This window comes from Nocardiopsis sp. NPDC006832, from assembly GCF_040635885.1.
Classification (GTDB): domain Bacteria; phylum Actinomycetota; class Actinomycetes; order Streptosporangiales; family Streptosporangiaceae; genus Nocardiopsis.
On sequence record NZ_JBEYLC010000035.1, the window covers coordinates 1 to 56957 of the forward strand.

The window sequence follows — 56957 nt, forward strand, 5'->3', positions numbered from 1 at the left end:
CGTGGCCACCGCCCTCGACCGCCTCGGCGGGATCGACGTCCTGGTCAACAACGCGGGCATCATGGACGACATGTCCGCCACCGCCGACGTCTCCGCCGGGGGTGGGTTCCTCCGGCAGGTAGTGGGGGACGTCCGGATGTTCCTCCTGCCAGAGCGCCCACAGCTTGTCGATGAACGCGTGGTGTAGGAAGAAGACGGGGTCGTTCGGCGAGCCGATGTAGAGCATGTGGCCGCCCACCCACACGTGGGCCGAACCGTGCAGCTTTCCGATGTTCTCCTCCCACGGGAACATCGCATAGCCCTCCACGTGGTTGCGGAAGCTCTCGAAGGGCGGCTCGTAGCCCGCCGTGTGGTTCCAGGGCGGGGAGTCGTAGACGGGCAGGGCCAGCGTCTCCTCCAACTCCTGCGCGGTGGAAAGCTCACCGAGCCCGCCCAGGTCACGGATGAGGTAGGGGCGGTCGTCGTGGGTGTAGTTGCCCTCCAGCCACGGGTCCTCGGGCCCGTCGGGCAGGACGCTGGTGTTGATCCGCCATCCGTTGGCGAAGGCGAACGGCCCGGTGGTGACCCTGCCGTCGCCGGGGCGGCCGCTCCCGCCCAGGAAATCCTCACCCCACAGTGGTGAGTCGACCTCGCGGTCCGTCGTCCAGTCCCAGTAGGGCAGGGCCACCGATGGGTCCACCCACCGGAGGGCCTTCTCGAACTCCAGCAGGTACTGGCGGTGCCAGGGCATCAGACCCGGGTTGATGTGGCCGTAGCGGGGCCCGTCGTCCTTATTGATGTAGTCGGACGAGTTCATCCGGATATGCAACCGTACGAACTCGTCATAGACGCCTCTGCGCTTGAGTTCGAGGACGGCGTCGATGAACGCGCGCCTCTCACCGTCGGTCATGTCCAGGTGGTTCTTGCGAACGTGCGCCATGTCCGTCCCCCTCAGTTGTGGCCCGCGTGCCCGATCGGTAGCAGGTCGGCCCCGCGCAGCTCCCGCACCGCGGTACGCGCCGCGTCCAGTGGGTTCGGGGCCATTCGGTAGTGGCACATGGAGCTGAGGTAGGCGTCGTCGGCGAACTTCATGAGGTGGAGGCGGCGTCCGTCGACGAAGACGGCGTCCTCCCCGGACACCGTGGTGACACGGATCTCGCGCCCCTGGTAGGTCTCGGTGTACTCGCCGCTCGCGGAACCGGCGAACGTTTCGGGGTCGCGCAGGACCAGGGCGACCGGTAACCCCGCCATCACCGTGGCGCCCGCCGTCCACTTCAGCAGCTCTCTCCGTCTCACGGAAAACCTCCTCGTCGTCGCGGGCGGGGTGCCCGCGGTCCCATGCTGGCCACCGGCCGTATCGCACCCGTATCGGCGGGATATGGCGTGCCCGGGAACGAGTCGACCCGCGACCACGGGTGGCGGTCGCGGGCCGGGAGGACGCGGTTCGGGAGTTTCGGGGTCAGTCCCGCGGGTCACCGAAGCGGGTCAACGCCAGGGCGACCAGCCCCGACAGGAAGGGCAGGACCATAACCGCGGCCAGCCCCGGTGCCGGGCCGAGAACCCCGGAGAGGGCCCCCGCCGCCGCGGAGCCGACGGCCCCGCCCAGGAAGAAGGTGAGGTTGAGGAGGCCCATCCCCGCCCCCCGCTGTGGAAGCGGGATACGCGGCGACACGAACCCGGTCATCACCACCTGTGTGACGGCGAAGGCGGCAAGGGCCCCCGACGCCCCCAGCACCAGAAACACGGGGCCACCGCCGACCAGGGCGTACGCACCCAGCAGCAGGGCGCCGGCCAGGGCGGTACCGGTCACCAGGAAGACTCCGGCCGAGGTTCCCCGGCGGCCCGCCAGCCGGGAGAGGACGGCCGCCACCACGGCACCCGGCAGCAGCCACAGACCGACCTCCAGGACGGACCAGTCGTAGTCATCGAACAGGATCCGGGGCACGCCGAACATCGCGGCGAACAGCCCCGCGTAGACCCCGGAGCCCACGGCGACGGCCAGGAGGTAGGGGCCACTGGTCACCAGACTCGCGGGGATGAAACCATCCGTGCGCCGAACGGTGCGCGCGACGAGCAGCCCGGCACCGAGGAGGCCCAGAATCGCCGTCACCATCAGCGCGGTGGGGGGCAGGGACAGCGCCGGAGCCTGAATGAGCACCAGCAGGGAGCCCGCCGCCAGGGTGAGCAACCCGGCACCGGCCAGGTCCATGGGCCTACCGGACCCCGTACGGGTGGAGGCCAAACGCAGACACAGCGGTACCGCGGCCAGGGACAGCGCGGGCAGGACCAGGGTGACCCGCCAGGACAGCCCGGCGGTCACGACACCGCCCGCCAGGGTCGCCCCCGCGGCGAAGAACGCCATCGCGGCGCCGAAGATCATCAGCACGGCGGGCCGTCGGTCCGGTGGCGAGGAGGCCGCCAGGGCCAGGGCGACGGCGCTCATCGCTCCGGAGCCCGCCGCCAGCACGAAACGCCCGGCCACCACGACCCCGAGGGCGGGCGCCACCAGGCAGACCACCGTGCCCACGACGAGGAGCACCGCTCCGATGAGGAGGGTGCGCCGGGCCCCCAGGGAGTCGGCCAGGCGCCCGAACAGGGCCGTGCCCACGCCGAGGGCGAGCGCGTGGGCGGTCAGGACCCAGACGACGGAGGAGGGTGGGGCTCCCAGCGCCGCGGAGACCTCGGGCAGCGCGACCCCCGCGGCGGTGACCCCGAACACCGCCGGGCCGAACAACAGGGCCAGCCGCAGGCCCGCCGAGCGGGCGCTGATTCCGGGATCGCCCCCGGCCGGCGCACCTGCGGGAGACGGGGACGCGGTGGGCGCGAGTGCGGTGTCGGGACGGCGGGGTGAGGTCTCAGACATGGTCGGGCTCCGGGGCGATGTTGTGGTTGGCTCGAAAGATGTTGTTCGGGTCGTAATGGGATTTCACGCGCACGAGCCGGGAGTAGGTGTCGGCGTCGAACGCCTCACGAGTGAGGTCGGAGGCGTCGGGACCGCTGAGGAAGTTGATGAACCGGCGGCCCGCGTAGTGGACGCGCATCCTCTCCAGTAGGGCGCCCTCACCCGGGTCCGCTCCCGGCCCCGCGCCCGCGGGGACCTCCGAGAGCGTGGTCAGTGTGAAGGCCGCGTCCCTGCGGCCGACGGCGCTGGGGACCCTGGGCGGTCGGGACAGCGCACCGCCCAGGTGGCGTAGTTCGACGATCATGTCCGTGCAGTCGGAGTCCGGACCGGCCAGCTCCACCATGGCCCGAACCCCGTCGTCCCCGAGATCGTCGAGCATGATGCAGCGTTGGCGGTAGGGGGTGGGGGCGACCGGGTCGCTGTAAACAGAGGCGATGTCGGTGTAGGACATCTCGCGGACGGTGTCGACGATCGGCTCCATCGCCCGGAACGGCGCCACCAGCCGTTCGCCCTGTTGGGGGGAGCCCAGGTGAACGAACCGCAGGGCGACGGAGAGCCGTCCCCGCAGCGGTTCCGGGATCGGCGGCGCGTCCGGGAGACGGAGCAGGGCCAGGGAGGAGGTCATCTCCTCTGGGCAGTCCGCGGTCCACGCCCGCCAGGCGAGCATGACCTCCGACGCGGATCGACCGGGCAGGATCAGCGCCCCGGCGTACACGTTGGGCACGGGGAAGAGACCGAACTCCATGGCGGTGACCACCCCGAAGTTCCCCTTCCCCCCTCGCAGCGCCCAGAAGAGGTCGGGATGCCGATCCGGCGTCGCGGTGGTCTCCTCCCCCGAGGCGGTGACCAGGTCGATGCTCAGGACGTGATCGGCGGCGTAACCGTGGGTGCGGGACATCAGCCCCAGTCCGCCACCGAGTGTGTAGCCCACGACGCCGACCCCGGGCGAGGACCCGTTGAGCGGGGCCAGTCCGTGCGGGGCCGCCGCGTCGATCACGTCCTGCCAGAGGGCACCCGCCTGGACGAGCGCCGTACGCCTGTCGGGGTCGATCTCCACCCCTCTCATCCGGCGGGTGCTGATCATGAGGGTGTCGATCGCGGGGGCGGCGGCCCCGTGGCCCGTCGCCTGGACCGCCACGTCCATGCCGTGTTCGGCCGCGAACGCGACGGCGGTCCGGACGTCCTGGGCCGAGGCCGCCGCCACGACGAGTGCGGGCCGGTGTTCGAGGGCGGTGTTGTAGACCGCCTTCTCCTCCCGATAGCCGCCCTGGCCCGGCAACAGCACGGACCCCTGGATCCGCTCCGTGAGTGAGGCCGTGCCGGCGGGCGCGACCCGGGGCGCCGTGCCGGAGGAGAGGGAACTGGACATGGTGGGACGTCCTCCTTCGGAAGGGTGTCATCGTGTGCCGACGAGTCTTCCGAGGCGGATGCGCCGATCCCATCCCTCACTTGAGGGGAGACAGGACCTTGGCGCGGAAGCGGGCGTCGGGGAGCGGGGCGACCGCCCCGCTGAGGATGGCGTCCTCGATGTCGCGCAGGGCACGGCTCGGTTCCAGTCCGAGGTCGTCGACCAGACGTCTGCGCGTGCTCTGGAAGAGGCTCAGTGCGTCGACCTGGCGATTGGAGAGGTAGAGGGCGAGCATCAACTGCCCGCACATCCGTTCCCGGAAGGGGTTCTGGGAGACCTCTCGGGTGAGTTCACCGACGACCCGGCTGTGATTTCCCACGAGCAGTTCCAGGTCGAAGTACTCCTCCAGCACGGTGAGCCGGTCCTCCTCGTACCGTGCGGCCGCCGAGCGCACGAGCAGGCTCTCCACGCCCGGGGCGATGGGGCCCTGCCACAGGTCCAGTGCGGCACGCAGGTCGGCGGCCGCGGACTCCGTGTGACCGACGTCCGCGGCACGTCGCCCCTCACGCACCAGACCGGTGAACCGAAACAGGTCGAACGTGCCGTCGGGCACGCGCAGCAGGTAGCCGGAGGGGTGTGTCTCGATACCCGCCCACTCCCCGGACAGGGAGAATCTTCGACGCAATTCCGAAACACATATTCTCACTTGACTCTTGGCCGTCATGGGCGGTGATTCACCCCACATCGCGTCGATGAGGGATTCGATGTCGACGACATTGTTGGCCTCTAGGAGGAGAACCGCCATGAGTGCCTTATGTCGTTTCCCCTTAATGGGCACCTCCTTTCCCTGCATCATCACGGAGAGTGGTCCGAGAAGTCGATAGTACGGAGTCGTGTTCATGACTGGTCCTCTCATGGCGGGACTGGGACGCATCGCTCACGCGCATTGACCCGAAGAACGGGGCTCCCCGTCGTCCGGCCCACCGTTTCCGATGGATCAGCACTTCAGCAGCGGAGGTCGACTCGCCTGGACATGAAGTGCAATGCCCCTCGGACCTGCTCTCCCCGAATCATGGCAACCGACCTCCGTTCGGTTCACCGACCAGAAGCTACCACCCGGGACGGACACAGAAATGAACGGAATAATAATTGTCCGAATCCGGCCACGGCAAGCACCCCGGGAAATATCAGCGACATCTCCGAAGAACCCTGAGGACCATCCTCACCTGCACGTACACGGCCTCTCGATATCCTTTATACGGAATCTCCTGGCAAGTCAATCCCGCAGATGGTGGATTCTGCGTATTACAAGCTCACCGGCGACGATGCGTGTTATCGTCGAAAGCGCCGTCCGGAACGGAAGGATCGAGAAATGCCCGCCCTCACCCCACCGGAGATCCAGCACCGGCACAGCGCCCTGCTCGACCTCATCGGTGCCGCACCCGACGCCCAGGCGCTGTTCGAGACGGTCTCCGCCCGGCTACGAAGACTCGTGCCCTTCGACGCCGCGGTGTGGCGGGCCACCGACCCGGACACCGGACTGGTGACCGCGCCCATCCGGGTCGAAAACCTCCAGGAGGGCCAATGCGGCACCTACTGGCGCCTGGAACTCTTCGAGGAACGGGTCAACCGCTTCACCGACCTGGCGCGCTCCCCCGTCCCCGCCGCGGCCCTGCGTGAGAGCACCGGGGACGCGCCGGAGCACAGTTCCGTGTACCGCCACTTCATGCGACCGCACGGATACGGCGACGAGCTACGAGTGGTCCTGCGCGCCGGCGGACGCCCGCACGGACACATCAGCCTGCTGCGCGAGAGCGGCCGTCCCGCGTTCACACCCGCGGAGACCCTGCTGGCCGCCGGACTGTCGGTGCCGCTGGCCAAGCGCCTGCGCCGTACCCACACCGCCCCCGCCGGGAGCACGGACACCGGCGGGGACACCGGCCCCGGTCTGCTGGTCTTCGATCCCGCGGGCGCCCTGCTCTCCGTCAACGACGAGGCCCGCCACCACCTCGCCACACTGCCCACCGGCCCCTCCACGGACACTTCTTGGGGGCTGCGCCTGCCCGAGTGGATCCACAGCACCGCGGCACACGCCCAAGCGGTCGCCGAGCAGCGCGGCACGGGGAGCACACGAATCCGGACCCGCACGCGTTCGGGCGGCTGGCTGGTGTGCCACGCCTCGTGCCTGCGCTCACCGGAGGGCCGCCGGGGCGGATCGGCCGTGGTCATCGAGAGGGCGAAGGCCTCCGAGATCGCCCCACTGCTGTTGGAGGCCTACGAGCTCTCCCACCGGGAACTGGAGATCACCGGGTTCCTCTCCCGCGGCCTGCCCACGGCGGAGATCGCCACACGGCTCTACCTGTCACCCCACACGGTCCGGGACCACATCAAGGCGGTCCTGGCCAAGACCGGTGCCTCCAGCCGCGGCGAACTCGTCGGGAGACTCTTCGCCGAACACTACGCCCCACTGGCCGAGGAGGGGACCGTGCGCGTCCTCCAGGAGTGACCCTGAGGTCGATATCGGTCGCTAAGGCGTCCGATAGCCGGGATCCCCATGCTGGAGGCCGATCCCGACGACCCCAGTGGAGGGTATGCATGCTGGCGAACGAGCATCCGGTTCTCGACTGCCCACCGGACCGGGTCCCCGAACCCGAGGAGCTGCTCAGAGCGGCATTGCGCTGGCACTTCGACCCCCGTACGGGATCGCCGTTCTGGCTGCGGCGCGCCCGCTCCCTGGACTTCGACCCGGTACGGGACGTGCACACCTTCGACGACCTGCGGTTGTTCCCCAACGTCGTGGACGAACTGCGTGAGACCCGCGTCGAGGACCTGGTCCCGCGGGGCTACGGGGACTCCTCCGGACGAGTACGGGTCTACGAGAGCGGGGGCACCACCGGGGCACCCAAGCGCGTCGTGTTCACTGACGACTGGCTGGAGCGGTCGGTCGCCTGGTCGCTGCGGAACATGAACGAACGCGGACACCCGGAGGGCCTCAACTGGTTGGCCCTGGCACCGGCCGGACCCCACATGTTCGGCGAGATCATCGCCCGGCAGGCCCGGGCCCGAGGCGGTTTGCTGTTCACCGTGGACTTCGATCCACGGTGGGTCAAGAAATGTGTCGCGCAGGGGCGCACGGAGGAGGCCGCCCGCTATACGGAACACCTGCTCGAACAGGCCGGACACATCCTCGCCACCCAGGACGTGGGGGTGCTGGTGGCCACCCCGCCGCTCCTGGAACGCATCGCCCGTGACGCCCGCCTGACCGCGCTGGTGAACAAGAACGTCCGGCTGATCCGATGGAGCGGGGCCCACATGGATCCCGACACCCGTGACCTTCTGCGCGACGAGGTCTTCCCCGAGGTGGAACTCTCCGGGGGCTATGGAAGCACGATGATCCTCGGTGGTGTGGACGAGCGCCCCGGCACCGAAGGGGTGAGCGTCTTCGACCCCTTCTCCCCGTACATGTCCTTCCGGGTCGTCGACCCGGAGACGGGGGCCGAGGTCCCCTATGGCGAACGCGGCCAGGTGGTGATGAACCACGTCAGCAAGACGATGCTGCTGGTGAACAACCTCGAACGCGACACGGCCCTGCGGGTCCGGCCCCGGGAGGGGCAGGTCGGCGACTCACTCGGCGACGTCGAGCCCTTGGCCTCCTTCGATGGCCGGGCCGCGATCGAAGGGGTGTACTGATACCAATGTCCGACACCCTCTACCTGGACGCCCTGGGCCCCTCCGGCCCCTACCGCCCCACCAGGCGCAGTGCCGTCGAGGACGTGACCGGAACCCGGGTCGCCGAACTCGCGCTGGTGTCGGAACTGTTCGCGCACCGCGCCGTGAACGCCCTGCGCGCGGCCGTCCCGCTGCCGTCCGACGAACGGATCGCCGCGCTGGAGCGGGCGGGAAGGGCCTTCGCCTCGACCCCGGTCGGCGGTGTCCCCACGCAGGAATACGAACGCCTCGTCGCCCGTGTCTCGGGAACCCCCCTACCGGCCGTGCGCGCGACCACTCGATCCATCGCGAACGCCGCGCTGGAGGCTCACCGGGCCGCCCACGCGGCCCGCCCCCAAGGAGCGGTGGACGACTGGCGCTCCCCTTCGGCCCGCGCGGGCGGGGCACTGTGGTCCCGGCGCGGCGGCGTGCTGGCCGTTCACGCGCCGGGCAACCACCCGGGCGTGCACGCGCAGTGGTTGGAGGCCCTGGCCCTGGGCTACCGGGTCGCGGTGCGCCCGTCCCGCCGGGAGCCGTTCACCCCGCAACGGCTGGTCCAGGCCCTGCGCACCGCGGGGTTCCCCCAGGACCACGTGGCCCTGCTCCCGTGCGAACACGGGGTCGCCGACACCTTGATCCGCGACGCCGATCTGGCCATGGTCTACGGCGGCGACGACGTCGTGGACCGCCATCGCGCAGACCCCCGCGTGCTGGCCCAAGGGCCTGGTCGCTCCAAGGTCCTCATCACCAAGGACCACTCGGCCGCGACCGTGTTGGACACGGTGGTGGACTCGGTCCTCCACCAGGGCGGAACCGCGTGCGTCAACGCCACCTCCGTGTTCGTCGAGGGCGACCCTCGACCCCTGGCACGGATGATCGCCGCTCGACTGCGCGGGCTCCCGGTACTGCCGCCGGACGCCGAGGACGCGGTCCTGCCGGTCCGGCCGGTGGCCACCGCGCGAGCACTGGCCGGGCATCTGGCGGCCAGGGCCGCCGACGCGGTCTCACATGGGGAGGACGTGGTCGCCGACATCGGCGACGGCAGCGCCTGCCTGCGACCGGCGGTGCACAGCCTGGACGGTGCCGACGCCCCGCAGCACCGGACCGAGCTGCCCTTCCCCTGCGTGTGGGTGGCGCCCTGGTCGCGCTCTGACGGCATGGCCCCGCTCCGCGACACCCTGGCGCTCACCGCCGTGACCGACGACGAACGGCTCATCGACCGATTGATGTCGGAGCCGACCGTCAGGAACGTCTACGTCGGGGCGCATCCGACCCACTGGACGGTGCCGGGCGTCCCGCACGACGGCTACCTGGGCGAGTTCCTGATGCGCAGCAAGGGCCTGCGCCATGCCTGAGCCGATCGCCGGGACACGGCACGGCACCGGGTGGCGCGCGAACACGAAGGGACGAGAATGATCCACACGACCGGCTGGGGGGCGACCGTCCCCGGTGGCCCCCTGGAACCGATGGACGTACCGCGCCGTGACCCCGGCCCGGGGGACGTCGTCATCGACATCCTGTACTGCGGCGTCTGCCACACGGACATCCACCAGGTCGACGACGACTGGGGCAACTCCCACTACCCGATGGTCCCCGGCCACGAGATCGTGGGCCGGGTGCGCGAGGTCCGGTCCGGGTCCGGTGACCTCGCTCCCGGAGACCTGGTCGGCGTCGGATGCATGGTGGGGTCCTGCGGCGACTGCCCCTCCTGTTCCGAGGGGTTGGAGCAGTACTGCGCCCGGGGTCCCGTACTAACCTACAACTCCAAGGATCCGGCCACGGGCCAGATCACCCTGGGCGGTTATTCGGGGACCATCGTGGTCTCGGAGGGCTTCGTCCTCCCCCTCCCGGAGGGCCTCGACCCCGCCGGGACCGCGCCGCTGTTGTGCGCGGGGATCACCGTGTACTCGCCGCTGCGCCGCCATGGGGCCGGCCCGGGCACCCGCGTCGGGGTCATCGGTATCGGCGGTCTGGGGCACCTCGGCCTCCGGATGGCGTCGGCTCTGGGCGCGGAGACGGTGGCGATCACGAGTTCGCCCGACAAACGCGACGATGCCCTCCGGCTCGGCGCGAACGACGTGCTCGTGTCCACCGACCGGGAGGCGATGGAGCGCTGGTCCGGCGGTTTCGACCTGCTGCTGAGCACCATCGGCACGCCCCACGACCTGAACCCCTACCTGGAACTGTTGCGCCGCGACGGCACGTACGCGCTGATGGGCTCGCTCGGCCCGACCCCACCGGTGGTCGGTGTCCTCCTGGCCGGCCGCAGGGCCGCGCTGACCTCCTCGATGTTCGGCGGGATCGCCGAGACCCGGGAGATGCTCGACTTCTGCGCACGACATGGGATCACGGCCGAGGTGGAGACCGTGCCCGTGGAGCGGATCGGCGAGGCCTTCGCGCGGACGGCGGCCAAGAAGGCCCGGTACCGGTTCGTGCTCGACCTGACCTCCGCCCGAGGGAATGCGGGGGCACCATGACCGGGAGGATCTTCGACGCGCACGCGCACCTGGCCCCCGTTCCGGGGGCCACCGAACGGCTGCTGGCCACCATGGACTCCTGCGGGATCGACCGAACCATCGTGGTGGCGGGCGGCGTGGTCGACCCGGACGTGCTGTCCCGCCAGATCGCCCAGGGCGGGCAGAGTCTGAACGACGCCGACAACGAAACCGTGCTGTCCGCCGCGAAGACGGCGCGGGGGCGGCTCATCCCCCTCTTCTTCGCGAACCCGCACGGCGGCCCCGCGCCCTACCGTGAGGCGGCCTCCGGGTTCCGGGGGCTCAAACTCGCGCCGGGCGTACACGGGGTCGCTCTGGACGACCCTCGGACGGAGGCGCTGGTGGAGGTCGCCGCACAGGTCGGACACCACGTCTACCTGCACTGTCTGGGCCGCCCCGGGTTCGGCGTGGCGGACCTGGTCCGGTTGGCCGGGCGATTCCCCGGGACGGTGTTCGTGCTCGGACACGCGGGCGTCGGGGACATGGACCTGCACGGGATCGACCAGATCGCGCCCGATCCCGACATCCTCCTGGAGACCTCCGGCGGCTACACCGCGGTGATCCGAGCGGCGTTGGAGCGTCTGGGTCCCGACCGCGTGCTGTTCGGCAGTGAGTACCCGCTCCAGCACCCCGAAGCCGAACTGGTCAAATACCGGCTCCTGGACCTTCCCGAGGACGTGTCGCGCCGGGTGCTCTGGACCAACGCCCACCGCTTGATCGACGAGGAGACCAAGTGAGGACCGCACTCGCACGCGACCTACCCGTTCTGGGGGACTGGCGCGGCTTCGACGAACTCCACCGGCTCCAGGAGGAACGGGTGGCGTGGACCCTGGAGCGGGCGCTCAGAACGCCTTTCCACCAAGGGCGACTCCGTACCCCGTCCTCGATGACCGGGATCGACGACCTCTCGGACCTACCGGTGACCGGCAAGTCGGACCTGCGCGACGCCTACCCCTTCGGTCTGCTGGCCGTGGAGCGGGAACGGTTGGCCACCTACCACGAGTCCAGCGGCACCTCCGGTGCTCCGACCGCCTCGTACTTCACCGACGGCGATTGGGAGGACGTGGCCGACCGGTTCGCCCGCAGCCGGGTGGGCCTGGGCCCGGCCGACACCGTCATGGTGCGCACGCCCTACGCCATGCTCACCACCGGCCACCAGGCGCACCGGGCGGCCAGGGCACGGGGCGCGACCGTGGTGCCCGCCGACAACCGGACCCTCGTGGTGACCGGTGCCCGGGTCGTCCGCCTACTGCGCGACCTCGACGTCACCGTGGCCTGGAGCCTGCCCACCGAGTGCCTGTTGTGGGGCGCGGCGGCCCGATTCGCCGGGATGGACCCGGGACGGGACTTCCCGTCCCTGCGTTCCCTGCTCGTGGCCGGTGAGTCCTTGACCCCGGCCCGCCGCGCGGCCATCAGTCGTCTGTGGGGTGGGATCCCCGTGATCCAGGACTACGGGTCCACCGAGACCGGTTCGCTGGCGGGAGAGTGCCCCCAAGGGCGGTTGCACCTGTGGGCGGACCGGTTCCTCCCCCAGGTGTACGACCCGGCCACGGGTCGCAGTTCGCGCACCGGCATGGGCCACCTGGTCATCACCACGCTCTACCGCGAGGCGATGCCCCTTGTGCGCTACGACCTGGCGGACCGGGTGCGGATCCGCGAGGAGGCGTGCGAGTGCGGTTGGTGGCTGCCGACCGTCGAGGTGCTGGGCCGGGAGGCCGAGGTGCGCGGCACCGGGGTCGCCCAGGTGTCCCAGTCCCGCTTGGAGGCCGCGGTCTTCTCGCTCCCGGAGCGCTACGGTGTCCTCTTCTGGCGGGCCCGCACCACATCCGACCACCTGGAGGTGGAGGTGGAGGCGGTGCCCGAGCACGCGGACCGGGCGGCCGCCGAATTGGAGGACGCCCTGCGCGCCGCGCTGGGAGTGGAGTGCCGGGTCCGCGGCAGGGCCCAGGGAGAACTCGTGCCGGAGTCCGTCCTGAGCCGCACCGACGATTTCGTCAAGCCGCGAAGCCTGTTCGGCGCCGACGAGGACTGGGACCGGGCCTTCGACTACCACTGACCGTGCGAGGGTTCTCGAAGGAACCCCTCCGTTCCGTGTGGACACCGGTCGGCGCAGGCTCACCCGGCCGCGTGACGGGGCGCTCCGGCGTGGGGTGACTCGATCAGACGGTCGAGCGGTCCGCGTCGTCGGCGCGGGAGGCCTCCGTGTCCGTGTCCGATCCCGCGCCGCCACGACGTTCCAACAGGACGGTGTCGCGCCATCGGCCGTGGAGTCGGGCGATCCGCTCGCGCACGCCCACGGTGCGAAAGCCCGCCTGGTGGTGCAGGGCCAGACTGGCTCGGTTCTCGGGGAAGATCGAGGTCTGGAGTGTCCATAGACCGCCGGTGTCGGCCTCGGTGACCTGGCGGTGGAGCAAGACCTTGCCCACACCGCGTCCACGCGCGTCTTCGGCGACGTACACCGATGCCTCGGCCACCCCGGCGTAGACCGCTCGGCCGGAGGCCGGTGCGGCCGCGGCCCAGCCGACCACCCTTCCATCGGCCTCGGCGACCCAGCGGTGCCCGTCGATCCATTTGTCCCTCAGGGCTTCGGCGTCGGGTACCTCGGTCTCGAAGGTGGCGTGCCCGGTGGCGATGCCCTGGGCGTAGATCTCCCGAACCGTCTCCAGGTCCGTGTCGGTCATGGCACGGCTGGAGACGTCGGCGGGCAGGTCGGTGGGACAGCACGGTCGGGCGTTGAGTACGCCCATCACCACGTCGGCGGCGTGGGGCAGTCCGGTGCAGCAGGCGGGGTTGATGGCGACCCGGGTGGAGGTGCCCACCTTGGTGAGGGTCACGAAGCCCACGTCGGCGAGTTTGCGCAGGTGGTGGGAGACGGTGGGTTGGCGAACGCCCACGAGCCCGGCCAGTTCCCCCACGCTGACCGAGCCGGGGCCGGTGGCGATGGCGTGCAGGAGACGCACTCGCATCGGTTCGGCCAGGCAGGCGAACCAGGCGGCGTAGGTCTCGGCGTCGACCGAGGGAAGCGAACGTTCGGTGTGTTCGAGAGGCACAAGGGTCATGTCCTCATTATCGACGACGATCAATGGTTGTGTCCATCGATGATTATCGATAAAGTCACGGTCCATAGACAAAAATCGATGAAAGAGGTGAGTCATGGCCGACGAACGTCCCGTCGTGGTGATCGGAGCCGGACCCGCAGGACTGGCCGCAGCAGCGGAACTCGTGACCCGCGACCTTCCGGTCCTGATCCTGGAAAGGGGTGACACGGCCGGGGCGGCGGTGTCGGAGTGGGGGCACGTGCGGCTCTTCTCGAAGTGGCGCGACCTGGTCGATCCGGCGGCGGAGAAGCTACTCGCCGTCTCCGGTTGGCGACGCCCGGACGACGACGGGTACCCGACCGGCCGCGAGTGGGTCGAGGACTACCTCGCTCCCCTGGCCGAGGCCCTCGGCGACCGGGTCCGCTTCGGCGCCGAGGTGACCGGGGTGAGCCGTCTCGGTCGGGACCGCGTCGTGGACGCCGGACGCGCCGAGCAGCCCTTCATCGTGCACGTGCGAACCCGTGATGGCCAGGAGCGGCTGTCGGCCCATGCGGTCGTGGACGCCTCCGGCACCTGGCGCACCCCCAACCCGGTGGGCGGTGACGGCCTGCCCGCACTGGGCGAGGCCGCCGCGGCCGAGCGGATCTCCTACCGGATCCCCGACCTTGGTGAGGAGAAGATCCGGATCCGTCATGCCGGACGGACCACCGCCGTGGTCGGGCGCGGGCACTCGGCGCTGACCGCGCTGGTGGCCCTGGCCGCGATGGCCCAGGAGAGCCCGGGGACGAAGGCGGTGTGGGTACTGCGTCGCGGTGAGGTCGGGGACGCCTTCGGCGGGGGCACGGCCGACCGGCTCGTCGAACGAGGTGCCCTGGGCCGGCGAGCCCGCGCCGCCGTCGAGGCGGGACACGTCGAGGTGGTGACCGGTTTCCGTACCGCCCAGGTGCGATCGGTGGAGGACCGCCTGGTCCTGGTGGGCGAGGACGGTCGCGAGCTGGAGCCGGTGGACGAGATCGTGGCGCTGACCGGGTTCCGGCCCGACCTGTCCTTGTTGTCCGAGGTGCGTCTTGGTCTGGACCCCACTCTCCAGGCGCCGGTGGAGCTGGCCCCGCTCATCGACCCCAACCGGCACTCCTGCGGCACCGTCTACCCGCACGGCGCGGCCGAGCTCTCCCACCCCGAGGACGGGTTCTTCCTGGCGGGAATGAAGTCCTACGGGCGCGCCCCGACCTTCCTGGCACTGACCGGGTACGAGCAGGTGCGCAGCATCGCCGCGCACCTGGCCGGGGACCACGAGGGCGCGGCCCGCGTGGAGCTGGTCCTGCCCGAGACCGGGGTCTGTGGCGGGGCCGGGCTGTTCGACGACCCCACCGCCACCAAGGCCGACGCCGACGGCTGCTGTGACCCCGCGCCCGAGGCCGTGCGGGAGCCCGCCGCGGAACAGGGCGGGTGCTGCGGTGACCTGAGCGTGTCCGAACCACCGGTTCTCTCTCGGCACGAGAGTCCCACGGAATCCTCCGAGGAATCAGTCCTGACCGCTGAGAGCGGTTGCTGCTCCGGCCCTGCACAGCAGGTCGGGCCGGGTGAACCGGGCCGGATTTCGTGACCCCGGTGGCCTGAACGAACCAGCGGCCCCTGGGTCGGGACCTCCACCGGTGGTTCACATGAACCGGCCCGGACACGACGACGTCGACACGGTGTCCTTCGGTGGGCATGGTCATCCTTTCCCGGTCGTCCGGGAAGTCCGAAACCAGGAGGGGCAAGGCCGGGGCTCGGGAGCGCAGACCTGCCGATACGAGGCCTGCGTTCCCGAGGACACTCCCCTACCGGCGTTCGGGGGTGAAGCGCTTGCGCCAGGCCAGGGATACGTAGACCAGGGCGATGAGCACCGGGACCTCGATGAGCGGACCGACCACCCCGGCCAGTGCCTGACCGGAGGTGACCCCGAAGGTCGTGATCGCCACCGCGATGGCCAGCTCGAAGTTGTTGCCCGCCGCGGTGAAGGCCAGCGTGGTGGTGCGGTCGTAGTCCATCCCGATCGCCTTGGCGAAGGCGAAGGTGCCGAACCACATCAGGACGAAGTAGGCCAGCAGCGGCACCGCGATGCGGGCCACGTCCAGCGGTTGACCGATGATCCGCTCCCCCTGCAAGGCGAAGAGCAGCACGATGGTGAACAGCAGCCCGTAGAGCGCCCACGGCCCGATCCGGGGCAGGAAGTGGGTTTCGTAGCGCTCGCGTCCCATCTTCCCCTCACCGAGCCGGCGGGTGAGGAACCCCGCGGCGAGAGGAATGCCGAGGAAGATCACCACGTTCAGCGCGATCGACCAGGGGGACACATCCAGCCCGCCGGTGTCCAGGCCCAACCATCCGGGCAGCAGGTCCAGGTAGAACCAGCCCAGCGCACCGAAGAGCAGGACCTGGAAGACTGAGTTCAGGGCCACCAGCACGGCGGCGGCCTCGCGATGCCCGCACGCCAGGTCGTTCCAGATGACGACCATGGCGATACAGCGGGCCAGGCCGACGATGATCAGTCCGGTGCGGTACTCGGGTAGGTCCGCCAGGAAGATCCAGGCCAGCGCGAACATCACCGCCGGGCCGACCACCCAGTTGATCACCAGGGAGGACAGGAGCAGGCGGCGGTCGCGGGTGACGGTGTCCAGGCGGTCGTAGCGGACCTTGGCCAGCACCGGGTACATCATGACCAGCAGTCCCAGGGCGATGGGCAGGGAGATCCCGCCGACCTCCAGCGCGGCCAGGAGTTCGTTCAGACCGGGAACCAGTCGTCCCAGGCCCAGGCCGACGGCCATGGCGAGCAGAATCCACACGGCCAGGAACCGGTCCAGGGTGGACAGCTTCGCCACCGCGGAGGCGCTGATCTCGCGTGTGGTGCTCTCCGAGCGCCCCATCAACAGGCCCGCTTGTTCTGTGCGGCGTCAGTGGAGCGGGCGGTGGCGGCCAACGCGGACAGCCCTTCGGAGAGCGCCTCCAGGGCCTCCGGGCGCAACCGGTAGTAGGTGAACCGGCCGCATGGTTCGGTCTCCACCACCCCGGCCTCGCGCAGCAGGCGCAGATGGTTGGACAGGTTGGTCTGGCGGGCGCCGGTCTCCTCCACCAGGTGGGTGGTGCACAGGGTCTCGTGGGCGAGCAGGGACACGATCCGCATTCTGAGCGGGTCGGCCAGGGCCTTCATTGGATCAGTATCGACTGACGTCAGCATGCGCTGATATTATCTCATCAGCCTCCCCTGATACGTTTCCCGTCGCTCCGAAGTAGAGGAACACCCGCCATGACCGGCACCGGCAAGCCGTCCGTCCTTTTCGTCTGCGTGCACAACGCCGGACGCTCCCAGATGGCCGCCGCCTGGCTACGCCACCTGTCCGAGGGTCGGATCGAGGTCCGCTCGGCCGGCTCGGCCCCCGCCGACACGCTCAACCCCGCGGTCGTCGAGGCCATGGCCGAGGTCGGTATCGACATCACCGACCAGAACCCCAAGGTCCTCACCGTCGACGCGGTCGAGGCCTCCGACGTGTGCGTGACGATGGGCTGCGGCGACACCTGCCCGTTCTTTCCCGGCAAGCGCTACCTCGACTGGGAACTCCCCGACCCCGCGGGACAGGGCGTGGAAGCCGCCCGCCCCATCCGCGATGACATCCGCGAACGCGTCGAAGGACTCATCGACGAACTACTCCCCCGCTGACCATTTCCACCGCGGGCGCGAGGGCCACTTCCAGACGCCCACCCGCCCCGCACCGCCACGGCACGAGACGGGTGGCGATACGAGCAGGCGATCCACCAGGACACACCCACACCTGTCGACTACGTGTGGCTATGGAAGTATCCGCCCTCCTCGTCCGCGTGAAAGTGAGGAGCCATGGGGCCGGGGTCGGTGGGCACGTGGGCCCCGGCGAGATGCCGGCGGCGCAGGGCGCGCACCCACTCTCCCAGCTGCTCGACGGTGTCCTCGTGCTTCCTCGAAAGCGCCAACACCGGGGCGCCCTCCCGGGCACGTGTGGCGTCCTCGATCATCCGCGCGACATCGACGTCGACGTGGTCGGCCAAGTCGATCTTGTTGACGATCAGCAGATCCGCACGTCCGATCCCCGGCCCTCCCTTGCGTGCCACGTCGCCACCACCGGCCACGTCGAGGACAAAGAACTGCGCGTCCACGAGCGATGGTGAGAACGTCGCGGTGAGGTTGTCGCCCCCGGACTCGACCAGAACGATGTCCAGTGGAGCGAAGTCCTGCTCCAGGTCCTCGACGGCGAGCAGGTTCATGGTGACGTCGTCACGAATGGCGGTGTGCGGGCAGGCTCCGGTTTCGACGGCGCGGATCCGCTCGTCCGGCAGCACCCCCTCGGCCTTGAGGAAACGCGCGTCCTCGTCGGTGTAGATGTCGTTGGTGATGACCCCGATGCGCATTTCCTCGGACAGCGTCCGGCACAGCGTGGCGATCACCGAGCTCTTCCCGGTGCCGACCGGCCCGGCCACTCCCAGACGCAGCGACCGGGACCTCGATGCCTCGACGTTCTGCTTCTCATCGGTGGTGTTCTCAATACCCATGGTTCTCCTGTGTGTGGTCGATGCCGGCGTTCAGCTCGGCCGGCCCGGAAAAGCGTCTGCTCTCGCGCGAGCCCTCCCATCAGCTCTGAGCCCATGGTGGCCCCAGAGACTTCAGGGCGTTCACGGTGGAGCGGCCGACGGCGAGATTGTCCTCTCCCACCGAGCTGATCTGGACGGTGTCGGGGGCGATCCCCATGATCACCGTGGAGTCGTCGACGATCTCGGAACGCGCCCCCAGCGCCGCAGAGCCCGCGCCGATGGCGCTGCCCGGGTCCACCACCAGGGTGCTGCCCACACATTTGGCGGAACCGGCCACTGCCGGGGTGTTCCAACCGATGTGCCGCCCACCGAGGCGCAGTTCCTGGTCGTAGAGGACGCCACCTCCGCGGGTTACGCGCACCCGTTGGGCGATAGCACCCGGTCGTTCACCGTGTCGTCCCATGATGAGCTCCTCACGCAGAAGAACACGTGCGCTCCGGGCCAGTCGCACCCGCACCTCCTGCCGGTGATCGCAGCCGCGGGCGGCGATCACCGGTTCGGGAAGCCAGATGAAGCTGGCCCCTTCCCCGACCTGGACGTCGATCGACATCAGCGACCGGTCCCCGGTGGTCCCCGGCAGAGCCAGGGTCGCGGAGATCTCGTTGAGCACCAGCGAGGCACCGTCCCCGATGACGACTTCGAGGTGCAGCCGGTCACCACCCAGCGGGCCCGCCGTGCCCGCGGACAGCGAGACACGGGCGACGCCGGCCTGGTGATGGGCCCATGGCTCGAAGCCCTTGGCGTGGGTGGGCCGCAACACCAGCTGGCCCTCTGAGCGCATCCGGCTCAGTCGATTGGTGCCTCGACCATCGAGCTCACAGGTCAGCGCCGCCGAGGCGGACATCCATGAAGGTGACGACCTCGCCTTCCGCACGCCTTGCGGAGCGACCGGCGTGTCAGGACGCAAAGAGTCTCGCCTCCTGAGTCTCGTGGACTTCGGCCACGTGGTCTGACAACGGAGCACCGAAGGATGGTAGGTCCTCCGGTTCATCCCAGGCCCGCTCGGCGGCGTCTTCGGCGATCTCGTCGAGGACACCGCGCAGATCGGCGATGACCCGATAAGCGTCGAACGGGTCGACGCTCATCAACTTCACCACCGCCGACGCCGGGCCGGACACGGCATCGTGGAGTACACCCCGGGCGGCGTCGATCGGCGCGAGGTCCAACATCGCCGCCCCGGCGCCGAAGGCCACCGGGTGGTTGGTTCTCTGCGGCATCCGCTGCTGCAGCGGATGCGGGTTCACAGCCTTCAGGGCGCGCAGCAACTGGCGACCCAAGGCGTGTGAGACCTTCCGCAGCGCCGGTGAGGGGGTCCGGGCGTCCAGCTCCGCGTCGAGCGACACCAGCCGATTCAGGGCCTGCCGCCGGTCATCGAGGTCGGCCTCGGGCTCCGCGCTCCGACGCAGGGTCGCACAGGCGGCCGCGGCGAAGGCGGCGTTCATCGCCCCTGTCGTCCTCATCCGTCCGGTGAGGAAGTGTCCGAGGTCCGCGGTGTCACGGACCCTACCGGTACGGATGGCCGATTCGAGTCCACCGGAATGGGCGTACCCGCCGGCGGGCAGACGCCCGTCGGTGAGCAACAGCAACCCCGCACCACCATGTGCCATCCCGCGTGGTCTCCGTCATCTCGTCGCAGCCGATATCGATTCAGAACAGGTAATAGCGCTGGCTCATCGGAACCTCGGAGGCGGGCTGATGCTCGATGAGCTCACCGTCGACGGTCACCCCATAGGTGTCCGGGTTCACCGAGATCTCCGGCAACGCGGCGTTCTCCGGCATGTCCGCCTTCGTGCGACCACGGACGGACTCCACGGCGACCATCCCACGAACGACGTCGAGTTTCTCCGGCAAACCCGCGTCCAGGGCGGCCTGGGACACGAACGCCACGGACGTCGACGCCGCGGCGCGGGTGTGATCGTTGAAACCAGGGCGCGGCATGACCGGTTGCGGGGTGGGGATGGAGCCGTTGGGATCGCCCAACGCGGCCGAGGCGGCCATACCGCCCTTGATGACCGTGTGCGGACGTACGCCGAACATCGCCGGTTGCCACAGCACCACGTCGGCCATCTTGCCGATCTCGACGGACCCGATGTGCGGTTCCAGGCCGTGGGCCACCGCCGGACAGATCGTGTACTTGGCGACGTACCGGCGGGCCCGGTGGTTGTCCGCGTGGGCGTCCCCGGGCAGGGACCCGCGCAGCTCCTTCATGCGGTGGGCGGTTTGCCAGGTGCGGGAGATGACCTCCCCGATGCGGCCCATCGCGTTGGCGTCGGATGAGACGATCGACAACGCGCCGATGTCCTGCAGGAAGTCCTCGGCCGCGATGGTTCCGGCACGCACGCGGGACTCCGCGAAAGCCAGGTCGTTGGGCACCTGCGGGTTCAGATGATGGGCCACCATGACCATGTCCAGGTGCTCGTCGACCGTATTGACCGTGAAGGGCCGTGTCGGGTTGGTCGATGCGGGCAGCACGTTGGAGTAGCCCGCGATCCGGATGATGTCCGGAGCGTGGCCGCCGCCGGCGCCCTCGGTGTGGTACGAGTGGAACGTTCGACCATCGACCGCGCGCATCAGGTCCTCGACGAACCCGGCCTCGTTGAGAGTGTCGGAGTGGACGGCGACCTGTACCCCGGAGTCGTCCGCGGCGCGCAGAGCGGCGTCGATGACCGCCGGGGTGGCGCCCCAGTCCTCGTGGACCTTCAGCCCACCCGCGCCGGCACGGATCTGCTCCCAAAGCGCCTCTTGGGAGACGGTGTTCCCGCGGGCGAGCATCAGGTAGTTCACCGGCCACGGGTCCATCGCCTCGAACATGCGGTGCAGCCACCACTCGCCCGGCGTCGCCAAGGTCGCCTTGGACCCTTCGAAGGGACCTGTACCGCCACCGACCACCGTGGTGGTTCCGGTCTGGATCGCCACACGAAACATGTCGGGGCCCACGTAATGTACGTGTGTGTCGATGGCACCGGCGGTCATGATCATGCCGTTGCCGGACATGATCTCGGTGGAGGGACCGATCACCAGGTCGGGGTCGACGCCGTCCATGGTGTCCGGGTTGCCGGCCTTGCCGATTCCACAGATGCGGCCGTCTCGGACGCCGACATCGGCCTTGACCACACCCCAATGGTCCAGGATCACCGCACCGGTGATGACCAGGTCCGGGGTGCCCTCGGCGCGTGTCACGGTGGACTGCCCCATCGATTCGCGAATCGATTTCCCGCCACCGAAGACGACCTCGTCTCCGCCTGCGCAACGGTCCTCCTCGATCTCGATCAGCAGGTTGGTGTCGGCCAGGCGTATACGATCGCCGGTGGTCGGACCGTAGGACGACACGTACTCGGCACGTGGGATCTCAGCCATCCAGCGCTCCTCCGCACAGACCGCGCAGGCCCGGAACGATTCGTCGTCCCCTGATCGCGACCAACTCCACTTCGACGACGGCCCCCGGCTCGAAACGCACCGCGCCGCCGGAGAGCACGTTCAGTCTGCGCCCCCAGGCGGCGTCACGGTCGAAGTCGAGGGCGGCGTTGACTTCGGCGAAGTGGTAGTGGCTCCCGACTTGAATCGGGCGGTCGGCGGTGTTCAGGACTCGAACTTCGGTGACGTCCAGACCCTGGTTGATGCTCACCGGGTCATCACCGAGCAGCAACTCGCCCGGGATGATGCCGGGCTCACCCGCGTCGACGTGGGTGTCCTCGCGCAACGGAGACTGGCGCATGCCCGTACCAGGGCGGCGTGGCTCCGAGGGACCGGAATACCCTGATGAATGGGCACGGTCGGCGTCCGAGTCGAAACTCCCACGCTCTGGCGCACCCTCTTGGGGGTAGTCACGGCCCGGCGCGTCGGAGGGGTGCTCCCACTTCTGATGATCGTCGCTCATGGGATCGGCCCCGTCACGGTCACGAGCTTCGTACCATCGGGGAAAGTGGCCTCTACCTGCACCTGGGCCAGCATCTCCGGCACTCCGGCCATCACATCGTCACGGGCCAGCACCGTGCGGCCGTATTCCATCAGGTCTGCCACCGAGCGACCATCGCGGGCACCCTCGTACAGCGCCGAGGAGATGACGGCCGTAGCCTCGGGCAGATTCAGCCGCAGTCCCCTCCCCCGTCGTTCCCACGCCAATCTGCCGGCGGTGTAGATCATGAGCTTTTCCTGCTCATGGAGGGCAATAAGCACGACTTCCTCCTCGTCGAGGCGCGGCACGAAACCGAGTCAGGTCGTCCAGGAAACCGCCCGAATCGGGTTCCGGAACCCCAGAGGTGAACCATCCATATCGGCCATTGTTCAGAGTTCACCTTCGATTCTTCGACCGTAGAGCACTTACCCGATAACCCGACGAAGACACGCCCGCCGAACTCCGACATCACCCTCGCAGAAACCACTCTAAGCGTGCGGATTCCGACTTTTAAGCATTGGTCGGGTTCTCACCAGAACCACTACCTCAAGCCAAAATAGATGGAAAGGACATCATCTGAATCGGTTGATGAGCGATTCCGTTCTCACGCGGCAATCGGCTACACCTGTCACATCCAACCGAAACACCCAATGGAGAAAGTGGAAACCATCGGCGAGCGCAGCCCGGTCAGTGACGTCGACACGGTTTCCGGGCGCCGGCACCGATGGCCGTCGTGTGCTCCGACCCGAGCAGGTCGGTACGCGGAGATCTCCCGCAGCGGGTAGGGGTCATACTTCATCCGCCGGCCCCTGGTAACGGTGGAAGAGCAACTGGGGAACCTCGTCGTACGCCGTTGCCCGCTCCGTCGCCACCCCGTAGACGCGCTCGATCGTCTCCGACCGTAGAACCTGCGGAACGTCGCCGCTCGCGCGCACCCTGCCTCGGTCCAACAGCATCAAACGGTCGCAGTACCGGGCCGCGAGATTGAGATCGTGCAGGACCACCACCGCGGTCATCTCCAAACCCCGAACCAGGTCGAGGACCTGATGCTGATAGCCGATGTCAAGGTGATTGGTGGGTTCGTCCAGCAGCAGGCAGTCGGCCTCCTGCACCAGGGCACGGGCGATCAGCACCCGCTGCTTCTCCCCACCGGACAGCTCGGATATGTCACGGTGCGCCAGGTCCAGAGCCCCGACCTTCTCCAGCGCGGCGGCGGCGAGCTCATCGTCTCGGGGACCGCGGCGGGAGAACATACCCAGATGCGGTGTACGGCCGAGGATCACCATGTCGGCGGCGGAGAGCATCAGCTCGCTCCGCGGTTCCTGAATCACCACGGCGATGCGCTGCGCGATCTGTCGGGGACTCAACCGCGTCAGCGGCCGACCGTCGAACGTGACGGTCCCCTCCCGCGGGCGCAGAGCACCGAAAAGGATCCGCAGCAGTGTGGTCTTGCCACTGCCGTTCGGCCCGATCAATCCGAGAACCTCGCCGCGGCACACCTGGAGGTCCACCCCTGTCAGGACGGGCGTCCTACCGTAGGAATGCCCGATTCCGCTCGCCGAGAGTACGGGGCGGGAACTGCTCTGTGCCGCGACAGGGTGGGAAAACATCCGTGTCATCGCGATTCAGCCCCGCGCGTTGAAGTGTTCGGCGATGCTCTCCAGCCCGTCGACCGCCAAAGGCGAGGCCGGCTCGGTGAAGTTGAACAACTGATAATAAACGTCGCCCTCCGAAACCGCTGAAACAACCCCAAGGCCGGAGCGCCGCGAGAGCGCGTCCTCGGCGTCCTGTTCCGCGCCCTGGTAGAGGACGATGAGGACGTCCGGATCGCGGGTGATGAGTTCCTCGGTCTGGACTTCGAAAACACGTTCATCGATGTCGGCGAAGACGTTCTCGAAGCCCGCGGCCGCCAACTGTGGGTGGGCCATCGATGCGGTGCCATAGGTGTACAGCGGCCCTCCGCCGGCAGAGGGGTAGAGCACCGCGGCGCTGCGGTCCTCATCGCGGGTCCGCCCCTCGACCGCGGCGACACGGTCGGACAGCTCGGCGTTGAGCGTCTCGGCCTCTTGGGCGCGGTCGAATATCCGTCCGTAACGGTCGATCTCTGCGTAGAGATCGTCAAAGGATGTCTCCCCCCTGCTTCCCTCGCAGTAGAGCTCCTGGGTCAGGACCATGGCGCCGGCATCGGCCAGGCCCGCACGGGTGACCCCATCAGGCAGCCCCAGAACCAGGTCCGGGCTTTGGGCGACGACCACCTCCTCGGAGATCATCAGGTGACCGGATGCGTCCATGTCCTCGGAGAACGCCTCTACGTCTTGGACCTTCCGTGCCAGTTCGTCGTCGTAGTACTCCAGCGGGAAGTGCCCGGCACGGGACCGCACACGGTCGAAGACTCCGATGCCATCGAGGATCGTCACCGGCGCGGACTCCAGCAGGGTCACCCGCTCCGGCGGGGCCTCGAACGTGATCTCGTGACCGCAGTTCTCCATGGTGAGCGGATAGCCCTCCGGCGATCCGGCCCCGCCTTCACACTCGACGGTCGCGCCGTCTCCACAGGAGGTCATCACCAGGGCGGCGACAACGGAGAGACACGTCAGGCGGGCCCCAGCCGTAACGGCGGTTCTGAATCTCATGGTCTGCCTCTCTCAGCGGGAGCCACCTCAGATGCCAGAACGTGCAAGCGGCTTCCAGGTGTTCTTGGCGTACATCCGTCGGATCAAGAGCAACAGGAACGGGGCGCCGACCAGTGCGGTGATGATTCCGATCGGCAGTTCGCGCGGTTGCATGAGTACTCGGGCGAGAGCATCGGCCCAGATCAACAATCCGCTGCCCAACAGCGCCGCGACCGGCAACATTCTGGCGTGGACGGCGCCCACCAGACGGCGGGCCAGGTGTGGCAGGACAAGCCCGACGAAACCGATGACTCCGGCTCCGGCAACGGCGGCTCCCGTGCAGACCGAGACCGCTGTCAGCAGTTTGAGTCGGGTCGCGGCGGGGTCAACACCCAGGGCTCGGGCCGTCTCGTCACCGACCGCCAGTGCGTCCAGGGGGCGTGAGAGCAGCATCAGCACAACGGCTCCCCCTGCCACGACAGCGACGATGGTGACCAATGATCCGTCCCAACGCGCCGGCGACAGTGACCCGAGCAGCCAGAACATGACGGTGCGGGAGCCCTCTGCGTCGTCGGAGGAGAAGACCAGGAAGCTCGTGACCGCGGAGAGCGCGTAACCCACGGCGATACCGCCGAGGAGCAGACGGATGGAGGTCGCCTGCCCCCCGGCGTGCCCGAGCCAGAAGACCAGAAGGGAGGCGCCCATGGCGCCCAAGAAAGCGCTGACCGGCAGTGAGTACTGTCCCATGCTCGCACCGAAACCGAAGAGGATCGCCGCGGCGGCACCCGTGGACGCACCCGAGGAGATACCGAGGACGTAGGGGTCGGCCAACACGTTGCGGATCATGCCCTGCAGCACCGCACCGCTCATCGCCAGCGCGGCCCCCACCGCAAGGCCCAGGACCACGCGGGGCAGACGAATGTTGATGACGATGAAGGCTTCTGCCGGGGTCGCTCCGGAATCATCGATCAGCCCGATCTCCTCGGCCGCGACCGCCGCCGTCGTCTGGGGCGGCAGCGAAACCGGACCGATACCGACGCACAACACCGCACTGATCCCTACCAAGAGGAGGAGGCCGACGGTCCAAAGCCGAGCACGTCGTCGTACTGCGGCAGTGAGCTGTTCAGGTGCTTGAGTCGCCACTCGCCACATTGTTGCATATACGAGTGGTCTTCAGCAGATCCGAAGCCCTTCTATTTCCGGTTGAAGGAAATACTATTTATTGGCACTTCAGAATCTTTCCGCCGGCTGCGACCGCAACGAACGCCCCGAGGTCTACATGAGGACCCTTTTCATCCTGTTTCCTCCTGAAGATGCAGGGCGCAACCCCGCACCGGCCATCGGCACCCACTCGTGACAGCGAGAAGCCCCTGTCAGAAGAGGTTTCGACCAAAAAACAACCACACATCAGAGGCTCCGACGCAGTTCCACACCGCCGCGCCGCCCTAGTCATCTCCTACGTTGAACCTGGCGGTCCGCGCCATCTGCACTCATCGCAAGAACACCGGATCCCGAAGGCGCGGGCCCACCCCCTCGGGATCAGCCACGAACCCGGCCTCGCGGGGACTTGAGAGAACCTGCCGCCATGAACCCTCCGATGCCGAATGGACCCTACCCGACCACGCTCCCGTCCACCCACTTCGCGAGGACCTCGCGGACGGCCGAATTCAAAGACGCAAGAAAGTCCTGCTCTCCAGAACATCAAGCATGATCATGACATCGATCCCGAGAAAGAAATGCAAGACAATTCAATCTTCGGACCACGATCCGAAGAGTTGACAGTGGCGTGCGCCACAGTTATCCTACATCAAATATGTCGGAATTTGCATTGTTGGGGCAGCGCCGATCCAGGCACGGGCTCAAGACGGGCCCTACGGTTCGAGCCGTACTTCGCGACCCGACCGGCCTGCGCACCTCTCCTGACACGGTCGGCCACGAGAACGACTCGTGGGAAGGAGCGGCGATCGGTTGGCAGGGCGGCGAACCCTGACCGAGAGCGCTCCGGGGGCATCGAATCGAAATTGCCAGGAACGGTGACCGACACTTTCCGACAACGACATGCGCACAGAGATACACGCGTGTCATTCTGCGGCACCCTCGCCAGTAGGGTGTCCTACTTCTGCCGGCATTCGACAGAGCCACCCCTGCCCTTTCAATCTCCCTGATCAACCTTCCTAACGCGCACTCGCGTCTTCGCGGACCCGACCTGCGCCTCTGCCTGAATATTCACGAGGAGGCCGTGTTTGTAATGCCCGAGAACTCGAACCCGGGAAGAGACGAACCAAGCCGCCGCCGAAAAGGTCGCAAGGACGCCAAGGAAAACGATGAATCCTTGAGCCCGCAGAATCGGACTGGCACCACGGCGTTCGGTAGCCTGGACTACAAGCATCCCGGGTATCCCCACGACACGCACCCGGTCCTGGTTCCAGGCATCGCCATCGACGAGCAGCGTCGCCGATACCGAGTCGACTGGCTCGTGTTCGCGATCGCCGGCTCACTGACGGTCGCTTTCGTCATCTGGGGCGTCTTGTCACCGGAAAGCGTCGCCGGGGTCGCTGAAACGGCCTTCTATTGGTCGACCGACAACCTCGGGTGGATGTTCAATGTCGTGGCCATCGTCGTGCTCGTCTCCCTCTTGGGCATAGCGCTCTCGCCCTACGGGAACATTCCGCTCGGCAAGGACGGCGAGAGGCCCGAGTTCAGTACGTTCTCCTGGACTGCGATGCTGTTCGCCGCCGGACTGGGTGTGGCGGTCCTCTTCTGGGGTCCTTCAGAGCCCCTCGGCTACTTCATCTCGCCGCCTCCACTGACCAGCGAGGCCGAGTCGGTAGAGGCGGTGCACACCGCCCTTGCCCAGATGTACTATCACTGGGGCTTTCACGCGTGGGCCATCTACGCGCTGGTCGGCGGCTCTGTCGCCTACGCGGCATATCGCCGTGGTCGCTCCCTGCTCATGTCCTCGATCTTCCGCGCATTGTTCGGGCAGCGGCTCACGGAGGGCTTTGCCGGAAAACTCGTCGACATCTTCGCGATCATCGCAACACTCTTCGGCACCGCCGCCGCTCTCGGTATCGCGGCCATGCAGATCGGCTCCGGTGTCAGTGTCATCTCGGGTGCCGGGGAGCTCACGAACGACACTCTGGTCGTCATCATCGCGATTTTGACCATCGGCTTTATCATTTCGGCCGTCTCGGGGGTCTCCCGGGGCATCCGCTACCTGTCGAACATCAACATCGTACTCACGATCGGCATGATCGTGATCGTGCTCTTCCTCGGCCCCACGCTGTTCCTCATGAACCTGCTTCCCTCGGCGATCATGGAGTATCTCGGCTCCATGTTCGACATGATGGGTCGCTCACTCTCGTGGGGTGCGGATACACAGGAATTCCAATCGTTGTGGACCGTCTACTATTGGGCGTGGTGGATCTCCTGGTCGCCCTTCGTGGGCATCTTCATCGCACGTATTTCCCGCGGTCGCAGCATCCGTCAGTTCGTCCTCGGCACGATCCTCATTCCGTCTTCGCTGCTCTTCATCGCATACGGGGTGATGGGCGGAACCTCCATCTGGATGTACCGGGACGGCGCGGACGGGTTCACCGATGACATGCCCGCACCCGAGGTGCTCTTCACCCTCATCGAAAATCTGCCGTATGTCGAATGGCTGCCCTATGTCGTGATCCTGGTGCTCGCGATCTTCTTCATCACCGCCGCCGATTCCGCTTCGGTCGTGATGGGGATGCTCACCACACAGGGAGATCAAAAGCCCCGCCGTTGGGTGGTCGTCTTCTGGGGCCTTGTCATGTCGGGAATCGCGATCGTGATGCTCCTTCTCGGTGACGCACTGGCACTGGAAGGGTTGCAGCAGCTCGTGATCGTCACAGCGGTGCCGTTCGCGCTCGTGCTGCTCGTCGCCATCATCGCGTGGTTCAAGGAATTGCGTACCGATCCGCTCACGCTACGCATGCGCTATGTCGAGACCGCGGTGAACAACGCCGTGACCGAGGGAGTGGATCGGTACGGCGACGACTTCTCATTGAAGGTCGTGGAATCCCCGCCCGGGGGTGGGGCGGGCGCCGACATCGACTCCACCGACGAGAGTTACACCGAGTGGTACCAGCGCACCAATGAGGAGGGCGAACCGGTCGGCTACGACTTCGGGACCGGGGAGTGGGCCGACGGCTATGAGGACCGCTGACTCCATCACCCTGGGCCCCCGCCCATCAGCCGACGTCGAGGGCCAGGCGAAGACCCGCGTGGCCGAGGGTCGTGTCCGCGGTCGCCGCGATGCGCGCGGAGGTGCGGTATCGACGGCAGTACGACGCGTGGCACATGTACGATCCGCCTCGCAGCACAGGTCGTCCATCGGTATCGCCGAAGACGCTCTCGGTCCACTCCCAGACATTGCCCGTGGTGTTGTGCAACCCGTAGGCGTTGGGTGCGAACGACACGGCGGGCACGGTGCCCACCACACCGGTCGGCCCATCCGGGAAATCACCGGGGAAGGTGTTCATGCGGGGCACTCCCTCCGGTTCTCGTACGGCGCCCCAGGGGAAGGGTCGCTGTTCGAGCCCGCCGCGCGAAGCGAACTCCCACTCGGTCTCCGTCGGAAGCCGGGCACCGACCCACTGGGCGTAGGCCATCGCGTCCCGCTGCGAGACGTGGGTGACCGGGTGTGCGCCGCGGGACTCCACCGAGGACCCGGGTCCTTCGGGCCGGTGCCAGCAGGCACCCTCGACCCGACGCCACCATGGCGCCTGCGCGACCGCCGGGGCACCGCTGCGCAGCCTCTCGGGCAGCAGCCCCTGGAACACGAGGGAGTCTCCCAACCTCTCGGCTTCACTGCGGTACCCGGTGTCGAGCACGAAGGCGGCGAACTCGGCCACCGTCACCGTCGTCGGGGCGATGGCGAACGGCCCCACCCGCTCCTGGCGAACGGGTCCCTCCCCGTCTTCGGGGTAGGCGAACCGATCCGTGCTGCCCATGAGGAACGTGCCTCCGGCGAGGCCGACCATCCGCAGATCGTCGCTCGCGGTGGCGGCGAGGCGCTCCAGCATCCTGCCGTCGGCGCCCGTCAAGCCCCCCGGCCGTCGGCCGGTCGTGTCGCGTTCGGGACCACAGCAACTCATTCGGACCCCCTTGTTCCGTCTCGTTGGAAGGAAGACTCATGACTCGGAATAGACCGAACATCATCGTGATCCAAGCCGATCAGATGGCGGCTCAGGCTCTCGGGGCCTATGGTGACCAGTCCGCGAGGACCCCGAACATCGACGCCCTCGCCGACGAGGGGGCGGTGTTCGATCGTGCGTACTGCAACACTCCGCTGTGCGCCCCCTCGCGTGCGTCGATGATGACCGGCCGCATGCCCTCGGCGATCGGCTGCTATGACAACGGAGCCGATTTCGCGGCCTCCGAACCGACCTTCGCTCACCGGTTGCGGGCGATCGGGTACCACACCGCGCTGATCGGCAGGATGCACTTCATCGGACCGGACCAGCGGCACGGTTTCGAGGAGAGGCTGACCACCGACGTCTACCCGGCCGACCTCGACATGGTGCCCGATTGGGATCGCCGACCGGAGAACCGGCTTCAGTGGTATCACGACGCCGAAGCGGTGTTCGGCGCCGGAGTCTCGAAGGCGACGGTGCAGCAGGACTTCGACGACGAGGTCGGTTTCCGTACCCTGCGGCACCTCAACGACAGGGTCCGTGTCAACCAGGCCGCGGGAGAGAACCTGCCCTTCCTGATGGTCACCTCGTTCATTCATCCGCATGATCCGTACGAGCCGCCACGCGAGCACTGGGACCGGTTCGCCGACGTCGAGATCCCCGATCCGGCCCATCCCGAGGTTCCCGACCCCGAGCAGGATCCGCACAGTCATCGACTGCGGGCGATGAGCGGGTTCGACGTACGGGAGCCCGGTATCGAAGAGGTACGCAGGGCCCGCCGCGCGTACTACGCCGCGGTGAACTACATCGATGACCACGTCGGCCGCGTTCGCGAACGCGTCGAGGAGCTCGGGCTGGCCGACGAGACCGTCATCATCGTCACGAGCGACCACGGTGACATGCTGGGCGAGAAGGGCCTCTGGTACAAGATGTCACCGTACGAGCAGTCCTCGCGGGTACCGATGATCGTGCACGGACCTGAGCACCTGGTGCCCAGGGGACGCTTCGCCAACACGGTCTGCCTGCTCGATCTGATGCCGACCCTGCTGGAGCTCTCAGGTGCCCCCGCGGTGAGCGGGCAGGACGGGCGGTCGCTGTTGGAGACAGCGCGTCAAGAGCGCGCGGGCGAAGCAAGCCCCGAGGATCGCGACATCGTGATCGAGTACCTCGCGGAGGGCACGTTGCGACCCCAGTTGACGTTGGTGCGAGGGCACCTGAAATACGTGCTGTGCCCTGGCGATCCGGAGCAGTTCTTCGATCTCTCGGTGGATCCGGACGAACTACGCAATCGCGCGGCGGCGCCCGAATGCGCGGAGATCGTTCGGGAGATGCGGACGGCGCTCCAGGCGCGATACGACATCCCTCGCCTGGAATCCGACGTGCTCGCGAGCCAGGCGAGTCGCCGTCTCGTCGCCGAGGCGCTGCGGAAGGGGCGGGTGCGCCGTTGGGACTTCGAACCCGAGCCCGAGCAGCGCTACGTGCGTGGCGACTTCTGGGGGGCACTCGGCTACGGGAAGGTCTCCGACCCTTCGAGATGAGTCCGGTACGGGTCGGGCTCACCGTCTCGTTGTGAGCCCGCCCCGGCGCCGTATGCCAAGGAGCGCGGATGGTGCACACCATCGACCACATCCGGCCGTTGCGGCGGGGCGCCACGAGGAACGATCCGTCCGCCTCATTGCGGTGGTCCCGGGTTCCGCCTCCAAGGAGAACCGGTCGACCCATTCCACACACCCGAACGGTTACCGATAGGTTTGACGAGCAAAGCGTCAGACTCATCGCGCAGAATGCGAATAATGGCGGATCGAATTCAGGAACGCGGTGGCTTCCAGGTCCTGATGTGCGATTCGGGCGGACCCGAGGTGGTCACCACGGAGGATGCGTATGACCTCATCGGCGCGGTTTTCCTCGGCTCCGAAGTCGTATCCGTGCCCGCAGAGCGGTTGGAGGAGCGGTTCTTCTCGCGCGGCCGGCGGAGCCCGGCCCCGCCCGAACACGGAAACAATTCCCATGAGTCTTGAACGAACGTCGGCCACCACGAGCTCCGTAGCGCTCATCGGTTTGCCCAGCGGCCAGATCAGACTGCGCGACGAAGGCACCATGACGGGCTGGAGCGTCGATGTGGCCGCGTTCCGTCTGGCGCCGCACCCGGTCACCCGCGAGCTGTACGGGGCCGTGCGGGGCGAGGCACCGGAGATCGACGCGAAACGGCGCAAGCCGGTGACCGAGGTCTCCTGGATCGACGCCGTGCGCTTTTGCAACCTGCTCTCGCTGTCGGAAGGGCTCGAACCCTGCTACACGGAGATCGACGAACCGAACGCGGAGGACGTGGGTTGCGACCGGGAGGCGGACGGCTACCGTCTCCCGTCCGAGGCGGAGTGGGAGTACGCCTGCCGGGCGGGGACCCCCGGGGTGCGGTATGGCGAGCTGGACGACATCGCCTGGCACCGCGGGAATTCCAAGGACGAGGTGCACGACGTCGCCACACGGACCCCGAACGCCTGGGGACTCCACGACATGATCGGCAACGTATGGGAGTGGTGCTGGGACACCTATAACCCTGCGGTCTACGGTCCATATCGGGTTTTCCGCGGTGGAGGCGCCCACGACCTGCCCCGAGCGTGCAGGGCGTCCTGCCGACGCAAAAGCCATCCGACCTTTCGCATCGACGACCTGGGTTTCCGACTCGCCCGGTCGGCGCGATAGCACGATGAGGTGATCCCCGCGACTTTGAATTGAAAGCCGTGAACCGGACCGCGTGGAAGATATGACCGTTCAGCGAACATAGACGTGGAGCCCCGGGTAGAAGACGAGGCGTCGAATCTTGCCGGACTACCGTGAAAGACTCCACGTGGTCACCCATCGTGCCGTCCTCGACGTCCCCAGGGAAGTCGTCCTCTTCCTCTCCCGCCTTGTGGCCACCGAACACAAGCCGCGCGGCACCCGCGAGGGGACCCGTGCCCCGTCCTGCCACCACCAGGCGTTCATGGCGCTGCGCCACCTCCGTGAGGGGACCGACCGCTCGCGATCACGGCATCGGCCGATCCACCGGCTATCGCCACATCGACGAAGCCACCGCCGTCCTTGCCGATCAGGCCCCGGACCTGCACCATGTCACGAGGCGGGCGTGCCAGGGCCCACTGTCGACCCTGGACAACCGCACCCTCAACAAGCTCCAGTGGGGTGTGCGTCGTCTGAGCGAGCACGGATTCGCGCTGGTCACCCAGCGATGGCGGCTGCTCCAGCCCATCACCGCCGGCCCCGGCAAGATCGGGGATGTCGCCGGAGCCGCCCTTGTACTTACTCATTTCGAGCATGGGAGCCCGACCTGAAAATCGTTGGGATCACCTCGGCGGCGACGGAATATCCGCTATCGATCTCGTCATAGCGTTCCACGGTGAATCGCTTTTCGCTGATGAACGATACCCGATCCATCCACTGGACATTCCCGTGACAGATGTCCACCGATTCGATCAGGGGCACCCGTTCCCGGCCTGCACGAGCGCTCTCTGACCTGCCCCCGGATAAGTTCGACGACCTTGATCAGCATGACTTCTCTGTTAACCTGACGCGGCGTTCCGGTGCCTCTGTTCGGGATCGACCCGAAACACCTGTTCGCCAGGAAGATCGGTGTTGAATCCATGCCCGGCTCCCCGAGCAAGGTGTCGACGGCGCCACTCGGTGGAAGTTTCTGGGCCTTCTGGGCCGCGTCGCTGACCTCCAATCTCAGCGACGGCGTGGCGATGGTCGCGATACCGTGGCTCGCGTCTTCATTGGCTCCAGATAATGCCGCTCTCGTGGCATTAGTGGCTACTTTCGGGCGACTGCCCTGGCTGTTTCTGGCGCTTCCCGCCGGGGTCCTGGTGGACCGAGTACCCAGGTTCACGCTGATGGTCGCCGCTAATTCCCTGCGCATGCTGCTCTGGGTACTTCTCGCCGTCGTGGTGTTCTTCGGCTGGGTGTCCGTCCCCCTCCTGGCGGTGTTCGCACTGGCCTTTGGTGCACTCGAAGTCTGTTACGACACGGCGGCCGAGACCACGGTGGCCTCCTTGGTGGCCAAGGAGCGGCTGGAACGTGCGAACGGAAACCTCCGATCCGGGGCCCTGGTGGCGCAGGAGTTCGGTGGCCGTCCTCTGGGCGGTTTCGTGCTGACGCTCGGGTTGTTCGTCCCGTTCCTGTGCAACATCGGTGCGCTGGCGGTGTCGGTCGTGGCTTTGTTGCGAGTGCGCGCCACCGCTCCTCCGGCCGGCGCCTCCCTCACCGCGCTCCCCGGCCCACGAGGGCTCCGTAGTGCGGGGTCGGACCTGGTCGAGGGTGTGCGGGCTCTGTGGAATCAGCCGCTTCTGCGAGCCGTGGCGGTTGTGGCGGTGTTCGTCAACACCGCCTTCGCGACCATGCTCTCCACACAGGTCCTGTTCGTCCGCGACACCCTGGGCCTCGGTTCGGCCGGCTTCGGGCTGCTCATGGCCTTCGCGGCGATCGGGGGGATCGTCGGCGGCCAGATCGTTTCGTGGCTGCGCTCGGTTCTCCCATACGGCACCCTGCCGGTGGTGTGCCTGACCGGAAGCGGACTCCTGTACCTGGCCGTGGCGCTGTTTCCGGTCACGCCGGTGGTGGCCGGGGTGTACTTCCTCGCGGGCGGTCTGGTGTTGGGATACGGGGTCTCCATGACCTCCATTCGCCAGAGGATCACGCCGGATCACCTGCTGGGCCGGGTGAACGCCGCGATGCGCACCGTCACCTGGGGCATGAGCGCTGTGGGCATGGCGCTCGGCGGCGTGATCGTGTCCTTCCTGTCCCCGCACATGAGCCAGGCGGACGCGCTTCGCGCCCCCTATGCCTTGGTGAGCGTGGTCACTCTGACCGTCGTGGTGTTCTTCGGCCGAAAGCTCACCCATCTCGTGCGCGAGAACGACGTCTGATCCGCTTCCCGCAACACCAACGAGGCCGTGCGTTCCGCCGCGCTCTTGGGCATCACCTCCACCGACCCCCGCTCCGGATCGACGTCCTCCCACCTATCCGCCACACCATCGGAGTCGTTTCCCTGAACGGGCCGGTTCCCGAGGAATGTGGCCAACCGACCACCACGCCGACGAAACCGCCCCGGACACCGTTCCGCACTCGCCCCCGTCCGCCGATGTGCCGGGCCTTCTGGTCTCCCAGGCGCGATCCGGGCACGCCGAGGCCTTGGAGTCCCTGTTCACGCTGACCCGAACGGACGTCACCCGCTTCATCGCGGGGCGGGTCACCTCCGAATGGGTCGAGGACCTCACCCAGGAGACGTTCTCCAGGGCACTGCGGGGGTTGCCGCGCTTCGCCGGGCGCTCCTCGGTGCGCTCCTGGCTGTTCTCCGTGGCCCGCTACACCGTGGCCGACCGCTACCGCCTCCAGGCACGCACCCCCGGGCGGAGTCCTTCCCTCCTCTGGAGGACCCGCGCTCCCTCGCGGAGAACGGCCGGTTCGACGAGTACCTGGCCCTGTGGTCCCTGCTGGATCAGCTCCTTCCCGACCGGCGGCGTGCCTTCGTCCTGACCCAGGTCGAGGGTCTGCCCTACGCCGAGGCGGCCGAACTGCTCAAGGTCCCGGTGGGGACGGTGCGCTCACGGGTGGCACGCGCCAGACAGCACCTGATCGAGATGCTCCGTGCCGCGGAGTGAACACCTTCCCGTACCCGACGTGAGAGCGAGACCCGACGTGAACCACGTGACCGCGACGAAAACGCTCCTGGCGGCTCTGGGCTTGGCCTTACCGACCGGTCCGACCGCCCGCGCCACCGTCGGCCCGGTCGGCGGCGCGGCTCTTCGCGATCCCGCCGCTCGAAGACCGGGAGGCCCGGCTCGGTCAGGAGTTGTTCGGTGAGTGGCCCCTCGTCCGGAACTTCGGACCGCGTGCGAACGACTGGATAGGGGAGAAGAGATGCTCCCGCAGAAACGGAAGACACATGAACGGTCACACCTTCACCGGCGGCCGCTGGGCTGTCGCGCTCGCCACGGCGTCCCTTTTCGTTGCGGGGCTGACCGCGTGTGGTGCACCCGACGAGGTCCAAGCCCAGGGATCTGAGCACAGTGACAGGGGCCAAGCCGAACAGGAACATATCCGGATCACCGAGGCGTGGATCCCCGAACCGGCCAATCCCGAGGTCGGCGTGCTCTATCTACGGGCGCACAACACCTCCGAGTCCGACGACCCGATCGTGGACGTGTCCACGAGCGCCTCGGAGGACGCCGACCTGTGCAGTACCGAGACCACGGAATCGGGGGCCGCGCAGATGCGGGTGGTCGAGGAGATCCCCCTTCCCGCGGGAGGGTCGACCGAGCTCGTGGACGGCGGTCACCACATCATGATCAATGACATCGACGCTCCACTCGAACCGGGAGAGGAGATCTCCGTGACCCTTGGGTTCGGCAGCGGTGCGGTGGTCGAGTTCGATGTACCGGTCGAGCCGCTGGGCAGCGGTGACGGTCACGACGACACGGATCACGGGCACGGGGGGCACCACTGAACAACCGCCGGGTAGCGCTTCCGCGCGCAAGCCATCGCGGAGGCGACGAGTTCCGCGTCAGCGCTCTGACGTGGATCTGCTCGATCCGGCAGAACCTGGCCTCCCATCGTCTACGGCGGCTGCGCACGGCCGTTCTCGTGGGCTCACCACGGGGAGGGACGGTGTTCCTGTACGGGCTCCGGCCCCTGGCCGTGGAACTCTTGGGCCTCCTGATCCTGGACCCGGAAGGCCCCGCACACGGACAGGGATGGGCACCACGGCGATGCCGACCAACGAAGTCCGGGAAAACTTCCGTTGGTCGGGAACCTCTTCACCGACAGGGACGACTTCTACTGTGAGCGTTCGGTTGCGCTCGCCACAGAGGACGGTCCGGTGTACCGAATCCCGCGGCATCGAGGAAACACGGAGCCTCCGCCGCTGGACACACTCGAATCGATCCGAGATCCGGTCTGCTCCACCAGCCCGGTCGCGGCACCGCGGTCACCTCGGTCCACCGCATGCGGCCACCGGAACAGGTGTGTGGACGATGGTCGGATTTCATGGGGGTGTTCGGGCAAGCGCGGTCCCGAACGCCCCCTCGGTCCTTCCTCATCGGCCCCGACCGCAGACCGTGCGGCGGCCGACCCTCGACGGGAGGGAGCGAGAGAGTATGACGCGAGCCGAGTCACATGACGGGACGTCCGGGGAACCCGTCGGCACCCCCGCTCACCCTTTCCGGCCATCGAAGATCGGAGAAACACGGAGAAGTTCTCTGATTCGGTCCCACGTCCGGGTCGGGGGTGGTCAGCGTGTTCGATGGTGCTCAGGATCGCCGATCGACCCCGCCGGGAAGGTCGACCGCGACGCCCTGCGGCAGCTGATCGGCCAGGAATCGGCGGTGGGGCCTTGCCCTCGCCGCCGAGACTTCGTTCCCGGGACGGTCCTCGGCGGGCCGAACTCGCCTCGGTTTCTCCCGCGACGCTGAATGAGGGCGGCTGAGAAGTTCGAGCCAGAACCACTCTTGGCCCGATCGTCACCGAGTGGCACGATACGTGTGCGATGACCGACCGACAACCGTGCCGCCTGTTACGCGCCGGGATGTTCACCCTGGTGTGCGCCACTGTGTCCGCACACTCCCATCGCTCGAGTTCGGGGGACGAGGTCCCCCTCGGTGGTCTGCTCCTGGGCATGGTGCTCGTGTTCGGGATCGCCTGGGCCGCCTCGAACCGGCCGCAGAGCCGAGGCACGCTCATCGCATGGATGTTGTGGAGCCAACTGGCCCTCCACCTCACCTACGGCTACACCTCCTCCGGCGGTGGACACCACCAGATCTCTACCGAGGCCGCCGCATCCGCACCGACCTGGACGATGCCGGCCGCTCACGTCCTGGTGGCCGTGCTCAGCGCCTGGTGGTTGGGGGCCGGGGAAACGCGGCTCTTCGCCTTCCTGCGTTTCATGGCGATGGCGACCGTCGGCCTCCTCCTCGTCGTCATCGGAGTTCTTCCCCGTCGCCGGGCACCGGCATCACCCCTACCGAAAGACGAGCGGGGCACCGGCTCGCGCGGTACCTGTCTGCGGTACGTGCGCGTTCTGCGCGGGCCGCCCAGCACCGTGACCATCTGAGTACCGCCCCGGACGGCGCCGGCTTGTCGAGGGCCATCTCTCCTGCCTGTTTCCCTTCGTGACGGACCGGGTCGGAAGGCGCCGTCGATACGGCTTCTTCCACCATGCGCGCATCCGAGTGCGTTCCCCCTTCCCCGCTGATCGCCCATGCGAGCGCGCAGCGCCCTGTCCGGACCGACCGGATGAGCCGGTCCCGTCGCGGATCGGCCTTGTCGTGCGACGAGGGCAAGACAGAAGGAACCCGTATGCCTTCCCCCCGACCCACCCCCATCTCCCCTGCCTCGAATCAGGTCGGCTCTCCCTCTCCAGTGGACGAACGCGATTCGAAGGACCACGAGCTGACCGTGCTGGCCCTACGGGCCCGAGCAGGAGTACCCGGAGCGTTGGACACGCTGTTCACCCGAACCCGTGCGGACGTGGCGCGGTTCATCGCCGTGCGCGTCGACGCCACTTGGGTCGAGGACCTGACCCAGGAGACCTTCACCCGTGCCCTGACCGGGCTGTCCCGTTACACCGGTCGCGCACCGATCCTGGTGTGGTTGTTCTCCGTCGCCCGACACACCGTGGCCGACCGATACCGCGCCGAGCGCCGTCGGCCGGTCTGCGAACCCTTGGAACACGCCCTACGGAGCAGGGACATGGCCGCCGTGGGCCGATTCGACGAGCACCTGGCTCTCCTATCGCTGGTCTGTCACCTGACCGAGGAACGGCGTACCGCCTTCACCCTCACCCAGATCTGCGGCCTGCCCTACGCCGAGGCCGCGGCCCTGACCGGAGCACCGATAGGAACCGTCCGTTCGCGGGTCGCCCGCGGCAGGCGGGACCTGGCCGACATGCTCCACGAGGCCGCATCGGAGCACCGAACGTGATCGTCGGCCGTGCCCGAGCGAAAACCCCCGACGTCCACCCCGCTGCGCGCCGTTCTGGGTCTGCGCCGGAACATCAGCGGGATGATCGCCGTGGACGGTCCCGGTGCGCACTCCGCGGCCCGGGACGCCGCCCGTGACCTCGGATCCGGCCGCCGTCGCCGACGCCGACTTCGTGCTCTTCAGTCGGCTCCGTCCCGGGCGCGCACCTTGGCGCATGGGGCACAACGACGCGGGGTGGAACCGGGTTTCGGTTCCACCCCCGCCTTCGCGGAGAGACCTACACTTTCGATTCGACCGAGGCCGGCGCATCCCCGGTCGGGGTTCCTGTGGAGCCTCGCCGACGGTGGTAGGCGCCGACGGCAAGATCCACCAGGAGGAACACGACGAGCGAGAGCCCCAGCAGGGGCAGAGCCCAGCCGACCCCGACAACAACGGCGATCACGACACCCTTCAGCCACCAGGGCAACACACGAAAGCTCCCCCGGGGATAGGGGCGGCCCAGACTCCACGCGCTCGACCGGGTCGGTCGCCGCTGCCACCACATCCGATATCCCAGGCCCACCACGGTGATCAGAGCGAGCGCCAAAGCCGTGAGCACGATCTGGTTCGGCACCCCGAAGAGGACCCCCATGTGGGCGTCGATCCCCCACCGGCTCAGCTTGGCCATCAGGGAGTAGTCCTCGAAGCGCACCGTGTCGGTGACCTCTCCGGTGTCCGGAGCGATGGCCACCGCCTCCACGCTGGAGGGCCAGCTCCGATCGATCTGGGTCACCGTGTACAGGGAGGTGCTGTCCTGTGGCACGGCCACCTCCACCAGACCGTCCAAGCCGTGATCACGTGCCGTGTCGAGCGCGCGGTCGATCCCCAGATCGACCCCGGGCGTTTGTGGGATCGCCTCGATGGAGACCGAAGGTGTGGTCCAGGCCAGCCGTTCCCTGAGTTCGGTGATGTTGGTTCCGGCGTGCTGAGACCAGGTGAGCCCGGTCGCCGAGAGAAAGAACAAGCCGATCAGCGCCCACAGACCGATGGTCCCGTGAACCGACAGGGAGCGGGCACGGCCCCTCGACGAGGTGACCTGGGGTACGAGCGCCCGGCGAAGCCCACGTCGGCGCCGGTTTCGGGCTATCCACATCACGGCTCCACCAGCGGCCACGGCCCAGAGCCAACTGGCCGCGAGTTCGCTGTACAGACGACCGACGTCCCCCAGGTGCAGGGTTCGATGCAACAGGTCGATCCAGGTCCGTGCGGGCAGTGCGCCACTGGTTCCGTAGGACTCCATCACCCCCAGGACGTCACCGTCGTAGGGGTCGACGAAGACCGCCATCCGGTGGCTCTCCCCAAGCTCTGGCAGGTCGAACAGCACCCGGGTCGAATCGGTCGCGGTCGTGGCCGGACGCACCGCGTTCAGCTCACCCGTGGGCAACTCCTCCTGGGCGATCAACACCTGTTCCTGGAGCGTGATCGGTTCGCCCTGCTGTTCCACGTGCAATTGGTCGGTGTACAGGGCCTGTTCCAACTGCGGAGTCCATACGTACAACAGCCCGGAGACCGCGGCGACCAGGATGAAGGGCGCGACGAAGACACCGGCGTAGAAGTGCAGGCGCAGGATCAGGGGTCGCAGGAGTGCCCATGTGTTGGGCCGCGCCTGCGCGGTGTCGGGTGGTGGGGTGGTGTCTGCCATGGTCGTGGGTTCCTCGGTTGGGCATCTGGGAAACGGCCTTCGGTCCGTCGAAAAGCACTCGCCGATGTCCGTTACCTCACCAGTCGCCCTCGAAGGCCCCGAAGTTCCCGCCGACCACAGCGCACCGCCACGAGTGAGTACCAAAGAGAGCCGAGGATGCCAAGAGGGGGACCCACTCCACTCTCCGAGACGACTGTCATTGCGTGAGGCGGCCGTCTCCGACCATCTCTCGATCGATGGTTCGGAACCGGGGCGATGGGCCAAGGGGAGCCCTCCGGTCCGTCGGCGCCGATCCACCGTGAACGCCACAGAGCCGTCTCCTCCGGCCAGGGAACCGGTCTGCGGGTTTGACCCACGCGGTGAACGGATGCCCGGGGCGATGTCGAAAAGCCACCGGGAACCACCTTCGCCTCTTGGACGACTTCTCTTGATGAAGACCGTCCCGTCGCAATCGTCCAGGAGGTTTCATGCGGGGCATCCCACGCCTACTCGGTGCTATCGCCGCCCTCGTGCTGCTCACACCGGCACCGGCGTTCGCCCACGACACCCTGCTCTCCTCCAGCCCTGAGGACGAGCAGCGTCTGGGCTCCTCACCGCGAGAGATCGTCCTGAACTTCAGCGGGGAGGTGATGGACGTCTCCACCACGGTGGTCGTCCTGGACTCTGAGGCCGAGACCGTGGACACGACCGAGCCGCTGGTCGACGGCACGGACGTCAGTGTCGAACCGCTCGGCGAGTTGACGGACGGCGGATACGCGGTGCGCTGGCGCGTCGTCTCCGGCGACGGCCACCCCATCAGCGGAACCTTCACCTTCCACGTGGGAGAGGGCGGGCCCCCGCCACCGTCTCTGGACGCGGCTCCGGCAGAGGAGCCCGACGAGGACGAAGAGGTCGCCTCCGGTGAGGCGGGGGAGCGCGCAATCGCCAACGGTCTTCTGCGCAGTGCGTTACTCGCACTGATCGGAGCCCTGGTCGGACTCGTTTTGTACGCGGGCGCCCTGCGCGTGCGACGCACGAACGGTCAAGAGCGTCGACCTGCGACGCAGCACACCCCAGAAGAAACGGAAACACGATGACCGCCCTGACCACCCGATTCCTTCTGTTCCCGGCCGCCGTCGGCGCCGCGCTGTTCCTCGGAGCGTGCTCCTCCGCCTCACCCTCGGAGGAAGAGGAGTCAGCCCTCCAAGCCGAAGCGATCACCGTCTCCGACCCCTGGGTCAAGGCCGCCGCGGCCGACGAGGGGATGACCGCCGCCTTCGGCGTACTGACCAACGAAGGCGACCAGGACGCGACCATCGCCGCCGCCCACGCCGAAGAGGTCTCCGACATGGTGGAGCTCCACGAGGTCGTCAGCGGGGACGACGGCAACATGGTCATGCAGGAGAAGGACGGCGGGTTCTCCGTGGCCGCCGGGGCCGAGCACGAGTTGTCTCCCGGAGCCGACCACATCATGATCATGGGTCTGACCGAAGACCTGGAACCCGGTGTGGAGGTCACCATCACCCTGGAGTTCGAGGACGGCTCCACTCAGGAGTTCACCGCTCCGGTGAAGGATTTCGAGGGAGCCAACGAGAACTACGACGATGACCATGAGGGCCACGGAGACTCCGAAGACCACGGCGACCACGGCGACCATGGGGACACCGGGCAGGACGAGGAACACTGATGCCGGAGTCCACCGAAGACACCTCCCGTCCCTCACGCCGAAGTGTCCTGCTGGGCGGTGCCGCGGCCGCCGGCGCGGGCGCGGTGGCCCTCAGCGGCGGTGACGCCCTGGTCCGTTCCCTGCGCCCCTCCGAGGAGGCCGCGCCCGATGTGGAACCGGTGCACGGTGACCGCACCCACCCCTTCCACGGCACGCACCAGGCGGGGATCACGACCCCACCCCAGGCGCATGCCCGGTTCATCGGCTTCGACCTGGATCGGGACGTCGACGCCGACGGCGTGCGCCGACTGCTGTCCCTGCTCACCGATGACGCCACCCGGCTCACCCAGGGCCGATCCGCCCTGGCCGACACCGAACCCGAACTCGCGCTCTCCCCTGCCGGGTTGACCATCACCCTGGGCTTCGGACCAGGGCTGGTCGAACGGGTCGACCCGCGGTCACTCCCCCCATGGTTGGGGCCATTGCCGGACTTCGAGACCGACCGGTTGCAGGACCGCTGGTCTCATGGGGACCTCCTGCTCCAGGTGTGCTGCGATGACCCGCTCACCCTCTCCCATGCCGCCCGGATGCTGATCAAGGACACCCGGGCCTTCGCCACGGTGCGCTGGTCCCAGGACGGCTTCCGCCGTTCCCACGGAACCGAACCCGAAGGTACGACCATGCGCAACCTCATGGGGCAGGTCGACGGCACCGTGAACCCCGAGCCACCCGACGACGACTTCGACCCACTGGTCTGGTGCGGGGAGGACGCCCCGGGTTGGCTCCGCGGCGGTACCGCCCTGGTCCTGCGCCGTATCTCCATGGACCTGGACGAGTGGGACCGTCTCGATCGTCCAGGCCGCGAGGACTCCGTGGGTCGCCGCCTCGACAACGGGGCGCCTCTCACCGGTGAGAACGAGCACGACGAACCGGATCTGGACGCCGTGACCCCGCTGGGGTTCCCGGTGATCGCCGAGTATGCCCACATCCGCCGAGCCCGCTCCGAAGACCCCGGCGAGAGGATCTTCCGCCGGGCCTACAACTACGAGTCCGGCACCGAGGGCGACGCCGGGCTGTTGTTCGCCTGCTACCAGCAGGACCCGGAAAGGCAGTTCGTCCCGATCCAGCGCCGCTTGGACGAACTCGACCTGCTCAATGAATGGATCACCCACATCGGCTCAGCGGTCTTCGCCATACCCCCGGGCTGCGGGGAAGGAGAATTCATCGGACAACCCCTCTTCGAGGCCTGACCGGCACAAGACCCGCAGGGAGCACGCCCGCGTGGGAATTACGAGCAATCGTCCGGGAACCTCGCCCTCTACCATCGGACGCCTCCCCGGTTCGCGTGCTCCGTTCGTGCTCCGGAGTTCGGGACCGGGACGTCAACAGACGGCTCCGCACCCGGGTCGCCGGACTCGGCATCAACGGCGAGATCCTGCGCAAGGCAGCCGCCTATTTCGCGCAGGAGACGAAACCGTGAGCCGCTTCGGTTTCGTCTTTGGCGTCCGGCGGCTGTGCCGGATTCCGGGTCTGGCCCGCTCCCCCTACTACGCCTGGATAAGGGCGCGCCCCAACGCGCGCAGCGGGCCGAGGCGGGCACTCTCGAAAAAGGAGGCACGGTCGGATGCTCGGTGACGATATGACCATGGCCGCCTACCAAAGGTGACGAAACCCATGGTCGAAACGGACGAGCCCGGGCGCCTCTGTGGCGAAGGGGAGATTTTCGTCGAGCTACGACGTGGGAATCCTATTCGCCGAAAAACCCGACGAACAGGCGATGGTGAACACCTCACGGCATGTCGACCCGGAACCGCGAGCGCCCCTGCGACGGACGGCTCCTGGCCGACCTGGATCCCGGCCGGGATGTGGAACGGACCGCCGACATCGTTCGCCTGCTCGGTAAGGAGACGGCTCTGCCGCGCCCGGGGGTCAGATCAGCGCCGACGACACGATCCCGGTCCCTTCCAGCCACCCCAGTTGCCGTGCCCGGCTACCCATCTGGAAGCGGCTGCGAACGCCCAGGTCCTCGTACAACTCGGAGATATGGCGGCCGAGTGTTCGGACGGAGACACTGAGCCGCTGCGCGATCTCCCTGTCGGAGAGGCCGGCCTCCAACATCCGCAGGATGTCCGCCCGGATGCGTTGTTTGGTGTCCTCATAACGGCTCTCCTGCACCGTGGAATAGGGGGCCCCTGTGTCCCAAAGAGCCTCCCAGAAGCAGTGCAGGACCCCGATGAGCTCGCGTTGGCGGAGCACCAACGCGCCGCCGCCCTCTTCGGGAGCGCCGGTCGACACAAGCGCGGTCTCTCCGTCGAAGACGATGACCTGGTTGGGAATGCCCGTGTTGGTTCTGACCTCCATGCCCAACCCCGTCATCTCGTCCAGGTACTTGTGCATGTACCGGTGGCCCAGACAGGCGTGGGAGTAGAGCGAGCGGACCGAGACACCGCGCCGCAGGGCTTGCTCCGTGCGCAGGCTCCCCTCGACCGCGATCCTCTCGGACGGGACGGCGGGGTGCATGACCGTGATCTCCTTCTCCACCTCCTCGGTCAGCCGGGTCACCTCGGAGCGGACCGCGTGGAGGTCACCGATGATCTCCATCCCGGTCGTCCCGGACACAGGCACGTCCGACAGCCGGGCCGCGTGGGAGAGTTTGGAGCGTATCTCGGAGAGTCGGAGACGGCAGTGTTGAACCTCGGCCTCAATCGGCCCCACCACGTGCGCCATGGCGACCGCGGGGCTGTGCGGACGGAGAGTGGCGCCGTCGAGGTAGAGGAAGTTCCGGTCCCGGAGCGCCTCGACAACGGATACCGCGGTGTCGAGATCGAAATCGAATTCCCGGGCTAATGATCGGGCGTCCACTTGCCCGTTTTGGATCGCCCATTGGTAGACGGAGAGATAGGACTCCTCCAGGAAGAAATCGGCAGCCTCGATGACTCTTTCACTCATGGCGGACCATAATAGGTCTGGAGGATGGCCCGGTCAAGACAGAAATCGGGCACCCGGTTTCAATCGAAATCGACACCCAAAGAACCTTCTCGAACCCCTACCCGAAAAAGAGGGGGAGGTGGAACCCCTATAGGGGTCCCACCTCTTACTCATGACCGATCATTAGATGATACCGGCCTCGGCGAGCTCCATCTCCATTGTCACACCTCCTTCTCGACATCTGTTCACGGGAAGGTAATACCATTCGGTGTTTCCCTCTCTTGGCGAGTCAAATATGACAAGCCCCGGATCCAGGGTCAATGCATCCTCCATGGCTATTCTCGGACGTCATACTCAGGACATCCGGCGCGGTTCCCCCGGGCGGTCCGGGCCTGATGGGGGCAGCACGAAGGCGTCGGCGTGCCCCCTGGTTCCGGGCACAGCACGACGGTCGGTATCAGGGGGCCTGCCCGATCACGCGTCCGAACCGACCATCGCCCTCGCCTGAAGCCGATCCCAGAGATCACCGACCGGAGGGGGAAGCTTCCCGGTCGCAGAGCGCGGCGACCGGTTCAGGAGGTCCGTGTAGGGGTCCAGGTCCAAGCCCAGGAAGGCGCCGAGTCCCGTGAGTCCGCCGTCACAGACCCGCGCGTAGTCGGCCACGTACAACCTGGAGGTGTCCTGAAAGAGCGGGTCCTCCATCAGCGGCTCGTGCCAGGCCGCCCACTTGTCCAGGGCGTCCTCGCGGGTCCGGGGCCGCCAGGGGCGATCTCCACGCCAGGCCAGTACCGAGTCCGCGACCTCGGAGGGGTCGCGGACAAGGAGGACGATGAGTGGGTCGTCGAACATGCGCCGGGGCACGGAAAGGTCGAGGAGGTACTCGTTGTACTTGTCCCCGACCCGCTGTACCGACCCGTAACTCTCCCGAACGATCCACCGGCAGAGTTCGTCGGGATCCTTCCACGAACCCGACGCGACCTCGGACGATGCCCTGGCCAGGACCTTACCTACCTGCTCGGTCCATGCCCGGGCCCCGTCACCGTAGGGGGGTTTCCGGTGGAGGGCGCACAGGATCTCCTCCGCGCGCAGGTGTCGGCCTGCCAGATCCCGAGCCCGGCACCAGCGGTCCAGCAGGTAGGGAAGGCGTCCGTTGATCGTGAAGCTTCCGCCGCTCCGAGCGAAGGCCCGTTCGAGGACGGAGGCCAGCCCCGTTGTGCCGGAACGCTGGGCGCCGACGAGGAGTACCGGGCGCTCTTCCCGCACCGTCACCGCCCCGCACCGTCCGTTGCCGTTGCCGTTGCCGTTGCACGGTGGTACCACTCCGAGAGGAGTTCCATGCACACCGCACTGGCCTCGGCACCACCGGTGGAAAAGCCCTCGCCCCAGGGCTCGTCACGTTCTCCGGCGGTCAAGATACGGTCTGTCCGCCAGTGGGTCTCCAGGCTGACATAGCCCTCGAAGTCGTCCTCGGCCAACCGACCCAGGATCTCGGTCCAGGCGAGGTCGCCCTCCCCCAACCTCACGTAGGAGTCCTGGCCGGCGGGGTCCTTGACGTGGACGTGCCGGATCAGGTCGCGCACCGCTTCGTACTCCCGGGGGAAGGGGGAGGGTTCCCACCCGCTGAACACACTGTTGCCCGGGTCCCACAACACCCCGATGTCGGGGCGGTCCAGTACCTCTAGGAACTCCAGCAGGTGCCGGACGGAGGGGGTGTTGGTCCTGGTGCCGGTCTCCACCACCAGGGGTACCCGTGGAGGAACCCCGTCCAGGAGCCTCCGAGCCGCGTGGCCGGCCACGACGGGGTCCGGGTCGCCGTCCCGATAGAAGGCGAAGATCCGCATGGTGGGCGCCCCGATCAGCTCCGCGCGCCGCAGACACTCGTGCAACAGCCGGGAAGCCTCCTCGAACTCCCGGTCGGTGACGGGCAGGGCGTGCTTGAAGACGGGGGAGGCGAAACCGGCGACCTCACGGCCTTGCCCACGCAGCACCCGCGCCACCTCGCGCAGTTGTCCGTCGCTCATCAGGTGGGGTGCGCAGCCCCACGCCGAACGTATCTCCACCCCCGGGAACCCGTGCCGGACGGCGAGGTCCGCCACCACCGCCGGGTCCTGAGAGATCTCGTCGCCGATGACGGCCAGTCTCATACCGTGTCCCCTTCCCGGTTCCCCCGCGCCGGCTCCTCCGTGCTCTGGGCGATACGCGCGCCGACCGTCGACCGCAGGAACCCCTTCAGTGTTCGCACGTCGTCCTCCAGTGCCCCGGCCCGGGACTCCACCGTCACCCAGGGGGCGGTGCAACCCGCGGCGTACAGCTCGTACAAGGGTTCTAGATCGTGTTCGTCCAAGGGACGGTGCCGGTGGGTCGTCCCGTCGAACCCCTTGACCTGGATCGCCCGGGTGAAGGAGGCGAGACGGCGATCCGGGGCGCGCCTGCCCCCGGGCGATCGGAACAATCCCAGCGTGTCCACGACCAGCCCGAGCCCCAGTTCCTCGCACAGGCCCAGGAGGCGGGGAATCGGTGGTCCCCCGGCATGGGTCTCGACCCACACCTCCGGAGCCGTGGCACGGAGCCGTACGAGGTCGGCCTCGACCTCCGGGCCGTCCGGGTCCTCCACACAGAAGACCTTGACCGGCAGGTTCCGGTCGCCGATCTCCCGGGGAACGTCCTTGGGGGTGCCGTCGCCCAGGTGGGCGCCCAGGCCGACGAAAGCCGTGTGGAGCCCGCTCTCGGCAACGGTGTCCAGCCCAAGGGCGATCCCGTCGCCCTCCCACAGGTGCCCCTTCCCCACTCGGACGTCGACGCAGGTCGAATGTGACTTCCTGGCGCGGGCGACGAGTTCCGGGGCGCGGGCCCGTGGCAAGGAACCGGTACTGACCCCGATGTGGACGGAGCACGCGGGGCTCATGGTGTTCCCCCGGTCTCGATGACGTCGCGAAGCATCTCCAACAGGGCGGTGGTGTCCCTGGCCCGCCGCATCGACGACAGACCCATCGGGCGCCCGTTCAGTATCGCGCCGACGAACTCGCGGTAGACCAGGGAACGCAGCTCGTGCACGGGACGCCGTTCGGACCGCACATCACTCCCCCCGATTCTTCCCCGGACCGACCCGTCGCGCACCTCCAGCCAGTCCTGTCGCCCCAGGAGGGTGAGCCGCTCCATCCGGTGGTCGGCGTCGCTGGTGATGAGTACGCGCAGGCGGTGACCGTTCTCGAACTCCACTCCCGCGGACAGGGTGGTCTCCACTCCCGGCGCCGCGTACCGCGTCTCCTCCACCCTCACCGAACGGGGCGCCCCCAAAAGGAGGCAGGCCAGATCGAGGTAGTGGATGCCGAGGTGAGTGACCACCCCGCCCCAGGAGGTGGCGGGGTCCGCCCGCCAACCGTTCCGGTAGTGCTCGGGAGGGCGGGGTCGGGAAACGATCAGTTCCGCCCGGGCCGGTCCGAAGTCGTTCTCGAACACGGCCTCGGGCAAGGCGTGCCGGTGCTGGAGCATCACCGCGACGGTGAGCGAGGAGGCCTCGGCGTGCCCGATCAGGGTGTCGAACTCCTCAAGGGTCCGTGCCACGGGTTTCTCCATCACCAGGTGCCGGCCCGCGTCCAAGACCTGGTGGGCGAGGGAGCCGCGTTCGCCCGGGGGCACGCACAACGCCACGGCGTTGACGCGGGGGTCGTCGAGGAGCTCGCGCAACGGCCGTAGTTCGGGCCCGTCCTCCGGGGTGCCGCTCGGGGCGGCGGACGCCCTCGTGTCCGTTCCGGCCAGGAGGGTGGCGCCGCCGGATCCATCGAGGACTTCGGCGTGCTGGCGTCCGCTCGAACCGAGCAGCCCTATCACCCCGACCTTCAGGGTCGTCGGAGCGATGGGGTCAGGAGTGTTGGAGGGGGTTGGTCGCAAGGCCATGGGCGTCTCCTGTCCTGTGCTGCGTGTGGTGATCCGTTCCGTTCGTGACGGGATTCGTATCGGGGGCGGACCGAGCGAAGGCGGCACCGAGTGCGTGCACGGTGCCCAGGGCCGTGTTGGCCATTCGCACCATGGGGTCGGCCCCCACACGGCTGGACCTGATGCGTCCCAGGATCCGACGGCGGCCCCCGGTCCGTCCCGCCGTCCGGCCCGCGCCCCAGGCTGCGGTGATCGCGGGGCCCCACCCCTTGCCGTTCCGGTGGGCGATGACGAGGGAAGGCTCGAAACGGACCTCGTGCGCCCGTTCGCGGAGCTTGTCCACCAGGACGTTGTCACTTCCACTCCCGGTCGAACCGAACCCCCCGGCCCCGGTGAAATCATCGGTCATCACGGCACTGTTGCCTCCGGCGAAGAAGTCGACCGGGTCGCCCGGGCGCAGGTTCGCGTACCGCAGGTCGTACCTCGCCTGGCGGGCACGGGAGAGCAGTCCGAGGTCGAAGGGGAGCACCCGGCCGGTGATGGCGACGGCGCCGTCGCGCATGCTCTCGGCGATGACCGTCAACCAGTCACCGCGCGGTACGGCGTCGTCGTCGAGGAAGGCCAGCACCTCCCCCCGGGCCTGCGCTGCGGCGATGTCCCTGCTCCGGGAGGCGCCCACAGCGATCTCGTTGCGGAGCACGCGCACGGGCGCCCCGACGGTGACGGGCGGAGCGTCAGGGTAGGGGGAGGACGAGCCGTCGTCCACGACGATGGCCTCGACGAGCCGGCCCACGCCCGGGTCCAGTTCGTGGGCGGACTCCGCCAGGCCGGAAAGACAGCGGGCCAGGTCCTCCTCACGGTCCTTGCTCGGGACGATCACTGTTATCCGTACCATTGGCGTTTCCAATCCTCGGCGAGGGAGACCCACATCTCCGGCAGGTCGGTGGGTAGGTAGGTCCGCCGGATCTCGTGCGGGGCACGGTCCCAGGGGCGCGCCGGGGACTTGACGGTTCCGAAGCCGAGGACGGAGTCGGGCAGCACGGAGCTGTGGGCGACCTCCCCGTAGGGATAGGCGAAGGAGCGGGGGTGTCGGCCGAGCACCGCCGTGATCCGATCGAAGGAACCGGCCACCTCCCGCTCGGCCTGGGCACGGGTGAGCTCGGTCAGGTGGGGATGCGTGCGCGTGTGCGCGCCCACCGTGTGGCCCAGGCCGGCCATACGGGCCGTCTCCGCCCAGTCGAGGTAGGTCCGGCGCGGGGCCAGTCGGGCACGTACCCCATCGGTGAGCGAGGAGGCCTCGTCGATCCTGTCGGTGACGCAGAACAGCGCGGCGCCGACCCCGAACTCCGCGAGCAGGGGAGCCGCCCGGGACAGGTTGTCCCGGTACCCGTCATCGAACGTGAACAGCACGGTCGGGGCGTCGGGCGGTGCGATCCTCGGTCCCACCAGGGCCGGGTCCAGTGCCGGACCGAAGTGGGTCAGCACCGTGTCGAGGGCGCGTCGGAACGCGTCCTCGGTCAGCGCCGTGTAGTGGTCGACCCGGGGGTGCACATGGTGGAAGTACAGGACCAGCGGCCATCCCGGAGCACCCCCGACCCGCGGGGATCGCGTACTCACGCCCCGGCCACCGCCGTTTCGGGGGGCGTGTGCCAACCCAGTTCCCCCAGCACCTGGTCGGGGACCAGGATCCCCTCCTCTCGGACGGCGGCCTCGTGGGCCCGCTCCATCTGGTCGGGGAACCAGTGGCCGTCCGGCACCGCCCCGTCGTGGCCCCGCAGGACGGCTTCCTCAAGCGAGGCCACGGCCGCACCGGTGTCCGCCCCGAAGGTGTCGGCGGACAAACCCAGGAAGAGCTGGGAGCATCCCATCACGCGACCCGGTTCCTTGCGTTGTTTGGCGACGTGCGGGCTGACCGTGTTCCCGGCCAGGGCGCCGGCGAGGATCTCCACTATGAGGGTGGTGCACAGGCCCTTGTGACCGCCGAAGACCGGAATGGACCCGCCCTGGTCCAGCAGGGAGGGGTCGGTGGCCGGTTTCCCGTCCGGTCCGGTCAGCCAGTCCGGTGGGACCTCCGCGCCCCGGTTTCCGGCGTCGCGGATCTTCCCGGCCGCCACCACGCCGGTGGCGTAGTCGATGCAGAACGGTTCGTCGTACGCTCCCTCGGAGACCGGGGTGACCAGGCAGACGGCGTTGCTGCCGAGAGTCGGCCGAGCGGCGCCGGGCGGCGCCACGGACGGGCCGGAGATGTTGAGGATCAGCCCGACCACCCCGTGCCGTTGGAAGGGCCCGCGGTAAGCGGCGAGCATGCCCACGTGGTTGTTGGAGTGGACGTTGGCCACGGCCACCCCGTGGGCGGCGGCGGTGCGAGCGCACCACTCTGCGGCCTCGAAGGCCGCAGGCTGTCCGAAACCTCCGCCGGCGTCGAAGGAGGCTCGTGTGGGACCGTGGTCGGTCCGCTCCGGGCCGACTCCGGGACGGATGCCCCCCTCGCGCATCCTGCGCAGGTAGGTGGGCAGCAGGGCGACCCCGTGGGAGCGGTGGCCGCGTACCTCGGCGTCGACCAGCACCCGTGCGACCTCGTCCGCGATGCCCGGTGCGACCAGGTGGCCGGTCAGGGTCGCGTACACGGCCTCGTGTAGGCGTTCGGGGCTGAAACGTCCGGGACCGACGTCGGAGTTCGGGGCGTCAACGGCGGTTCGCGCGCCGAAGGCGCCGGGATCCTCGGCCGTGCTCCCGCCGGGAACGAACCGACCTCCCCGCAACTCCCACCTGGGAGCCCCTGCCGGCACACCCGGGGCCTCCGTCCCCTCGGTGACCACCACCACGGTGTCACCAGGGCGCCCGGCCTGCATGCCCGGCCGCGCCTCGGCGTCGATCACGATCGTGCTGGGCGGCGCCCCCTCGGGGAGTCGCACCGGGCCGATGACCGGACGCACCACGTCCACCTCCCCGTAGCTGGGCGCGCGCCGCGTCAGCAGCAGGTCGACCACCGCCCGGCGCGCGTCGGCGCCGAAGGTCCTGATGACAGAGGTCACGCCCTCGTCCACCTGTAGGTCGGCGCCGCGGAGTACAACGCCGCGAGCCCCGTCCACGCCCGAGGTGTGCACCACGTCCCGCAGTCGGATCATCGTCGCCTCCTCTGTTCCGGTAGCGGTGGCGCCTCAACCGCGGGACATGAACTCAAGACGGTTCCCCACGTTGTCGAAGACGTAGAAACGCCGGTATCCGGGGAATTTGTCGTCCCAGGCCACGGCGTGCCCCCTCTCCCCTAGTCGCCGGCCGAGGGCGTCGAGCTCGCGGACCAGGATTCCCGGGTGAGCCTTGCGGGCGGGCCGGAAGTCCTGCTCCACTCCCAAGTGGATCTCCAGGGAATCCGCGCGTACCCACAACCCGCCGCGGGCGGCCAGGACCGGGGGTTTCTCCACCTCCGTGAACCCGAGGTCGCCCAGGTAGAAGGTCCGGCAGTCGTTCTCGCTGCCCGGCGGGATGGCCAACTGCACGTGGTGCAGACCGAAGCCGATACCGGTACGGGGCTCGGCCGTCTCGTACGGCTCGGGAGAAGGGAAGGATCCCATGTCTTCGTCATCCTTTCGCTTGGTTCGGATCGGGGTTCTGGAAGGTCTTCCTCCTGGCCGTGCGCAGCGCCAGGATCCGATAGGCGAACGCCGCCGCCAGGGTGATCGCCGCCAGCACGACCCACGCCCAGAACCCGAGCGGGATGATCAGGAAGGTGTAGGCGAGGGGGCCGAGCAACTGCTGGCCCGTGGTTCCCAGGGAGAAGGCGGCCAGGTAGGAGGACCTGGCGTCCTCCGGGGCGAGGTCATAGGAGACCACCCAGGCCGACGTGGTCTGGCCGATCTCGCCGATACTCAGCAGCACGACTCCGGCGCACAACAGGGCGACGGTCCACCAAGAGGAGGTCCAGGCCGCACCTCCGAACAACAGGTAGGAGCAGGACAGCGCCGCTGCCGCCCACACCACCGCCGACGCGGCCCGGGGCACTCCCTCGATCCCGCGGCCGAGCCGGACCTGGAGGCCTACGACCAGTACCGTGTTCAGCCCGAGGAAGAGCGCCGTGATCTCGGGCTCGACCCCCTGGGAGAGCGCCCACAGGGGCAGGGCCACGACCAGGCCCGTCATGTGGAAGGCGAGCAGACCGTTGAGGGCGGTGAGCGTCAGGTACCCAGGGTCCCGGAACGCCGGAGGGGCCTTGCGTCGCCGGCCGCCGGTGGCGGAGACGTCATGCGACCTTCTGATCCACCACAACCCGGCACAGTTGACCAGGTAGCTCAAAGCACAGGTGCCGATCAGCAGAACGGCCCCGTCCTCCCCGAGGAATGCCAGCGCCAGGGCGGTCATCCCGCTCCCGACGGCCATGCCCGCGTTGCGGGCGGCCCGCACACGGGCCATCACCAACACACGTTCCTCACGGCCGAGGACAGCCGCCACCACCACCTGGTTGATCGGCGGGATGGCACGTCCACCCACCGCGGTCATCGTGGCCACCACCGCCAGCCCCAAGATGCCGTCGACACCCGTGAGGATCACGAACGCGCACGCCTGCCAGGCGTTCAGCGCGATGAGGGCGGTAAGGGGACCGACCCGGTCGGCCAGGCTCGACACCGGGACGACGCAGACCAGGCTCACCCCGACGGACACGGACATGACCACGCCGACCTGCGCCATGGGCAGGCCCAGACCCACGGTGTAGTGGATCATCGAAACGGCCATGAACATACCCATGCCACACGAATTGACCAGAGCGGACACCAGGAACACCGTCCCGGGGGACAGTCTCGGCGATCTGCGGGTGGTGGTAGGGACCAATCAGAACACCAGCCCACGGGCCGCGGCCTCCGCGTCACCGCGGTAGAAGCGGTCAACGGAGCCAAAGGTGCACAGGCTGCGGCTGGGGGCCCTGTCCACGATGAGCACACCGTCGAGGTGGTCGACCTCGTGCTGGACGACCCGGGCCGCGCGGCCGCGCAGGAACCAGTCCACCCGTGAACCGTCCGGTGTGGTCGCCCGGTAACGGACGTACCGGCTGCGCTCGACGACCCCGGATATACGCGGCACGCTGAGGCAACCCTCGAAATCCGCCGCGTACTCGGGCACACCGTGTTCCTGCGCGGCCACGGCCTCCCACGAGGGGTCGAGGTGGATCACGGCGTCCCGGTGCCCCACCCGGTCGGCGATCTGGCACATGTGGGCGGCGTTGAGGACGACCATCCGGATCGATGCGCCGATCTGCGGAGCGGCCACCCCCAGTGCGTCGCGGTCGAGGAGGACGGCGGTGAGACGGTCCGCCAGGTCTTCCAGTTCGTCCCGCACCACGTGTGCGGTGGACTCACAGACCGTTCTGAGCACGGGCGCGCCCAGCGACACCAGGGAAGCCGAGGACGCGGTCTCCACGGGCGCAACCCCGCCGACGGGCGGTACGAACCGGGGTTCAGGCTCCGGAGAGGGCACCGTCATGATCCTCACCCACCCTCCGTGCGAGCCAGGCCTGTGTGGCGAAGAGTTCGAACCGGGGAGACTTGCCCGCGGCCGTCATCATCTCGGCCAGCGGGACCACTCGCACCCCCACCCGCCGCTGACCGGCGACGCGGGCGATCCGTTCGGACATCTCCTCCTTCTGTTGGAGGGGGAGCTCCGTCTCCAGGGTGCAGAGGACGTCCAGTTCTCCGGCCCGGGTCTGCACGACCCGCCACCGGGAGAGCGACAGCGAATCCAGGTACAGCTCGACCTGTTTGACGTTGACGAAACGGCCGTCGTCGGTGGCGATGAACGATCGCTGTCTGCCGACCAGTCCCGAGATCCGGGACAGGACCCGGCCGCAGGGGCACCGCTCCGATACGAGGGTGCCTCGGTCCTCAGGGCGGTAGCGCGCCATGACCGAGGCCCGGTTGACCAGATTCGTGATGAGCAGTGCTCCGTCGTGGTCCGTCTCCACCACGACCTTTTCGTCGTTGACGTGGTAGGTGCCCGCGGCCTCCGGGCACTCCCAGGCGATCATCCCGAACTCCTGGAGCCCGTACAGGTCCAGCGGACGTTCCTGGAAGATCTCGGCGCAGACCCGGCGCGCCCCCTCGTCGAGGGAGTCGCCGTGCGACAACACCCTCGAAGGAGCGGGGAAAGCCGACAGGTGCTCGCGTAGTTTGCCCGCGAACAGCAACAGTTCCATGGGCTGGGCCCACAGGACCGGGGCCGCGTAGTCGCGCAGCAACCGCGAGACGTACTCCGCGTTCTCCCGGTCGATGAGGCCGGCGTTCAGGCGGATCATGCTCCCTCCCCCGGCCTTGCTGGGAAAGTCCACGAGGGGGTGTGCGGGGTTACCGGAGATCCGCAGAATGCGGTCGGAGACACCGATGCCATAGGCGTCGAACGTCCGCAGCCTGCTCGCGGCGGCGTGTACCAGGTGCTCCTCGGAGTGCTCGAACACCGCGGGCCTGCCGGTCGTTCCAGAGGTGCGCACGCGAATGACGTCGAGAGGATCGACCTCACCGGTGCGATAGTCCTCCATCCGCCGGACGAAGTCCGACTTGCGGGTCACCGTCGCGGTGCTCGGCCACTCGTCGTCGACCTCACGGTAGGCGGCCGTCGAACGGGCCCGCTCGCGCAGCTCGGCCAGTCGCTCGGAGCGGTACTCCTGGAGGACACCCGCGTCGAACTCGGTGTGCCGGTAGACGGAGTCATAGAGGTCCCAGGCCTGCCCCTCGGCTGCGGTGACCCGCATGTCCTGCGAATCCCACCAACGTTTACGCGGCGATCGCGGTGCGCTCATGTGCGGCTCCAGGGGCTCATTGTCTCGCTCCTCCAAGGGCGCGTCCGGCGACCGCCCCAGAAGGCACCCGTGCTTTCGACCTGTGGCTTCCCGCCCTCCGACACGACGGACCGGCAGGGGCGAGTGGGTCCGCGCCGGTACGTGCGCCGTTCTCCAGGGAGGGGGAACAACGGTTCCGCCTGCCAAGGGCTGCCATCAGGAGCTCAACAGCGTGCCTGGGCAAGTCTCGTGAACGCCGATCCCGTGTTCAATGGTTCACCGATGTCCACTCTTTGACGACATGGTTCGGTCAACCACCAGGGAAAGCGGGGTAAGGGCCCGTCTCCCGGCGGGTGATCGGCCCGCGATCACCGGCCCTGAACGAGGCCCTCCCGGGTTCTTCGGGCCAGGCCTTGGGGCACACCCCCGACGAAAGTCGGTACCGCGCATCGACCATGGCGACACGGCGAGCCGCGATCGCGCCGTCGAAGGCATGGGAGGGAACGTCCCGGCGGTGGATGTGGGGGCGGGTGTCGCGCTTCTAGCGTGGACAACGTCCCCGGCGGTCACGGAATCGGCCGCCGTCCCGAAGCAGAGAGGCAATGATCATGACCCTGGAGAACCTTCTGGCCGACGTCTCCACCGAGAGCCTCTTCGGCCTCGGATTCGCGGGAGTGTTCCTGGCCGTCGCTCTGGCGGTGGTCGTGCTGGTCGTCGCCGCGGTGTTCAGCATCCTCTTCTCGCGGATCGGTTTCGGGATGAAGGTCGTCTGGTTGATCTTCGTCGTCATCGCACCCGTCATCGGGGCGCTGCTGTGGTTCTTCATCGGCCGCAACCACACACCGGTCCGCCACTGGTGAGGGGCCCGGTGGGCGCTCCCTCCGGGCCCGGGTCCGGCGTCGTCACAGGGCGTCGAGAAGGTCCTGACAGGCCCGTGAGCACGCACGGTACGCCTTGGCGCACACCACGCACACTTGGGCGCAGAGTCCACACGCCTCGACGGCGGCTCGTACCTTCCCTCCCACGCCCTCCGGGTCGTCGGGATGGGCGTACAGCATCTGTCCGACCACGCTCATGCGTCGACACCTCCTCGTGCCGTGCCTTGGTAGGAGAAACGCAGGGTGAAGTGGTCGAGGGAGGCGGGCAGCTCACGCGGACGCAGTGGCGGTGCCTCGTCCACGCGGTGCAGCGGGCCGCCCCGGAGCAACGTTCGCAAGAAGAAGGAGACCGTCAACGGAACCAGGTCGCGTCCCGGGCACCCCGCCGGACCATGGCTGAAGGGCAGGATGCCTGGTTCCTGTTCGGCGCGTCCGTCCGCCCAGATGGCCGGTTCGAAGGAGTCGGCGTAGGGCA

At 68.1% G+C, this 56957-nt stretch carries 56 protein-coding genes (1 of these 56 running past the window's edge); 23 read left to right on the forward strand and 33 right to left on the reverse strand.

The genetic code is table 11. The annotated features are described in order from the left end of the window. The 5 genes from ABZ717_RS17270 to ABZ717_RS17290 form a co-directional block, all read right to left on the reverse strand. The coding region (locus ABZ717_RS17270) for a tyrosinase family protein (protein WP_358511203.1) at positions 1-919 on the reverse strand (919 nt) is incomplete at its 3' end. An 11-nt stretch (positions 920-930) separates the two neighbouring features. Next, positions 931-1275: a tyrosinase family oxidase copper chaperone gene (locus ABZ717_RS17275; RefSeq protein WP_358511206.1), complete on the reverse strand. Its 345-nt coding sequence runs from the start codon at positions 1273-1275 to the stop codon at positions 931-933. 163 nt (positions 1276-1438) lie between these two features. Next, a complete protein-coding gene (locus ABZ717_RS17280; protein ID WP_358511213.1) occupies positions 1439-2842 on the reverse strand; it encodes an MFS transporter in 1404 nt (467 codons plus the stop codon). After that, positions 2835-4250, reverse strand: coding sequence for an FAD-binding oxidoreductase (locus ABZ717_RS17285; protein ID WP_358511216.1), 1416 nt, complete (start codon positions 4248-4250; stop codon positions 2835-2837). Before ABZ717_RS17285 ends, ABZ717_RS17280 begins: the two co-directional genes overlap by 8 nt. Positions 4251-4326: 76 nt before the next feature. Further along, entirely contained in the window at positions 4327-5163 is an 837-nt protein-coding gene (locus tag ABZ717_RS17290; protein WP_358511219.1) for an AfsR/SARP family transcriptional regulator, read from the reverse strand. A 438-nt stretch (positions 5164-5601) separates the two neighbouring features. On the opposite strand from ABZ717_RS17290, the gene ABZ717_RS17295 reads away from it, so the two are divergent. The 6 genes from ABZ717_RS17295 (at position 5602) to ABZ717_RS17320 (ending at position 12488) form a co-directional block, all read left to right on the forward strand. Then, positions 5602-6735 (forward strand): helix-turn-helix transcriptional regulator, encoded by a 1134-nt coding sequence (locus ABZ717_RS17295; RefSeq protein ID WP_358511222.1) that lies wholly within the window; start codon positions 5602-5604, stop codon positions 6733-6735. Between the two features lie 89 nt (positions 6736-6824). After that, positions 6825-7919, forward strand: coding sequence for an AMP-binding protein (locus tag ABZ717_RS17300; protein ID WP_358511225.1), 1095 nt, complete (start codon positions 6825-6827; stop codon positions 7917-7919). 5 nt (positions 7920-7924) lie between these two features. Beyond that, complete coding sequence (locus tag ABZ717_RS17305; RefSeq protein WP_358511228.1) at positions 7925-9292, forward strand: aldehyde dehydrogenase family protein; 1368 nt, start codon at positions 7925-7927, stop codon at positions 9290-9292. Between the two features lie 57 nt (positions 9293-9349). After that, a complete protein-coding gene (locus tag ABZ717_RS17310) occupies positions 9350-10414 on the forward strand; it encodes an NAD(P)-dependent alcohol dehydrogenase (RefSeq protein ID WP_358511231.1) in 1065 nt (354 codons plus the stop codon). Continuing rightward, positions 10411-11169 carry an amidohydrolase family protein gene (locus tag ABZ717_RS17315; protein WP_358511234.1) on the forward strand — a complete coding sequence of 253 codons (759 nt, stop codon included), beginning with the start codon at positions 10411-10413 and terminating at the stop codon, positions 11167-11169. Before ABZ717_RS17310 ends, ABZ717_RS17315 begins: the two co-directional genes overlap by 4 nt. Then, on the forward strand, positions 11166-12488 hold the full coding sequence (locus ABZ717_RS17320) for an AMP-binding protein (RefSeq protein WP_358511237.1): 1323 nt from the start codon (positions 11166-11168) through the stop codon (positions 12486-12488). Before ABZ717_RS17315 ends, ABZ717_RS17320 begins: the two co-directional genes overlap by 4 nt. A gap of 103 nt (positions 12489-12591) precedes the next feature. On the opposite strand, the gene ABZ717_RS17325 is transcribed toward ABZ717_RS17320, so the two are convergent. Continuing rightward, positions 12592-13491: a metalloregulator ArsR/SmtB family transcription factor gene (locus ABZ717_RS17325; RefSeq protein ID WP_358511240.1), complete on the reverse strand. Its 900-nt coding sequence runs from the start codon at positions 13489-13491 to the stop codon at positions 12592-12594. Positions 13492-13585: 94 nt separating this feature from the next. Between ABZ717_RS17325 and ABZ717_RS17330 the strand changes: the two genes are divergently transcribed. Further along, positions 13586-15076: an NAD(P)-binding domain-containing protein gene (locus tag ABZ717_RS17330; RefSeq protein ID WP_358511243.1), complete on the forward strand. Its 1491-nt coding sequence runs from the start codon at positions 13586-13588 to the stop codon at positions 15074-15076. 217 nt (positions 15077-15293) lie between these two features. Here the strand turns inward: ABZ717_RS17330 and arsB are convergent, their stop codons facing one another. Both arsB and ABZ717_RS17340 read right to left on the reverse strand, forming a co-directional pair. Beyond that, positions 15294-16376 (reverse strand): ACR3 family arsenite efflux transporter, encoded by a 1083-nt coding sequence (gene arsB / locus ABZ717_RS17335; RefSeq protein ID WP_358511372.1) that lies wholly within the window; start codon positions 16374-16376, stop codon positions 15294-15296. After that, a complete protein-coding gene (locus ABZ717_RS17340; protein WP_358511374.1) occupies positions 16376-16660 on the reverse strand; it encodes a metalloregulator ArsR/SmtB family transcription factor in 285 nt (94 codons plus the stop codon). The genes arsB and ABZ717_RS17340 overlap by 1 nt, the downstream gene beginning before the upstream one ends. Positions 16661-16756: 96 nt before the next feature. On the opposite strand from ABZ717_RS17340, the gene ABZ717_RS17345 reads away from it, so the two are divergent. Next, complete coding sequence (locus ABZ717_RS17345) at positions 16757-17167, forward strand: arsenate reductase ArsC (protein WP_358511246.1); 411 nt, start codon at positions 16757-16759, stop codon at positions 17165-17167. 119 nt (positions 17168-17286) lie between these two features. On the opposite strand, the gene ureG is transcribed toward ABZ717_RS17345, so the two are convergent. The 9 genes from ureG to ABZ717_RS17390 form a co-directional block, all read right to left on the reverse strand. Next, complete coding sequence (ureG, locus tag ABZ717_RS17350) at positions 17287-18030, reverse strand: urease accessory protein UreG (protein ID WP_358511249.1); 744 nt, start codon at positions 18028-18030, stop codon at positions 17287-17289. 79 nt (positions 18031-18109) lie between these two features. Continuing rightward, the gene (locus ABZ717_RS17355; protein ID WP_358511252.1) at positions 18110-18913 is read right to left on the reverse strand and encodes an urease accessory protein UreD; all 804 of its coding nucleotides are present in this window, start codon (positions 18911-18913) and stop codon (positions 18110-18112) included. A 52-nt stretch (positions 18914-18965) separates the two neighbouring features. Then, a complete protein-coding gene (locus ABZ717_RS17360; RefSeq protein WP_358511255.1) occupies positions 18966-19676 on the reverse strand; it encodes an urease accessory UreF family protein in 711 nt (236 codons plus the stop codon). 40 nt (positions 19677-19716) lie between these two features. Next, on the reverse strand, positions 19717-21426 hold the full coding sequence (locus ABZ717_RS17365) for an urease subunit alpha (protein WP_358511258.1): 1710 nt from the start codon (positions 21424-21426) through the stop codon (positions 19717-19719). Beyond that, positions 21419-21784 (reverse strand): urease subunit beta, encoded by a 366-nt coding sequence (locus tag ABZ717_RS17370; protein WP_358511261.1) that lies wholly within the window; start codon positions 21782-21784, stop codon positions 21419-21421. The genes ABZ717_RS17365 and ABZ717_RS17370 overlap by 8 nt, the downstream gene beginning before the upstream one ends. Positions 21785-21942: 158 nt before the next feature. Beyond that, positions 21943-22245: an urease subunit gamma gene (locus ABZ717_RS17375; protein ID WP_358511376.1), complete on the reverse strand. Its 303-nt coding sequence runs from the start codon at positions 22243-22245 to the stop codon at positions 21943-21945. Between the two features lie 507 nt (positions 22246-22752). Continuing rightward, the gene (locus ABZ717_RS17380) at positions 22753-23475 is read right to left on the reverse strand and encodes an ABC transporter ATP-binding protein (RefSeq protein ID WP_358511264.1); all 723 of its coding nucleotides are present in this window, start codon (positions 23473-23475) and stop codon (positions 22753-22755) included. A gap of 114 nt (positions 23476-23589) precedes the next feature. Next, complete coding sequence (locus ABZ717_RS17385; protein WP_358511267.1) at positions 23590-24597, reverse strand: ABC transporter substrate-binding protein; 1008 nt, start codon at positions 24595-24597, stop codon at positions 23590-23592. Between the two features lie 27 nt (positions 24598-24624). Beyond that, positions 24625-25641 carry an iron ABC transporter permease gene (locus ABZ717_RS17390; RefSeq protein ID WP_358511270.1) on the reverse strand — a complete coding sequence of 339 codons (1017 nt, stop codon included), beginning with the start codon at positions 25639-25641 and terminating at the stop codon, positions 24625-24627. A gap of 1183 nt (positions 25642-26824) precedes the next feature. Between ABZ717_RS17390 and ABZ717_RS17395 the strand changes: the two genes are divergently transcribed. Continuing rightward, positions 26825-28771 (forward strand): BCCT family transporter, encoded by a 1947-nt coding sequence (locus ABZ717_RS17395; protein WP_358511273.1) that lies wholly within the window; start codon positions 26825-26827, stop codon positions 28769-28771. 25 nt (positions 28772-28796) lie between these two features. Here ABZ717_RS17395 and ABZ717_RS17400 read toward each other — a convergent pair whose 3' ends face one another. Then, positions 28797-29702: a formylglycine-generating enzyme family protein gene (locus ABZ717_RS17400; RefSeq protein ID WP_358511275.1), complete on the reverse strand. Its 906-nt coding sequence runs from the start codon at positions 29700-29702 to the stop codon at positions 28797-28799. 38 nt (positions 29703-29740) lie between these two features. Between ABZ717_RS17400 and betC the strand changes: the two genes are divergently transcribed. The 9 genes from betC to ABZ717_RS17445 all read left to right on the forward strand — a co-directional run bounded on the left by betC (position 29741) and on the right by ABZ717_RS17445 (position 38711). Further along, the gene (gene betC, locus ABZ717_RS17405; protein WP_358511278.1) at positions 29741-31279 is read left to right on the forward strand and encodes a choline-sulfatase; all 1539 of its coding nucleotides are present in this window, start codon (positions 29741-29743) and stop codon (positions 31277-31279) included. Positions 31280-31748: 469 nt separating this feature from the next. Then, positions 31749-32444 (forward strand): SUMF1/EgtB/PvdO family nonheme iron enzyme, encoded by a 696-nt coding sequence (locus tag ABZ717_RS17410; RefSeq protein WP_358511281.1) that lies wholly within the window; start codon positions 31749-31751, stop codon positions 32442-32444. A gap of 299 nt (positions 32445-32743) precedes the next feature. Next, positions 32744-33070 carry a hypothetical protein gene (locus ABZ717_RS17415; protein WP_358511283.1) on the forward strand — a complete coding sequence of 109 codons (327 nt, stop codon included), beginning with the start codon at positions 32744-32746 and terminating at the stop codon, positions 33068-33070. Positions 33071-33379: 309 nt separating this feature from the next. Continuing rightward, positions 33380-34660, forward strand: a complete 1281-nt coding sequence (locus ABZ717_RS17420; protein WP_358511286.1) for an MFS transporter — start codon at positions 33380-33382, stop codon at positions 34658-34660. A gap of 145 nt (positions 34661-34805) precedes the next feature. Then, a complete protein-coding gene (locus ABZ717_RS17425) occupies positions 34806-35270 on the forward strand; it encodes a sigma factor (protein ID WP_358511289.1) in 465 nt (154 codons plus the stop codon). Further along, positions 35267-35395: a sigma factor-like helix-turn-helix DNA-binding protein gene (locus tag ABZ717_RS17430; protein WP_358511379.1), complete on the forward strand. Its 129-nt coding sequence runs from the start codon at positions 35267-35269 to the stop codon at positions 35393-35395. The genes ABZ717_RS17425 and ABZ717_RS17430 overlap by 4 nt, the downstream gene beginning before the upstream one ends. A 284-nt stretch (positions 35396-35679) precedes the next feature. Beyond that, positions 35680-36240 (forward strand): copper chaperone PCu(A)C, encoded by a 561-nt coding sequence (locus ABZ717_RS17435; protein ID WP_358511293.1) that lies wholly within the window; start codon positions 35680-35682, stop codon positions 36238-36240. Positions 36241-37278: 1038 nt separating this feature from the next. Next, positions 37279-37842 (forward strand): hypothetical protein, encoded by a 564-nt coding sequence (locus ABZ717_RS17440; protein ID WP_358511296.1) that lies wholly within the window; start codon positions 37279-37281, stop codon positions 37840-37842. A 245-nt stretch (positions 37843-38087) separates the two neighbouring features. After that, on the forward strand, positions 38088-38711 hold the full coding sequence (locus tag ABZ717_RS17445) for a sigma-70 family RNA polymerase sigma factor (protein WP_358511299.1): 624 nt from the start codon (positions 38088-38090) through the stop codon (positions 38709-38711). A 277-nt stretch (positions 38712-38988) separates the two neighbouring features. Here the strand turns inward: ABZ717_RS17445 and ABZ717_RS17450 are convergent, their stop codons facing one another. Continuing rightward, complete coding sequence (locus ABZ717_RS17450; protein WP_358511302.1) at positions 38989-40392, reverse strand: PepSY-associated TM helix domain-containing protein; 1404 nt, start codon at positions 40390-40392, stop codon at positions 38989-38991. A 467-nt stretch (positions 40393-40859) separates the two neighbouring features. Between ABZ717_RS17450 and ABZ717_RS17455 the strand changes: the two genes are divergently transcribed. The 4 genes from ABZ717_RS17455 to ABZ717_RS17470 all read left to right on the forward strand — a co-directional run bounded on the left by ABZ717_RS17455 (position 40860) and on the right by ABZ717_RS17470 (position 43517). After that, positions 40860-41468 (forward strand): copper resistance CopC family protein, encoded by a 609-nt coding sequence (locus tag ABZ717_RS17455; RefSeq protein ID WP_358511305.1) that lies wholly within the window; start codon positions 40860-40862, stop codon positions 41466-41468. Continuing rightward, positions 41465-42058 carry a copper chaperone PCu(A)C gene (locus tag ABZ717_RS17460; protein ID WP_358511307.1) on the forward strand — a complete coding sequence of 198 codons (594 nt, stop codon included), beginning with the start codon at positions 41465-41467 and terminating at the stop codon, positions 42056-42058. The genes ABZ717_RS17455 and ABZ717_RS17460 overlap by 4 nt, the downstream gene beginning before the upstream one ends. Continuing rightward, the gene (locus tag ABZ717_RS17465; protein WP_358511310.1) at positions 42058-43287 is read left to right on the forward strand and encodes a Dyp-type peroxidase; all 1230 of its coding nucleotides are present in this window, start codon (positions 42058-42060) and stop codon (positions 43285-43287) included. The genes ABZ717_RS17460 and ABZ717_RS17465 overlap by 1 nt, the downstream gene beginning before the upstream one ends. Before the next feature lie 95 nt (positions 43288-43382). Further along, positions 43383-43517, forward strand: coding sequence for a hypothetical protein (locus ABZ717_RS17470; RefSeq protein WP_358511313.1), 135 nt, complete (start codon positions 43383-43385; stop codon positions 43515-43517). 449 nt (positions 43518-43966) lie between these two features. Here ABZ717_RS17470 and ABZ717_RS17475 read toward each other — a convergent pair whose 3' ends face one another. The 12 genes from ABZ717_RS17475 to ABZ717_RS17530 form a co-directional block, all read right to left on the reverse strand. Continuing rightward, positions 43967-44986: a LuxR C-terminal-related transcriptional regulator gene (locus ABZ717_RS17475; protein ID WP_358511316.1), complete on the reverse strand. Its 1020-nt coding sequence runs from the start codon at positions 44984-44986 to the stop codon at positions 43967-43969. 453 nt (positions 44987-45439) lie between these two features. Continuing rightward, positions 45440-46234, reverse strand: a complete 795-nt coding sequence (locus ABZ717_RS17480) for a sulfotransferase (protein ID WP_358511319.1) — start codon at positions 46232-46234, stop codon at positions 45440-45442. Further along, entirely contained in the window at positions 46231-47109 is an 879-nt protein-coding gene (locus tag ABZ717_RS17485) for a sugar phosphate isomerase/epimerase family protein (RefSeq protein WP_358511322.1), read from the reverse strand. The genes ABZ717_RS17480 and ABZ717_RS17485 overlap by 4 nt, the downstream gene beginning before the upstream one ends. Beyond that, on the reverse strand, positions 47106-47870 hold the full coding sequence (locus ABZ717_RS17490) for a hypothetical protein (RefSeq protein ID WP_358511325.1): 765 nt from the start codon (positions 47868-47870) through the stop codon (positions 47106-47108). Before ABZ717_RS17490 ends, ABZ717_RS17485 begins: the two co-directional genes overlap by 4 nt. Next, a complete protein-coding gene (locus ABZ717_RS17495; protein ID WP_358511328.1) occupies positions 47867-48862 on the reverse strand; it encodes a Gfo/Idh/MocA family oxidoreductase in 996 nt (331 codons plus the stop codon). Before ABZ717_RS17495 ends, ABZ717_RS17490 begins: the two co-directional genes overlap by 4 nt. Continuing rightward, the gene (locus ABZ717_RS17500) at positions 48828-49736 is read right to left on the reverse strand and encodes a glycosyltransferase family 2 protein (protein ID WP_358511331.1); all 909 of its coding nucleotides are present in this window, start codon (positions 49734-49736) and stop codon (positions 48828-48830) included. The genes ABZ717_RS17495 and ABZ717_RS17500 overlap by 35 nt, the downstream gene beginning before the upstream one ends. Continuing rightward, a complete protein-coding gene (locus ABZ717_RS17505; protein WP_358511334.1) occupies positions 49724-50458 on the reverse strand; it encodes a polysaccharide deacetylase family protein in 735 nt (244 codons plus the stop codon). Before ABZ717_RS17505 ends, ABZ717_RS17500 begins: the two co-directional genes overlap by 13 nt. After that, positions 50455-51969 carry an Ldh family oxidoreductase gene (locus ABZ717_RS17510; protein WP_358511336.1) on the reverse strand — a complete coding sequence of 505 codons (1515 nt, stop codon included), beginning with the start codon at positions 51967-51969 and terminating at the stop codon, positions 50455-50457. The genes ABZ717_RS17505 and ABZ717_RS17510 overlap by 4 nt, the downstream gene beginning before the upstream one ends. Before the next feature lie 33 nt (positions 51970-52002). Beyond that, positions 52003-52416 carry a glyoxalase gene (locus ABZ717_RS17515; RefSeq protein WP_358511338.1) on the reverse strand — a complete coding sequence of 138 codons (414 nt, stop codon included), beginning with the start codon at positions 52414-52416 and terminating at the stop codon, positions 52003-52005. 7 nt (positions 52417-52423) lie between these two features. Then, a complete protein-coding gene (locus ABZ717_RS17520) occupies positions 52424-53620 on the reverse strand; it encodes an MFS transporter (protein WP_358511382.1) in 1197 nt (398 codons plus the stop codon). 48 nt (positions 53621-53668) lie between these two features. Further along, entirely contained in the window at positions 53669-54253 is a 585-nt protein-coding gene (locus ABZ717_RS17525; RefSeq protein WP_358511341.1) for a peptide deformylase, read from the reverse strand. Between the two features lie 37 nt (positions 54254-54290). Beyond that, positions 54291-55625 (reverse strand): hypothetical protein, encoded by a 1335-nt coding sequence (locus tag ABZ717_RS17530; protein ID WP_358511344.1) that lies wholly within the window; start codon positions 55623-55625, stop codon positions 54291-54293. Between the two features lie 587 nt (positions 55626-56212). Here ABZ717_RS17530 and ABZ717_RS17535 point away from each other — a divergent pair. Beyond that, positions 56213-56464: a PLD nuclease N-terminal domain-containing protein gene (locus ABZ717_RS17535; RefSeq protein WP_358511347.1), complete on the forward strand. Its 252-nt coding sequence runs from the start codon at positions 56213-56215 to the stop codon at positions 56462-56464. Positions 56465-56506: 42 nt separating this feature from the next. Here ABZ717_RS17535 and ABZ717_RS17540 read toward each other — a convergent pair whose 3' ends face one another. Both ABZ717_RS17540 and ABZ717_RS17545 read right to left on the reverse strand, forming a co-directional pair. Further along, complete coding sequence (locus ABZ717_RS17540; protein WP_358511350.1) at positions 56507-56680, reverse strand: hypothetical protein; 174 nt, start codon at positions 56678-56680, stop codon at positions 56507-56509. Next, on the reverse strand, positions 56677-56957 hold the end of the coding sequence (locus ABZ717_RS17545; RefSeq protein WP_358511353.1) for a cytochrome P450. It continues 1078 nt past the right edge of the window; only the last 281 of its 1359 coding nucleotides appear in the window; its start codon lies off the right edge, out of view; the stop codon is at positions 56677-56679. The genes ABZ717_RS17540 and ABZ717_RS17545 overlap by 4 nt, the downstream gene beginning before the upstream one ends.

Coding starts and splice junctions, on each gene's coding strand:
- ABZ717_RS17500 (WP_358511331.1), bottom strand. CDS start 49,736: ATGGTACGGATAACAGTGATCGTCCCGAGCAAGGACCGTGAGGAGGAC.
- ABZ717_RS17435 (WP_358511293.1), top strand. CDS start 35,680: ATGAACGGTCACACCTTCACCGGCGGCCGCTGGGCTGTCGCGCTCGCC.
- ureG (WP_358511249.1), bottom strand. CDS start 18,030: ATGGGTATTGAGAACACCACCGATGAGAAGCAGAACGTCGAGGCATCG.
- ABZ717_RS17490 (WP_358511325.1), bottom strand. CDS start 47,870: ATGAGCCCCGCGTGCTCCGTCCACATCGGGGTCAGTACCGGTTCCTTG.
- ABZ717_RS17365 (WP_358511258.1), bottom strand. CDS start 21,426: ATGGCTGAGATCCCACGTGCCGAGTACGTGTCGTCCTACGGTCCGACC.
- ABZ717_RS17340 (WP_358511374.1), bottom strand. CDS start 16,660: ATGAAGGCCCTGGCCGACCCGCTCAGAATGCGGATCGTGTCCCTGCTC.
- ABZ717_RS17485 (WP_358511322.1), bottom strand. CDS start 47,109: ATGAGACTGGCCGTCATCGGCGACGAGATCTCTCAGGACCCGGCGGTG.
- ABZ717_RS17325 (WP_358511240.1), bottom strand. CDS start 13,491: ATGACCCTTGTGCCTCTCGAACACACCGAACGTTCGCTTCCCTCGGTC.
- ABZ717_RS17510 (WP_358511336.1), bottom strand. CDS start 51,969: ATGATCCGACTGCGGGACGTGGTGCACACCTCGGGCGTGGACGGGGCT.
- ABZ717_RS17400 (WP_358511275.1), bottom strand. CDS start 29,702: ATGAGTTGCTGTGGTCCCGAACGCGACACGACCGGCCGACGGCCGGGG.
- ABZ717_RS17345 (WP_358511246.1), top strand. CDS start 16,757: ATGACCGGCACCGGCAAGCCGTCCGTCCTTTTCGTCTGCGTGCACAAC.
- ABZ717_RS17385 (WP_358511267.1), bottom strand. CDS start 24,597: ATGAGATTCAGAACCGCCGTTACGGCTGGGGCCCGCCTGACGTGTCTC.
- ABZ717_RS17445 (WP_358511299.1), top strand. CDS start 38,088: ATGCCTTCCCCCCGACCCACCCCCATCTCCCCTGCCTCGAATCAGGTC.
- ABZ717_RS17515 (WP_358511338.1), bottom strand. CDS start 52,416: ATGGGATCCTTCCCTTCTCCCGAGCCGTACGAGACGGCCGAGCCCCGT.
- ABZ717_RS17315 (WP_358511234.1), top strand. CDS start 10,411: ATGACCGGGAGGATCTTCGACGCGCACGCGCACCTGGCCCCCGTTCCG.
- ABZ717_RS17540 (WP_358511350.1), bottom strand. CDS start 56,680: ATGAGCGTGGTCGGACAGATGCTGTACGCCCATCCCGACGACCCGGAG.
- ABZ717_RS17455 (WP_358511305.1), top strand. CDS start 40,860: ATGCGGGGCATCCCACGCCTACTCGGTGCTATCGCCGCCCTCGTGCTG.
- ABZ717_RS17310 (WP_358511231.1), top strand. CDS start 9,350: ATGATCCACACGACCGGCTGGGGGGCGACCGTCCCCGGTGGCCCCCTG.
- ABZ717_RS17425 (WP_358511289.1), top strand. CDS start 34,806: ATGTGGCCAACCGACCACCACGCCGACGAAACCGCCCCGGACACCGTT.
- ABZ717_RS17465 (WP_358511310.1), top strand. CDS start 42,058: ATGCCGGAGTCCACCGAAGACACCTCCCGTCCCTCACGCCGAAGTGTC.
- ABZ717_RS17475 (WP_358511316.1), bottom strand. CDS start 44,986: ATGAGTGAAAGAGTCATCGAGGCTGCCGATTTCTTCCTGGAGGAGTCC.
- ABZ717_RS17370 (WP_358511261.1), bottom strand. CDS start 21,784: ATGCGCCAGTCTCCGTTGCGCGAGGACACCCACGTCGACGCGGGTGAG.
- ABZ717_RS17420 (WP_358511286.1), top strand. CDS start 33,380: ATGCCCGGCTCCCCGAGCAAGGTGTCGACGGCGCCACTCGGTGGAAGT.
- ABZ717_RS17395 (WP_358511273.1), top strand. CDS start 26,825: ATGCCCGAGAACTCGAACCCGGGAAGAGACGAACCAAGCCGCCGCCGA.
- betC (WP_358511278.1), top strand. CDS start 29,741: ATGACTCGGAATAGACCGAACATCATCGTGATCCAAGCCGATCAGATG.
- ABZ717_RS17440 (WP_358511296.1), top strand. CDS start 37,279: ATGACCGACCGACAACCGTGCCGCCTGTTACGCGCCGGGATGTTCACC.
- ABZ717_RS17360 (WP_358511255.1), bottom strand. CDS start 19,676: ATGGCACATGGTGGTGCGGGGTTGCTGTTGCTCACCGACGGGCGTCTG.
- ABZ717_RS17330 (WP_358511243.1), top strand. CDS start 13,586: ATGGCCGACGAACGTCCCGTCGTGGTGATCGGAGCCGGACCCGCAGGA.
- ABZ717_RS17280 (WP_358511213.1), bottom strand. CDS start 2,842: ATGTCTGAGACCTCACCCCGCCGTCCCGACACCGCACTCGCGCCCACC.
- ABZ717_RS17290 (WP_358511219.1), bottom strand. CDS start 5,163: ATGCGTCCCAGTCCCGCCATGAGAGGACCAGTCATGAACACGACTCCG.
- ABZ717_RS17410 (WP_358511281.1), top strand. CDS start 31,749: ATGAGTCTTGAACGAACGTCGGCCACCACGAGCTCCGTAGCGCTCATC.
- ABZ717_RS17295 (WP_358511222.1), top strand. CDS start 5,602: ATGCCCGCCCTCACCCCACCGGAGATCCAGCACCGGCACAGCGCCCTG.
- ABZ717_RS17530 (WP_358511344.1), bottom strand. CDS start 55,625: ATGAGCGCACCGCGATCGCCGCGTAAACGTTGGTGGGATTCGCAGGAC.
- ABZ717_RS17305 (WP_358511228.1), top strand. CDS start 7,925: ATGTCCGACACCCTCTACCTGGACGCCCTGGGCCCCTCCGGCCCCTAC.
- ABZ717_RS17450 (WP_358511302.1), bottom strand. CDS start 40,392: ATGGCAGACACCACCCCACCACCCGACACCGCGCAGGCGCGGCCCAAC.
- ABZ717_RS17460 (WP_358511307.1), top strand. CDS start 41,465: ATGACCGCCCTGACCACCCGATTCCTTCTGTTCCCGGCCGCCGTCGGC.
- ABZ717_RS17355 (WP_358511252.1), bottom strand. CDS start 18,913: ATGTCCGCCTCGGCGGCGCTGACCTGTGAGCTCGATGGTCGAGGCACC.
- ABZ717_RS17535 (WP_358511347.1), top strand. CDS start 56,213: ATGACCCTGGAGAACCTTCTGGCCGACGTCTCCACCGAGAGCCTCTTC.
- arsB (WP_358511372.1), bottom strand. CDS start 16,376: ATGGGGCGCTCGGAGAGCACCACACGCGAGATCAGCGCCTCCGCGGTG.
- ABZ717_RS17300 (WP_358511225.1), top strand. CDS start 6,825: ATGCTGGCGAACGAGCATCCGGTTCTCGACTGCCCACCGGACCGGGTC.
- ABZ717_RS17285 (WP_358511216.1), bottom strand. CDS start 4,250: ATGTCCAGTTCCCTCTCCTCCGGCACGGCGCCCCGGGTCGCGCCCGCC.
- ABZ717_RS17495 (WP_358511328.1), bottom strand. CDS start 48,862: ATGGCCTTGCGACCAACCCCCTCCAACACTCCTGACCCCATCGCTCCG.